Origin of the sequence: Pseudomonas koreensis, assembly GCF_025447595.1 — a bacterium.
GTDB classification, from domain to species: Bacteria; Pseudomonadota; Gammaproteobacteria; order Pseudomonadales; family Pseudomonadaceae; genus Aquipseudomonas; species Aquipseudomonas koreensis_H.
The window spans coordinates 115,344-171,104 of the sequence record NZ_JAOEJU010000007.1 but is presented as its reverse complement, the minus strand read 5'-3'; the positions used below and the strand labels follow the sequence as shown (position 1 = coordinate 171,104).

Below are 55,761 nucleotides of genomic sequence, written 5' to 3'. Positions count from 1 at the left end.
CCTGATCATCCGCCCGCGCGCCGAAGACGTCGAAGGCCAGCCGATTCTGCGCCCGCTGCCGTCAGCCAAATGCCGCAGCGTCGGGCCTTTCGTGTTTTTCGACCACATGCTCGAAACGGTTTATCCGGCGGGCAAAGGCATGAATATCCGACAGCACCCGCACATCGGTCTGTCGACCCTCACGTATTTGTTCGACGGGCAGATCCAGCACAAGGACAGCCTGGGCTCGGATCAAGTGGTCAGCGCCGGCGATGTCAGCTGGATGACGGCCGGCACGGCGATCGCTCATGTCGAACGCACGCCTGAACCGCTATGGGAACAAAGCTTCAAGATGCACGGCCTGCAAATCTGGCTCGCCTCGCCCAAGGATCACGAACAAGGCCCGGGGCATTACAGCCACCACCCGGCCGCGACCTTGCCGGTCAGCGATAACCTTGGCGTACAGATCCGCATGATCGCCGGGTCAGGCTTTTGCCTGGAATCACCGGTTCCGGTGCTTTCTCCTACGTTGTATGCCGAACTGAAGTTGCAAACCGCGACCACGCTGCTGATCCCGACCGAGCATGAAGAACGGGCGCTGTATGTCTTGAGCGGTGATGTGCAATTGAATGGCGAAGCGGTCGAACCCCATGCGCTGGTAGTGTTGCCGGCCGGGGAAGAGATGAGCCTGTTTGCCGAGAGCGACAGCCACGCGGTGTTGTTCGGTGGTGCGCCACTGGATGGGCCACGGCGGATCAACTGGAATTTTGTCGCAAGCGATCCGGCAGCGATCGATGAGGCGCGGCGCAAGTGGGCGGCCGGGGATTGGCCGACGGTGCCGGGGGAAGTCGAGCGGATCGAGCTGCCTAAATCGCGCAGCGAACCGACACCGCTGTAAAGCAACACTCCCACGCCAGGCGTGGGAGTGTGTTCAGCCGATTCAGCCCTTGAACACTTCTTCCAGCAAGTCATGCATCGACTTGAACGCCCGCGCTGCGGTCTTTGCGTCGTACATCATCTTGCCCGGTACATTGGCGTGCGGATCGGTGAACGAGTGCACCGCGCCGCCGTAGCTCAGCAACTGCCAGTCCACGCCTGCCGCGTTCATCTCGTCCTCGAATGCCGGCAACTGCTCTTTCGGCACCAGCGGGTCGGAAGCACCGTGCAGTACCAGCACCGAGCCTTTGATGTTCTTCGCATCGGCCGGGTTCGGCGAATCCAGCGTGCCGTGGAACGACACCGCCGCTTTCACCGCAGCGCCGGTGCGCGCCAGATCCAGCGCACAGCAACCGCCGAAGCAGAAACCGAACACCGCCAGTTTCGAGGTATCGACCGCCGCCTCGCCCTGCTTCTGCAATTGTTCGAACGCGGCCTGCATACGCTTGCGCAGCTGCGCGCGGTCATTCTTCAGCGGCATCATTGCCGCACCAGCCTGATCGGCATTCTGCGGACGCACGGCCTGGCCGTACACGTCAGCGATCAGCACCACATAACCCTTGGCCGCCACCGATTTGGCGATCTCTTCAGCGCCAGCGCTGACACCCATCCAGTTCGGCGCCATCAGCAGGCCCGGACGCGCGCCTTTGTGCTCGGCGTCGAACGCCAGGCGACCTTCATAAGGCTGGCCGTCAATCTGATAGACCACGGAACGTACAGTGACTTGGCTCATTTCTGACTCCTGATTGGTTGAACACCAGAATGAAAAAACCCGCCGAAGCGGGTTTTTCTACAGTTTGATCAAGCGGACAGCTCGACCAGCAGCTTGTTCAGGCGGCTCACGTAAGCGGCCGGGTCTTTCAAGCTGTCGCCAGCCGCCAGCGCGGCCTGGTCGAAGAGGATGTGCGACAGGTCGCCAAAACGCTCTTCGCTGGTTTCGTTGTCGAGCTTCGCGATCAGCGGGTGGCTCGGGTTGAATTCAAAGATCGGCTTCGAATCCGGCACCTTCTGCCCGCTGGCTTCGAGGATCTGACGCATTTGCAGACCCAGGTCCTGCTCGCCGATAGCCAGAATGGCCGGCGAATCGGTCAGGCGATGGGAAACCCGGACTTCGGCAACGGAATCGCCCAGTGCGGTTTTCAGACGCTCGACCAGACCTTCTTTCGACTTGGCGACTTCTTCTGCAGCCTTCTTGTCCTCTTCCGAGTCCAGGTTGCCCAGATCCAGGTCACCGCGCGCGACGTCGACAAAGCTCTTGCCGTCGAACTCGCTGAGGTAGCTCATCAGCCACTCGTCGATGCGGTCGGTCAACAGCAGCACTTCGATGCCTTTCTTGCGGAAGACTTCCAGGTGCGGGCTGTTCTTGACCTGCGCGTAGGTTTCGCCGGTGAGGTAGTAGATCTTGTCCTGACCTTCCTTGGCGCGCGCCAGGTACTCGGCCAGACCGACGATCTGTTCGCCGTCGGTACCGTTGGTCGATGCGAAACGCAGCAGACCGGCAATTTTTTCCTTGTTGGCGAAATCTTCGGCCGGGCCTTCTTTCATGACCTGACCGAAGTTTTTCCAGAAGCCCTTGTATTGCTCAGGCTCGTTCTTCGCCAGTTTTTCCAGCATGTCCAGAACACGCTTGGTCAGCGCCGACTTCATCGAGTCGATGATCGGGTCTTTCTGCAGGATTTCCCGCGACACGTTCAGCGACAGGTCGTTGGAGTCGACCACGCCCTTGATGAAGCGCAGGTACAGCGGCAGGAACGATTCGGCCTGATCCATCACGAACACGCGCTGCACGTACAGCTTCAGGCCTTTCGGCGCTTCACGCTGGTACAGATCGAACGGTGCGCGGGCCGGCACGTACAGCAGCGAACTGTACTCAAGCTTGCCTTCGACCTTGTTGTGGCTCCACGACAGCGGATTTTCGAAGTCGTGGGCGATGTGTTTGTAGAACTCCTGGTATTCCTCGTCCTTCACTTCGGTGCGAGGACGGGTCCACAGGGCGCTGGCGCGGTTGACGGTTTCCCATTCTTGCGCAGGCTGCTCTTCGCCTTCGGCAGCGGCCACTTCTTTCGGCAGCTCGATCGGCAGCGCGATGTGGTCGGAGTACTTCTTGATGATGTTACGCAGGCGCCAGCCATCAGCGAACTCGTCTTCACCGGATTTCAGGTGCAGGACGATGCGGGTGCCGCGCTCTGGCTTGTCGATGGTGGCGACTTCGAATTCGCCCTCGCCTTTCGACGACCAGTGCACGCCTTCGCTGGCAGCGGTGCCGGCGCGACGGCTATACACGTCAACTTTGTCAGCGACGATGAAGGCCGAGTAGAAGCCCACACCGAACTGACCGATCAGGTGCGAATCCTTCTTCTGATCGCCGGACAGGTTTTTCATGAAATCGGCGGTGCCGGATTTGGCGATGGTCCCCAGGTGGGCGATTACATCGTCACGGTTCATGCCGATGCCGTTGTCTTCGAGGGTGACGGTCTTGGCGTCCTTGTCGAAGCTCACACGGATTTTCAGTTCAGCGCCACCTTCGAGCAACTCAGGCTTGGCCAGGGCTTCGAAGCGCAATTTGTCGACGGCGTCAGAGGCGTTCGAGATCAATTCGCGAAGGAAGATTTCCTTGTTGGAATACAGCGAATGGATCATGAGGTGCAGCAGTTGCTTCACCTCGGTCTGGAAGCCCAGGGTTTCCTTTTGAGTTTCCACACTCATGGTCATCAAACTCCAATCAGATGGCATTGGCCGCGACCTTGCTGGTCGGCGGCGGGTTGTTCTGTGAGTTGGGGGCGTGCTTCAGGATTTCAAGGGCTCATCGATTTTGAAGTGCGCGCGGGCGGTGGCAATCGGTTCGCTTTCGGTGCTTTGCCAGGCCGTGACTGCGACGTTGGCCACCCGCCGGCCCTGACGACAGACCTGACACCGGGCCCAGGTGTCGCGAAACTGCCCGGCCCGCAGGTAATCGAGAGAGAAATCGATAATCTTCGGCACGCCGGGCGCACCAGTGAAAATCAGCAGATGCAGGGCGGCGGACAGCTCCATGAACCCGGCAATCACCCCGCCGTGGATCGCCGGCAATAAAGGGTTACCAATGTTGTCCTTGTTTGCCGGCAGCCTGAACAGCAAGTCATCACCGACCCGCGAACACTCGACGCCGATGAGTCCGGCGTAGGGGATCAGTTTCAGCAGCGGCGCGTAGTCACCCTTCTCGTGCGCCTCTTGCAGTTGCTGCTTGAAATCATCGCTCATGGGTTTTCTCCCTTGATCGCGCCACCAAAGCCTTTGGTGCCTTTAAGTCCCTTGCCCATGCGCATGAAGGTGCCGACGACATGGGCAATCGGTTGCTCGGGATCATCCTGATAGGCGAAGCCGCGAGCGAAGATCACATCGGTGGTGACTCGATAACATTGGGCGAAGCCATAGACGTCTTTATGCGGCTCGGCGGCGTGCATGTAGTCGATGCGCAGATCGAGGGTCGGGCAGACTTCGAATTCCGGCAGGACGCACAGGGTCGACATGCCGCACGCGGTGTCCATCAGCGACGTGATCGCCCCACCGTGGACCACACCGGTCAGCGGATTACCGACAATTTGCGCACTGTACGGCAGCACCACCGTCAGGCCTTCACTACTTGCGCTGTGCACCTTCAATCCCAGCACCTGACAGTGGCGCAAGGCCGAGAGAAACCGTGTCGCACGCTCAAAAACGGGGTTTTCGGCCATTTGATAATTACTCTTGTTAGTCGCTGTTCCCAGTAGTGGAAAGAACAGCAAAAGTTCCATTGCAAAACAAACTTATATATCTGTGAGAAATGAGGAACTTAACCTCAAGGCCCACGCTCTTAAGGCCAGTAGTTATTTTCCATAAGGAGAAACACCCCATGCGTAAGACTTTAGCTATTGCCTTGATGTTGACCGCTTCCCTCGGTCTCGCTGCCTGCGATAAAAAATCCGAGGACAAAGCTCAAGATGCCAACCAACATGCTGAACAAGCTCAGCAAGACATGAGCAAAGCTCAGGATAAAGTGAACGACGCAGCGAAAGAAAACGCCGAAGCTGCCAAAGCTCAGGCCGAATCGAACGCTGCAGCGCAAGAAGAAGCTGCCAAGAAGCAATAAGCTGCTTCTAGCTGGCAAAAAAGAAAACCCGCCAAGTGCGGGTTTTCTTTTGCCTGTCATTTTTTGCCAATGCCGTCTTAGAGCAAGACAGTTCTAAAAGTCGGACTAATCATCAGCAATAACGAGCACACTAAGCCGACCAGCCAGACCAGACTGCGTAGCGTCGGAATATCCTTCAGGTAAAACCACAAATAGAGAATCCGCGAGATCACGAAGATGATCGCCAATGTATCGATCAGCCATCCCGCCGTCTGGGTGGTATGCGCCATCAGCACGCCAACCGCAAACAGGATGAACGCTTCAATGCTGTTCTGATGTGCCGCCAGCGCCCGGGCCCCGTAACCGGTGAGCTGTGCCTGTTGCTGACGCGGCAAGTGGTTGTTGTAACCACCCTGCTCTTTCATGGCCTTGCCGACCGGCATACGCGCCACGTAGATCAACAATGCACTGATAAACACACACCAGAACGGAATACTCATCAAGCAGCCTCTTTGTTCGCTTCGGGCAATGGCGCCTCTGTAGGGGTATAGACCATTACATCGAGTACGTCGGAATGAAACTCCCGGCGATACAACACGAGCACCACGCCTGCGCTCATCAACATGAACAGCCACGGGCTGACGAACCACGCCAGCATGCTCATCCCGAAGTAATAGGAACGCAGACCGAAGTTGAACTGGTTGGCCGCCATCGAAATCACTCGAGCCGCCCGCGAGGCGAACGCCTTGCGCTCCTGCTCCGAGACTTGCCGCTCGCCGATCATCGGGGCCGAGCCGACCAGAATCGCAGCGAAGTTGTATTGGCGCATGCACCAGCTGAAGGTGAAGAAGGCATAGACGAACACCAGCGCCAGGCACAGCAACTTGATCTCCGACATACCCTGCGAGGCCTGTTGCACCATCGGGATGTCCGCCAACAGCGACACTGCGCGCTCGGACGCGCCGAGCACGGTCAGGATGCCCGCCAGGATAATCAGCGTGCTGGAGGCGAAGAACGAGGCGTTGCGCTCGAGGTTGCCGATCACGCTGGCGTCGGCGATGCGGTTGTCGCGCAGCAGCATGCGGCGCATCCAGTCTTCGCGGTACAGGTGCAGCACGCTGGCCAGGCACGCGGTGTCACGGCCCTTCCAGGTGGCATAACGGGTGTAACCGCCCCAGCAGATGACAAACCAGAGCGCGGCCAGCAGGTGGATCAGGTTGGCTTGGATGAACGACATGCAATTCCCTGTGGAGTATGAACGCGGGATTGTGGGAGCGAGCTTGCTCGCGATGACGCCGGCACATTCTGAATAGATGTGACAGATGCACCGCCATCGCGAGCAGGCTCGCTCCCACCTGAAAGCTTCGCTTGCTTCGACGCTGAATCACGGGAAAAGACACTGCCTGAAGCCCATAAAAAATGCCCCGTATCGATTGATACGGGGCATTTCTGTTTAATCGCTCGGGAGCCGCTTGTGGCGGCCCGGCAATCTTAAGCCAAGGCTTCGGCGCGCTTGCCCAGCAGGCGGTCGCAAACCACAGCAACCACAAGAGTCATCACGCACGGCACCAGCCACGCCAGACCTTGCTCGCTCAGCGGCAGGTGGGCCAGTTGCGATGGCATCCAGTCAGCCAGACCGGCGCCTTTCAACGCATCGATGGTGCCGAACACGAACGACACCAGCATCACCGGGCCCATGATGCGGCTCTGCTCATGCCAGAACGCAGCGCAGAAGCTCAGGGCCACCAGCACGATGCACGGCGGGTAGATCGCGGTCAGCACCGGGATCGAGAACGCGATCAGCTTGGTCAGGCCCAGGTTGGACACCAGCAGCGAGAACGCCGCCAGGATGATCACCAGGGTCTTGTAGGACAGCGGCAGTACACGGCTGAAGTATTCGGCACAGGCGCAGGTCAGGCCAACCGCCGTCACCAGGCACGCCAGAGAGATCAGCACAGCGAGGAAGCCACTGCCCAGCGAACCGAAGGTGTGTTGCACGTAAGCGTGCAGCACCGCGGCGCCGTTGGTCGCGCCCGCCGCCACTTCATGGCTGCCGGAACCCAGACGGAACAGGCTGACGTACACCAGCGCCAGACCGACACCGGCAATCAGCCCGGCGATGATCGCGTAACGGGTGATCAGTGCCGGCGACTCTACGCCACGGGAGCGGATCGCGTTGACGATGACGATGCCGAACACCAGTGCGCCCAGGGTATCCATGGTCAGGTAACCATTGATGAAGCCTTGGGAGAACGGTGCCGCAACGTATTCCGGCGTAGCCACGCCGATGTCACCGGCCGGCAGTGCAAATGCGGCGATGCCGAGCACAGCCAAAGCGATGATCTTCAGTGGCGCGAGGAAGCGACCGACGGTGTCCAGCAGACGCCCAGGGTAGAGCGAAATGAAGAACACCAGCAGGAAATACACCGAGCTGTAGAGGAACAGTGCCAACGGGCTCTCGCCGGTCAACGGCGCCAGACCCACTTCAAAGGAAACGGTCGCGGTACGCGGCGTGGCGAACAACGGGCCGACCGCGAGATAGCACGCGGCAGCCAGCACGCCACCGGCGATCTTGCCGATCGGGCTGCTCAGGGCGTCCATTGCGCCACCGACCTTGGCCAGTGCGACCACGGTGACCACTGGCAGACCGACCGCAGTGATCAGGAAGCCCAGCGCCGCCATCCAGACGTTTGGCCCGGACTGCAAACCGACGATAGGCGGGAAGATGATGTTGCCGGCCCCGACGAAGAGGGCGAATGTCATAAAGCCAAGTGCCAGGATGTCCTGACCTTTCAAAACTTTCATTAAGGAAATACCACACTACTGAATCGGAATTTAGAGGGGGATTTCCCTGTGGGGTTAGGGAAATGCTGTCAATCCGTATAAGACTGACCCGTTTAGCGCGTTGCATGCCTTGTGGGCGGCAGACGCAAAAATGGCTGCTAGCCTAACGAATTTGCCTGACAAACGCACTGTTAGAGGGCGAACTATCCGATACGCGACGTTTCTGTGTCGCGTTTTTGCATGTTATTGGGTGAGTGCTTATAAATTGCCATCGTCCACCCGAACGCCAGAAACGACAAAGGCCACCCGAAGGTGGCCTTTGTTGCTGGAGCAGAGAAGTCAGCCGAAGCTTACTTCTTCACTTCCCAGCCAGTCAGCTCGGCCAGGGCCTTGCCGATGTCTGCCAGCGAACGCACGGTTTTCACGCCTGCGTCTTGCAGAGCAGCGAATTTCTCGTCTGCAGTGCCTTTGCCGCCGGAGATGATTGCGCCAGCATGGCCCATGCGCTTGCCCGGAGGAGCAGTCACACCAGCGATGTAGGAAACAACCGGCTTGGTCACGTGTGCCTTGATGTAGGCAGCCGCTTCTTCTTCAGCCGAACCGCCGATCTCGCCGATCATCACGATCGCTTCGGTCTTCGGGTCCTCCTGGAACAGCTTCAGGATGTCGATGAAGTTCGAACCCGGGATCGGGTCACCACCGATGCCGACGCAAGTCGACTGACCGAAACCGGCGTCAGTAGTCTGCTTGACAGCTTCGTAGGTCAGGGTGCCGGAACGGGAAACGATACCGACCTTGCCTGGCAAGTGAATGTGACCTGGCATGATGCCGATCTTGCATTCGCCTGGGGTGATCACGCCTGGGCAGTTAGGGCCGATCAGGGTAACACCCAGCTCGTCGCACTTAACTTTGGCGTCCAGCATGTCCAGGGTAGGAATGCCTTCGGTGATGCAGACGATCAGCTTGATGCCGCCGAAAGCTGCTTCCAGGATCGAGTCCTTGCAGAAAGGAGCCGGAACGTAGATGACGCTGGCGGTGGCGCCAGTGGCTTCTACAGCTTCTTTCACGGTGTTGAACACAGGCAGGTTCAGGTGAGTGGTGCCACCTTTGCCTGGAGTCACGCCGCCGACCATTTTGGTGCCGTAGGCAATGGCTTGTTCGGAGTGGAAAGTACCCTGCGCACCGGTGAAGCCCTGGCAGATTACTTTGGTGTCTTTATTGATCAGGACGCTCATTACTTGCCCTCCGCAGCTTTAACGACTTGTTGAGCAGCGTCGGTCAGGCTGGTAGCAGCGATGATGTTCAAACCGCTTTCTGCCAGTACTTTAGCGCCCAGTTCAGCGTTGTTGCCTTCAAGACGAACAACAACCGGGATTTTCACGCCGACTTCTTTCACTGCACCGATGATGCCTTCGGCAATCATGTCGCAACGAACGATGCCGCCGAAGATGTTAACCAGTACTGCAGCGACATTGCTGTCGGACAGAATGATTTTGAAAGCTTCGGTTACGCGTTCTTTGGTAGCACCACCACCTACGTCGAGGAAGTTGGCTGGCTTGCCGCCGTGCAGGTTGACGATGTCCATGGTACCCATGGCCAGGCCGGCACCGTTCACCATGCAGCCGATGTTGCCTTCCAGCGCTACGTAGTTCAGTTCGAACTTGGCAGCGTGCGCTTCGCGCGGATCGTCCTGCGACGGATCGTGGAAAGTCTTCAGCTTAGGCTGACGGTACATTGCGTTGGCGTCGATGTTGATCTTGGCGTCCAGGCAGTGCAGATCGCCGTCAGCCTTGATCACCAGCGGGTTCACTTCCAGCAGAGCCAGGTCGTGATCCTTGAACAGCTTGGCCAGACCTACGAAGATCTTGGCGAACTGAGCAACCTGCTTGCCTTCCAGACCCAGCTGGAATGCCAGCTCGCGACCCTGGAATGGCTGAGCGCCAACCAGTGGATCGATGGTGGCTTTCAGAATTTTTTCTGGAGTGTCGTGAGCGATTTTCTCGATGTCCACGCCACCTTCGGTGGAAGCCATGAACACGATGCGACGGCTCGAACGGTCAACGACAGCGCCCAGGTACAGCTCTTTAGCGATATCAGTGCACGATTCAACCAGGATCTTGGTGACTGGCTGGCCGTTGGCGTCAGTCTGGTAAGTCACCAGACGCTTGCCCAGCCACTGCTGTGCGAAGGCTTTGGCGTCTTCTTTGCTGCGAACCAGCTTGACGCCGCCCGCTTTACCGCGACCACCGGCGTGAACCTGGGCTTTGACAACCCACTCGTTGCCGCCGATTTTGTCGCAAGCTTCTGCTGCTGCTTCCGGGGTGTCTACTGCGAAACCAGTGGAAACTGGCAGGCCGTATTCAGCGAACAGCTGCTTACCCTGATACTCGTGAAGATTCATGCTTTTTACCGTCTTCGTTAGGTACTGCGCATTCGGCGCTGCGCTCTTTATGAGTGCCGCGCCACCTGTGACTGCTGCTTGCGTAGCCTTTCCGGATACCCGGTGCAGCTACGCAAGGCTGCGTCCAGCGGACATTCCGCGGTGAGTCTTGCACGCAAGGCTCACGACGGGCCGACACCGCCGTGGTTTCTTATTGTCTCTTTCGGACATGTGAAAGCTGCTGCGCTAGGAAATACTGCGTTAAAAACAGGCTCGAAATGCTCATTGACTGACGTCAACTCCGCTTTCTCGCCTGTTTTTGCCTTGTCTTTCCGTCGCTCGCTACGCTTTCACAAAGCCCTCAACGCTTCTTGCGGTTGGCAATGTGGATGGCGCCGCCATTCACTGCCAAAGCTGCTTCGTGCAAGGCTTCAGACAGGGTCGGATGGGAGAAAACCATCATGCCCAGGTCTTCAGCGCTGGTGCCGAATTCCATACCGATCGCGCCCTGCTGAACCAGTTCTGCAGCGCTCGGGCCAATCACGTGCACGCCCAATACGCGGTCAGTCTTGGCATCGGCGATGACCTTGACGAAACCACCGGTATCGTTGGCGGCCATGGCGCGGCCGGATGCTGCGAACGGGAAGGTGCCGACGTTAACTTCAACGCCTTCAGCTTTCAAGGCCTGCTCGGTTTTACCAACCCATGCGATTTCCGGGTGAGTATAAATAACCGAAGGGATCAGGTCATAGTTCATCTGGGCCTTGTGGCCCTTGATGCGCTCGACAACCATGATGCCCTCTTCCGAGGCCTTGTGAGCCAGCATCATGCCGCGAACCACGTCACCGATGGCGTAAACACCCGGTACGGTGGTGGCGCAGTGATCGTCAACGTGCACGAAACCGCGCTCGTCCAGGGTCACGCCGCTGTCGGCAGCCAGCAGATCAGTGGTCACCGGACGGCGACCAACGGCTACGATCAGCTTGTCGAAAGTGATGGTCTGTTCGCCGTTGGCGTCGGTGTAGTTCACAACGACTTCGTCGCCGTTCACTTTCGAGCCGGTTACGCGAGCGCCCAGTTTGATGTCCAGACCTTGTTTGGTCAGGGTTTTCAGCGCTTCCTTGGAAACAGCGGTGTCCGCTGCCATCAGGAAGGTGTCCAGTGCTTCCAGAACAACCACTTCGGAGCCCAGACGCGACCATACCGAACCCAGTTCCAGACCGATCACGCCAGCGCCGATAACGCCCAGACGCTTAGGTACGGTCTGGAATTCCAGTGCGCCAGTCGAGTCAACGATAACTTTTTGGTCAACCGGAGCCGGTGGAATGTCGATCGGACGCGAACCTGGAGCCAGGATGACGTTTTCGGCTTCGATGACTTCAACCGAGCCGTCCGGCTTGGTGACTTCGACTTTCTTGCCGGCCAGCAGTTTGCCGTGGCCCTGGATCGAAGTAACGCCGTTGGCCTTGAACAGGGTGGCAACACCGCCGGTCAGGTTCTTGACGATGCCAGCCTTGCGGCCAACCATCGCAGCGACGTCCATTTTGACTTCGCCGGTCGAGATACCGTGGACGTTGAAGCTTTCTTTCGCTTCCTTGTATTTCCAGGAGCTGTCCAGCAGCGCCTTGGAAGGAATGCAGCCTACGTTCAGGCAGGTGCCGCCCAGGGCTTGCTTGCCTTCAGCATCGGTGTACTTCTCGATGCAGGCAGTGCTCAGGCCGAGTTGCGCGGCCTTGATAGCTGCCACGTAGCCGCCAGGGCCCGCACCGATCACTACTACGTCAAATTTCTGCGACATTCAAAAAATCCTCTTTAGCGAAAAGCTTCAAGCCGCGCGCTGCAAGCCAGGCTGCGTTTTCCCGCAGCTTGAAGCTTGCAGCACGTGACTGCTTCTATCAGATATCCAGCAACAGACGAGCCGGATCTTCCAGCAGGTTCTTGATGGTCACCAGGAAGGTTACAGCTTCTTTGCCATCGATCAGACGGTGATCGTAGGACAGTGCCAGGTACATCATCGGACGGATAACGACCTGACCGTTGATGGCCATCGGACGCTGGATGATGTTGTGCATGCCCAGAATCGCTGCCTGCGGCGGGTTGACGATCGGGGTCGACATCATCGAACCGAAGGTACCACCGTTGGTGATGGTGAAGGTACCGCCGGTCATTTCGTCCATCGACAGTTTGCCGTCACGGGCTTTCTTGCCGAAAGTGGCGATGCCGCCTTCGATTTCAGCCAGGCTCATGTGTTCGGCGTTGCGCAGAACCGGAACCACCAGGCCACGATCGCTGGAAACAGCGACGCCGATGTCGGCATAACCGTGGTAAACGATGTCGTTGCCGTCGATCGAAGCGTTGACAGCCGGGAAGCGTTTCAGCGCTTCGGTGGCAGCCTTCACGAAGAACGACATGAAGCCCAGGCGTACGCCGTTGTGGGACTTCTCGAACAGGTCCTTGTACTTCGAACGCAGCGCCATGACTTCGGTCATGTCGACTTCGTTGAAAGTGGTCAGCATCGCCATGTTCGATTGAGCTTCAACCAGACGCTTGGCAACGGTGGCACGAACGCGGGTCATCGGAACGCGCTTCTCGACGCGATCGCCAGCGGCGAACACAGGAGCAGCGGCAGCCGGAGCAGCAGCCTTGGCAGGCGCGGCAGCCGGAGCGGCTTTCTTGGCAGCAACAGCTGCAACCACGTCTTCCTTGGTCACGCGACCGCCTTTGCCGGTGCCGGCAACGGAAGCGATGTTGATGCCGTTCTCTTCAGCCAGCTTGCGCGCGGCAGGAGCAGCGATCGGGTCGTCTTCGCCATCGGCGGCAGCAGGTGCAGCGGCAGCAGCGGCCGGAGCAGCAGCGGCAGCCGGAGCAGCGGCAGCAGCACCGCCTTCAACGATGGAGCCCAGGACTTCGTCGGACAGGACGGTTTCGCCCTCGCCCTTGACGATTGCGCCCAGCACGCCGTCGGCAGTAGCCAGCACTTCCAGTACGACTTTGTCGGTTTCGATGTCGACGATCAGTTCGTCACGCTTGACGGCGTCGCCCGGTTGTTTGTGCCAGGTGGCAACGGTGCCATCGGCAACCGATTCCGGGAAAGTGGGGGCTTTGATCTCGATAGCCATTATCTGTGGTTCCTTAAATTCGGTTTCAGGTGCGCGAAGGCGTTAAACGGTAAACGCGTCTTGCAGCAGTTTTTCCTGCTGCTCGGCGTGCATCGATGCGTAACCACATGCTGGTGCAGCAGAAGCCTCACGGCCCGCGTACTCAAGTACGAGAGATTTGTTGAGGTTGCTGATGCTGCGACGCAAGTGGTGCTGGCTGCAGTACCAGGCGCCCTGGTTCATCGGCTCTTCCTGACACCAGACAGCCGCTTTGGCGTTGGTGTAAGGAGCCAGGACTTCTTTCAAGTCGTCCTCAGGGAACGGATACAGCTGCTCGATACGCACGATGGCGATATCTTCGCGGCCTTCGGCACGACGTTTTTCCAGCAGGTCGTAGTAGACCTTGCCGCTGCACAGAACAACGCGCTCGACCTTTTTCGGGTCCAGTGCATCGATTTCCGGGATAACGGTCTGGAACGAACCTTCGGCCAGATCCTCCAGGGTCGAGATGGCCAGCTTGTGGCGCAGCAGCGACTTTGGAGTCAGAACGACCAATGGCTTGCGCAGCGGGCGAATCACCTGACGGCGCAGCAAGTGGTAGATCTGGGCCGGAGTGGTCGGCATGCACACCTGAATGTTGTGCTCGGCGCACAGCTGCAGGTAACGCTCAAGACGTGCCGAGCTGTGCTCAGGGCCCTGACCTTCGTAGCCGTGTGGCAGCAACATGGTCAGACCGCAGAGACGGCCCCACTTGTGCTCGCCGCTGGTGATGAACTGGTCGATAACAACCTGCGCACCGTTGGCGAAGTCGCCGAACTGGGCTTCCCAGATCACCAGCGCATTCGGCGTGGTGGTCGAGTAACCGTATTCGAACGCCAGTACGGCTTCTTCCGACAGGAACGAGTCGTACAGGTCGAAGCGTGGCTGACCTTCATACAGATGCTTGAGCGGAATGTAGGTACCGGCATCTTTCTGGTTGTGCAGCACAGCGTGACGGTGCGAGAACGTACCGCGGCCGATGTCCTGACCGGTCATGCGGATCGGGTGACCTTCGAACGCCAGGGTCGCGTACGCCATGGTTTCGGCGTAACCCCAGTTGATCGGCAGGCCGCCGGCTTGCATCTTCTGACGGTCTTCGTAGATCTTCGCGACCTGACGCTGAACGACGAAGCCTTCCGGAATTTCCAGCAGCTTGGCGGACAGTTCCTGCAGGGTCTTGAGGTCGAAACGAGTGTCGTGACGCGCAGTCCAGGCGTGGCCCAGATACGGACGCCAGTCCACGAACAGCTCTTTGTTCGGCTCTTTGACCAGCGATTTCACTACGTGCAGACCGTTGTCCAGCGCGTTGCGGTATTCGTCGACTTTCGCCTGAACACGCTCGGCGTCCAGCACACCGCCCTGGGTCAGACGATCAGCGTACAGCTCACGGGTGGTGCGCTGCTTGGTGATCTGCTGATACATCAGAGGCTGGGTGCCGCTCGGCTCGTCGGCCTCGTTGTGGCCACGACGGCGGTAGCAGACCAGGTCGATCACCACGTCACGCTTGAACTGCATGCGGTAGTCGATCGCCAGCTGGGTCACGAACAATACGGCTTCCGGATCATCACCATTTACATGGAGGATCGGCGCCTGGATCATTTTCGCAACGTCGGTGGCGTACTCGGTGGAACGCGAGTCCAGCGGATTGCTGATGGTGAAACCGACCTGGTTGTTGATCACGATGTGCACGGTGCCGCCGGTCTTGAAACCGCGGGTCTGCGACATCTGGAAGGTTTCCATCACCACGCCCTGACCTGCGAATGCAGCGTCACCGTGGATCGAAATCGGCAGTACCTTCTCGCCGGTCGCGTCGTTACGACGGTCCTGACGGGCACGTACCGAACCTTCGACCACCGGAGAAACGATTTCCAGGTGGGACGGGTTGAACGCCATGGCCAGGTGAACTTCACCGCCGGCGGTCATCACGTTGGACGAGAAGCCCTGGTGGTATTTAACGTCACCGGAACCCAGCTCGACCTTCTTCTTGCCTTCGAACTCGTCGAACAGCTCCCGCGGGTTCTTGCCGAAGGTGTTGACCAGTACGTTCAGACGACCACGGTGGGCCATGCCGATGACGACTTCCTTGGTGCCGTAGGAGCCGGAACGCTGGATCAGTTCATCGAGCATCGGAATCAGGCTTTCGCCACCTTCCAGACCGAAACGCTTGGTGCCCGGGTATTTGGTGCCCAGGTATTTCTCGAGGCCTTCACCGGCGGTGACACGCTCGAGCAGGTGGCTCTTGATGTCGGCGGAATACTCCGGACGGCCACGCACGCTTTCCAGACGCTGCTGGAACCACTGGCGCTGCTCGGAATCGGTGATGTGCGTAAATTCAGCGCCGATGGTGCGGCAATATGTCTGCTGCAACGCTTCGTGAATTTCGCGTAGGCTCGCTTCCTCTTTGCCGATGAACAGGTCGCCGGCACGGAAGGTCGTATCAAGATCGGCATTGGTCAAGCCGTAATGATTGATCGACAGGTCTGCAGGTGCAGGACGCTGCCACAGCCCCAGCGGGTCAAGCTGGGCTGCCTGGTGGCCACGCATACGGTAGGCCTGGATCAATCGCAGCACTTCAACCTGCTTCTTCTCGTGCTCAGAGCTCACGCTGCCGGCGGAAACCGGTTGGGCGCGGCGCTGGTTCTTTGCCAGCAGCACGAAATGATCGCGGATTGTGGAGTGCGAAACATCGGTGGAGGAGTTGCCGTCGGCTGGCAACTTCTGGAAGTAGTTGCGCCACTCTTCTGGCACAGCGTTAGGGTCGTGCAGGTAGAGCTCATAAAGCTCTTCCACATAGGCAGCGTTTCCACCTGAAAGGTAGGCGCTGTTCCACATGCGCTGCATCACGCTTTCTTGCATGCTTGGTCACCCTCGGTTAGGGGAACACCATCGGTGTCGACACCGAGCAAGCTTGCAGAAGTCCGAATGCAGCGACCAAAACAAGCCACTTAGGATCACACTGATAGTCCGGGTACCAGCCCGGATGCCCCTGCTTGTCTCATTTCTTCAAAATAAGAGCCGCAGCTTATGGCTGCTGCTCTGGTTATAGCCATGGCGCGGGTTGAAGCCCGCGCCTAAGCCTTCTACGGGTACAGCGGGTACAGCAGCTGAATCACACGCCGCTCGAAAGCAACATGTTACGGATGTGACCGATGGCCTTAGTCGGGTTCAGGCCTTTCGGACATACGTTGACGCAGTTCATGATGCCCCGGCAGCGGAAGACGCTGAACGGGTCATCGAGGGACGCCAGACGCTCGGACGTCTTGGTATCACGGCTGTCTGCCAGGAAGCGGTACGCTTGCAGCAGGGCAGCTGGACCCAGGAACTTGTCCGGGTTCCACCAGAAGGACGGGCAAGAGGTCGAGCAGCAAGCGCACAGGATGCACTCGTACAGACCGTCGAGCTTTTCACGCTCTTCAGGGGACTGCAGACGCTCGATGGCCGGAGCCGGCGTGTCGTTCTGCAGGAATGGCTTAACCTTCTCGTATTGCTTGTAGAAGATGCTCATATCGACAACCAGGTCACGGATAACCGGCAAACCTGGCAGCGGACGAACGATCAGCTTGTTACCTTTGACGACAGCGGACAGCGGCGTGATGCACGCCAGGCCGTTCTTGCCGTTGATGTTCATGCCGTCGGAGCCGCAGACGCCTTCACGGCAGGAGCGACGATAGGAGAAACCTTCGTCCTGCTCTTTGATCAGGGCCAGCACGTCCAGCACCATCAGGTCTTTACCACCGGTATCGACCTGGAATTCCTGCATGAACGGCGCAGCGTCCTGATCAGGGTTGTAACGATAAACACTGACTTGCAACATGGCGGTCACCCTTAATAAGTCCGGACTTTAGGTTCGAAAGTCGGAACAGTCTTCGGCGAGAAGTTCACGGCACGCTTGGTGACGCGCTTGTCACCCGGGAAGTACAGGGTGTGGCACAGCCAGTTTTCGTCGTCACGGTCTTCGAAGTCTTCACGGGCGTGAGCGCCGCGAGACTCTTTACGTACTTCGGCAGCGATGGCGGTAGCTTCAGCCACTTCCAGCAGGTTTTGCAGTTCCAGCGCTTCGATACGTGCAGTGTTGAACGCCTGCGACTTGTCGTTGATCTTCACATTCGCGATGCGCTTGCGCAGATCAGCCAGCTGGGCAATACCTTTCTGCATGTATTCGCCGGTACGGAATACACCGAAGTAGTTCTGCATGCAGCTTTGCAGCTCGCGACGCAGGGTAGCGACGTCTTCGCCGTCGGTACGGTTGTTCAGGGCGTTCAGACGCGCCAAGGCAGCTTCGATGTCGGCTTCGGTAGCGTCGTCGTATTCGATGCCGTCGGTCAGCGCCTTCTCCAGGTGCAGACCGGCAGCGCGGCCGAATACCACCAGGTCGAGCAGCGAGTTGCCGCCCAGACGGTTGGCACCGTGAACCGATACGCAAGCCACTTCACCTACCGCGAACAGACCAGGAATGATCTGATCCACACCTTCGGCGTCCTGGGTGATCGCTTGGCCGTGAATATTGGTGGCAACGCCGCCCATCATGTAGTGGCAAGTCGGAACAACCGGAACCGGAGCTACCACCGGGTCAACGTGTGCGAAAGTCTTCGACAGTTCGCAGATGCCTGGCAGACGGCTGTGCAGCACTTCCTCGCCCAGGTGGTCGAGTTTGAGCATTACGTGGTCGCCATTCGGACCGCAACCGTTGCCGGCGATGATCTCTTTAACCATCGAACGGGCAACAACGTCACGACCGGCAAGGTCTTTGGCGTTCGGAGCATAACGCTCCATGAAACGCTCGCCGTGCTTGTTGATCAGGTAACCACCTTCACCACGGCAACCTTCGGTCACCAGTACACCGGCGCCGGCGATGCCGGTCGGGTGGAACTGCCACATTTCGATGTCTTGTACCGGCACACCAGCACGCAGAGCCATGCCGACGCCGTCACCGGTGTTGATCAGGGCGTTGGTGGTGGATGCATAGATACGACCTGCACCGCCGGTAGCCAGTACGGTGGCCTTGGCGCGGATGTAGGTGGTTTCGCCGGTTTCGATGCAGATCGCGATCACACCGACGAATTCGCCTTCCTGGTTTTTCACCAGGTCGACAGCGTAGTACTCGTTCAGGAACGTGGTACCGGCTTTCAGGTTGCCCTGATAAAGGGTGTGCAGCAGCGCGTGACCGGTACGGTCGGAAGCGGCGCAGGTACGGGCAGCCTGCCCGCCTTTACCGTAATCCTTCGACTGACCGCCGAACGGACGCTGGTAGATACGGCCTTGCTCGGTACGCGAGAACGGCAGACCCATGTGGTCCAGCTCGAACACGGCAGCCGGGCCTTCCTGACACATGTATTCGATAGCGTCCTGGTCACCGATGTAGTCGGAACCCTTGACGGTATCGTACATGTGCCAGCGCCAGTCATCGTTCGGGTCGGCCGAAGCGATGGCGCAGGTGATGCCGCCCTGTGCGGACACAGTGTGCGAACGGGTCGGGAAGACCTTGGTGATCACGGCAGTCTTGTGACCGCCCTGTGCCAGTTGCAGCGCTGCGCGCATGCCGGCACCGCCGCCACCAATAATGATGGCGTCGAAAGAAATCGTTGGAATGTTAGCCATGAATCAGATACCCCAGAGAATCTGCACACCCCAGACGAAGTAAGCGAACATCGCGACGCCGCATACTGCCTGGAAAAGGAAACGTACTGCAGTCGCGGACTTGCCCAGCGCCATTGGCGTCAGGTAGTCGGTCGCGATGGTCCACATGCCGACCCAGGCGTGAGCGCCCAGGGCAACCAGTGCCAGCAGACTGAAGATACGCATTCCGTTGTGGGCGAACAGGCCGTGCCATTGGTCGTAGCCAATGCCCGGGTTCGCGACGAGGTAGCCGATCAGGAAGATGAAATAAGCCGCGAGAACGACCGCAGACACACGCTGTGCCATCCAGTCATAGAGGCCCGAACGCGAAAGGTTTGTAACGCTGGTTACCATATCCAAACTCCTGCCAGAACGATCAGCACCACGGAAACGGCGATGATCAGTTTCGAGCCCAGGCGGCCGCCTTCCAGCGTCTCACCGATGCCCATGTCCATGATCAAGTGGCGCACACCGGCAACCAGGTGATACAGAAGAGCGGACAGGAGGCCCCATGCTACGAACTTGGCCAGCGGGCTGGTCAAGCATGCCTTCACCTCGACATAACCTTCCTCGGAACCCAGGGATTTGCCCAATGCATAAAGCATGATGCCAAGGCCCAGGAAGAGGATGATGCCGGAAACACGGTGAAGAAACGACGTAACGCCGGTGATGGGGAGTTTGATGGTCCTTAGGTCTAGGTTTACAGGTCGTTGGCTTTTCACGGCTTTTTTTTCACACTGAAGAGCCCCTAACAATCAGGGCAAAGTTGTTGGGGAGTGCACTGGTCAGGTAACCACCACCCAGGGATGCGACCCCCAATGAAAGCAAGCCCAAAAGCCCTTGGCGGTCGGTCGCCGAGTATAGACAGTTAGGCTACTAATGACAACGCAATCGCCTACCCCCAATAGCGGATTGCACAAGTCGTATAAAAGGCGTAAATGGCAGGCAATTTCGAGGAAAAAGTACGGTTAAAGCCTTCTGGAGCAAGACTTTAGGCAAATTGACATTCGAATTTATCTCACTATAGTGGTGCGGGCCCTGCGTGGGGGGTCTGTCTGATGATTTCAAGCATAAATAGGAGGCCACATGGCTGACAAAAAAGCGCAGTTGATCATCGAGGGCGCAGCCCCCGTCGAGCTGCCCATTTTAACCGGCACCGTTGGTCCCGATGTTATCGATGTTCGGGGCCTGACGGCCACGGGCCGCTTCACTTTCGACCCCGGTTTCATGTCGACCGCTTCCTGCGAATCGAAGATCACCTATATCGACGGCGACAACGGCATCCTGCTGCACCGCGGCTACCCGATCGAACAGCTGGCTGAAAAGTCGGACTACCTGGAAACCTGCTACCTGCTGCTGAACGGCGAACTGCCGACCGCAGAACAGAAGGCCCAGTTCGTCGGCACCGTGAAGAACCACACCATGGTTCACGAGCAGCTGAAAACCTTCTTCAACGGCTTCCGCCGTGACGCCCACCCGATGGCCGTCATGTGTGGCGTAGTCGGCGCCCTCTCGGCCTTCTACCACGACTCCCTCGACATCAATAACCCGCAGCATCGCGAAATCTCCGCGATCCGACTGGTTGCCAAGATGCCGACCCTGGCCGCGATGGTTTACAAGTACTCCATGGGCCAACCCATGATGTACCCGCGCAACGACCTGTCGTACGCGGAAAACTTCCTGCACATGATGTTCAACACCCCGTGCGAGATCAAACCGATCAGCCCGGTACTCGCCAAGGCCATGGACCGGATCTTCATCCTCCATGCCGACCACGAGCAGAACGCTTCGACCTCCACCGTGCGTCTGGCGGGCTCCTCGGGTGCCAACCCGTTCGCCTGTATCGCCGCCGGTATCGCCGCACTGTGGGGCCCTGCCCACGGCGGTGCGAACGAAGCCGTGCTGACCATGCTCGATGAAATCGGCGATGTTTCGAACATCGACAAGTTCATCGCCAAGGCCAAGGACAAGAACGATCCGTTCAAGCTGATGGGCTTCGGTCACCGCGTCTACAAGAACCGCGACCCTCGCGCGACCGTCATGAAGCAGACCTGCGACGAAGTGTTGAAGGAACTGGGCATCCAGAACGATCCGCAACTCGAACTGGCCATGCGCCTGGAAGAGATCGCCCTGACCGATCCGTACTTCATCGAGCGCTCGCTGTACCCGAACGTCGACTTCTACTCGGGGATCATCCTCAAGGCGATCGGCATTCCGACCAGCATGTTCACTGTGATTTTCGCCCTGGCACGTACTGTCGGCTGGATTTCGCACTGGAAGGAAATGCTTTCCAGCCCGTACAAGATTGGCCGTCCGCGTCAGCTTTACACGGGTTATGAGTCGCGGGATATCACCAAGCTGGAAGACCGCAAATAAGGGCTGTCTTGCGATAGCGTCTTAGCGTTGTACCGGGAACGGCCTCCATGAGAATGGGGGCCGTTTTTGTTTGGGGTATCTCAGCGGCCTTTGGGCCGACTGTTTTTTTTGTTGATTGGGTGTATATCCGTTGCTTCGGGTGCTGCCGCTGGCGGTTTCGCTCTTACAGCGACTCACTTTTCCAAACGCCGGAATGCCGGCCCAGCGAAAAGTAAGCAAAAGGCTTTTGCCCCGGCGTACGGCACTTCGCTTAGGCTCAGTGTTCCCTCGCTACGGTGTCCATCAGGGGGCATCGCCTACGGTTTGCTTCGCTGCACCTCCTCTCGATGTATGCGGCTGCGCCGCACGGCGCTACGCGCCTACCCCCTGATGGACACCTCCGCTCGGCCTGCCGAAGGGGCAAAAAATCAAAAGCCAGAGCCAGAGCCAGAGCCAGAGCAAAAGCCAGATCAAGAGCCACTCACCACTCACCACGATGAGCGTTAGCTCGAGAAAAGCTTTTGATCTTTTGGCCCCATCGGCAGGCTGAGTGGAGGGATTGATCCGGGGTGGGAGCGCAGCGACCGTTTGGCGAAGCCAAACACATCGAGAGGAGGTGCAGCGAAGCAAACCGTAGGCGATGCCCCCGGATCAATCCCGGAACGAAGGAACACCGAGCCAAAGCGAGGTGCCGAACGCCGGGGCCTAGACTTTTTGGTTACTTTTGGGGCGTTTGCCAAAAGTGACCCGCCGTAAGGGCGGAACCTCAAGAAGCCGTTACCGCAGCAACGGATATACACACAAACCAAAACCACCCAAAGAAAGTCCGATAACCGCCCACAAAAAAATGCCCCAATCTCTCGACCAGGGCATTTTCAATTCAAATCAACCTACACAAAAAGCCTCAGTGCGAAACCGCCCCACTAGCCCCCAACCCAGTCTGCGAACGCACAAACTGCGGGAAGAACGCCGCACGCTCGTTCTCAGCCGCCGCCGACTTGTCGGTAACCGAGAAGAACCAGATCCCGATAAACGCAATGATCATCGAGAACAACGCAGGATACTCGTAAGGGAAGATCGCCTTCTCATGATGCAGAATCTGCACCCAGATGGTCGGGCCAAGAATCATCAGACCCACCGCACTCACCAGCCCCAGCCAGCCGCCAATCATGGCGCCACGGGTGGTCAGCTTCTTCCAGTACATCGAAAGCAGCAGCACCGGGAAGTTGCAGCTTGCCGCGATGGAGAACGCCAGGCCGACCATGAACGCAATGTTCTGGCTTTCGAACAGAATGCCCAGACCGATGGCCAGAACGCCCAGCGCGATGGTGGTGATCTTCGAAACGCGGATTTCATCCTTCTCGTTGGCCTTGCCCTTCTTGATCACGCTGGCGTACAGGTCGTGAGACACCGCCGAAGCACCGGCCAGAGTCAGACCGGCCACTACTGCCAGAATGGTCGCGAACGCCACCGCCGAGATGAAGCCGAGGAACACGCTGCCGCCCACGGCGTTGGCCAGGTGCACCGCCGCCATGTTGTTACCGCCGAGCAGAGCGCCCGCTGCATCTTTGAAGGCCGGGTTGGTGCTGACCAGCAGGATCGCACCGAAGCCGATGATGAAGGTCAGGATGTAGAAGTAGCCAATGAAACCGGTCGCGTACAGCACGCTCTTACGGGCTTCTTTTGCATCGCTTACGGTGAAGAAGCGCATCAGGATGTGCGGCAGGCCAGCAGTACCGAACATCAGCGCCAGACCCAGGGAGAACGCCGAGATCGGGTCTTTTACCAGACCGCCCGGGCTCATGATCGCTTCGCCCTTGGCGTGAACCTTGATGGCTTCGGAGAACAGGGTGTTGAAGTCGAAGTTGACGTGCTTCATCACCATCAGTGCCATGAACGAGGCACCGGACAGCAACAGCACCGCCTTGATGATCTGCACCCAGGTGGTCGCCAGCATGCCGCCGAACAGCACGTACAGGCACATCAGGATACCGACCAGAATCACCGCAACGTGGTAGTCGAGACCGAACAGCAGCTGGATCAGCTTGCCGGCGCCAACCATTTGCGCGATCAGGTAGAACGCCACCACCACCAGCGAACCGCAGGCAGACAGGGTGCGGATCTGGGTTTGCCCGAGGCGGTAGGACGCCACGTCGGCAAAGGTGTATTTACCCAGGTTACGCAGACGTTCAGCGATCAGGAACAGAATGATCGGCCAGCCCACCAGGAAGCCGATCGAGTAGATCAGGCCGTCGTAGCCGGAGGTGAACACCAGCGCGGAAATCCCCAGGAAGGACGCCGCCGACATGTAGTCACCGGCAATCGCCAGACCGTTCTGGAAACCGGTGATCTTGCCGCCCGCCGCATAGTAGTCGGCCGCCGAGTTGTTGCGCTTGGACGCCCAGTAAGTGATGCACAGGGTCGCGCCAACGAACGCCACGAACATGACGATCGCGGAAACGTTGAGTGGTTGTTTGTGGACTTCGCCGGTCAGGGCGTCAGCGGCCCAGACGGCTGGAGCGAACGCTGCGATGCTCAAAAGAGCCAGTAGACGCCGGATCATTGCTGAGCCTCCTTGAGAATCGCGTTGTTCAGGTCGTCGAACTCGCCATTGGCGCGGCGCACGTAAATGCCGGTCAGGATGAAGGCCGAGATAATCAGCCCGACACCGATCGGGATGCCCCAGGTGATGGAAGATTCGGGACTGATTTTCGTGCCGAGCACTTGCGGCCCGTATGCGATCAGAAGGATGAAGCCGGAGTAGAGCCCGAGCATGATCGCCGAGAGTATCCAGGCGAACCTTTCTCTTTTCTTGACCAGCTCCTTGAAGCGCGGGCTGTTCTGAATCGAGAGGTAAATGCTGTCGTTCATTGTTTTTATCCTCGCAGCACAGATTTTTATTTTTGGAACATATCCACTGTATGCGGCTGCGAGCCGGGTTCCAGACGACCTTAGTAGTAGAACGCCATGACGTTTTTGCCAATTTCCAGACCAGCCGAAAACGCCCACTCCTTCCTATTAATAGAGGACAAACAAAAAAAGCCGCCCGACTGTCATGTCGGGCGGCCCCGGGAAGCGCAGATTAGACGCTTCGGCTTAAATCACTTGGTCCAGTCGGCAACACGCTCAGGGTGCTTGGCAACCCAATCCTTGGCCGCTGCGTCAGGTTTTGCACCGTCCTGAATTGCCAGCATGACTTCGCCGATTTCGTCTTTCGAAGCCCACTGGAAGTTCTTCAGGAACTTGGCCACTTCCGGCGCCTTGGTCGCCAGTTCCTTGCTGCCGATGCTGTTCACGGTTTCAGCCGCGCCGTACACACCTTTCGGGTCGTCGAGGAAGCGCAGTTTCCACTTGGCGAACATCCAGTGCGGCACCCAGCCGGTAACGGCGATGGATTCGTTTTTCTTCTCGGCGCGAGTCAGCTCGGCAATCATGCCGGCGCCGGAACTGGCCTTGAGTTGATAGCCGGTCAGGTCGTAATCCTTGATCGCCTGATCGGTCTTGAGCATCACGCCTGAACCGGCGTCGATGCCGACGATGCGTTTCTTGAAGGAGTCGTCGGTTTTCAGGTCTTCGATGGTCTTGGCCTTGACGTACTCCGGCACGATCAGACCGATTTTCGCGTCCTTGAAGTTCGGACCGTAATCGACGACCTGATCCTTGTTCTTGGTCCAGTAGTCACCGTGAGTCACCGGCAGCCAGGCCGAGAGCATGGCGTCGAGCTTGCCGGTGGCAACGCCCTGCCACATGATGCCGGTGGCGACGGCTTGCAGTTTCACGTCGTAGCCGAGTTTCTGCTTGATCACTTCGGCCGCCACGTGGGTGGTCGCGACGCTGTCGGACCAGCCGTCAACGTAACCGATGTTCAGGGTCTTGGTTTCAGCACTGGCGAGTGTGGAGCCCATCGCAAGCACCAGAGCGGCACCTGCGCCTAAAAGTCGTCGCATCTTCATCGTTACTTCCCCGAAATGCTGCGCCCGACGGATGCCGGACATCGTCAACGTATTGTTATGGTGCACAGCGCCCCCATCACGCCTGACCGCAAACTCGTTAGTACATCAGCCGGATTATCAATAAGGGTACTGACGAGTTCGATCATCAACCTGACGCTCGTTAAGACCTGCTCTGTCAGCGACCTCAAGGCAACGAGAAACGACATCAGAAAGCCATTAACTGCCTCCGGATATTTGGCGCCAGACAATCCGCCCGAACTTTGCATGTCAAAATCATGCGGGCCACCAACCCCTCTATAAATGCAGGTAACATGCGTCGCTTTGCAGCCACTCGGCCCGACCATGTCCGCGACTCCCCGCTTCCCCTTTCTTCCTTATCTGTTCGCCTGCCTGCTCGGGCTGTTTGCCCTGTGCGGTTTCTGGTACGGCCTCGGCAAACCGGTGATCCTGCCGGACGTCGCCACCCCGACCCACAAGCTGCAATGCGCCTCCTACACCCCGTTCGACAAAGACCAGTCGCCGTTCGACGTGCCATTCAAACTGCGTCCGGAGCGCATGGACGCCGACCTCGCCCTGCTCGCCACCCGTTTCGAATGCATCCGCACCTATTCCATGACCGGCCTCGAAGCGCTGCCCGATCTGGCGCGCAAACACGGCTTGAAGTTGATGATCGGCGCGTGGGTCAACAGCAATCCGGTGGACACCGAGAAAGAAGTCGACTTGCTGATCGCTTCGGCCAACGCCAACCCGGACGTAGTCAGCGCCGTGATCGTCGGCAACGAAGCCTTGCTGCGCAAAGAGGTTACCGCGACCCAGTTGGTGAAGCTGATCAACAAGGTCAAGAGCCACATCAAGCAGCCAGTCACCTACGCCGATGTCTGGGAGTTCTGGCTCAAGCACCCCGAAGTTGCGCCGGCGGTGGATTTCCTCACCATTCATTTGCTGCCGTACTGGGAAGACGATCCGTCGAACATCGACGCCGCGCTGCATCATGTGGCGGAAGTGCGTCAGGTGTTCGGCAACAAGTTCGCGCCGAAGGACGTGATGATTGGCGAAACCGGCTGGCCGAGCGAAGGTCGCCAGCGTGAGACCGCGCTGCCAAGCCGGGTCAACGAGGCCAAGTTCATTCGTGGTTTTGTCACCCTCGCCGAACAGGAAGGCTGGCGTTACAACCTGATCGAAGCGTTCGACCAGCCGTGGAAGCGCGGCAGCGAAGGCGCGGTCGGTGGTTACTGGGGACTGTTCGATGCCGATCGCCAGGACAAGGGCGTACTGGCCGGCCCGGTGTCGAACGTGCCGTACTGGTCACAATGGCTGGCGGTCGGCGGGCTGATTTTCCTCGGAACATTGCTGCTGGGCGGTCGGGTTCGTACGACGCGTTCGGCACTGATCCTGCCGCTGCTCGGCGCCCTCGCCGCCTGCTCGATTGGTGCCTGGGGTGAGATGGCGCGGGTGACCACGCGGTTTGCCAGCGAATGGCTGTGGGTCGGGTTGCTGACGGCTCTGAATCTGTTGGTGCTGGCCCATGCCGCGCTGACCTTGAGCGCCCGCAATGGCTGGCGTGAACGGGCGTTCAACGCTTTCGAGCGGCGGGCGGGCTGGCTGGTCGCGGCAGCGGGTTTCGCCGCTGCGGTGATGATGCTGGAGTTGGTGTTCGATCCGCGCTATCGCAGTTTCCCGAGCGTGGCGTTCATTCTGCCGGCGCTGGTTTACCTGTGCCGCCCGGTGCCCGTGGCCCGGCGGGAGATCGCCCTGCTGACCTTCATCATCGGCGCCGGCATTGCGCCGCAGCTGTTCCGTGAAGGACTGCAGAATCAGCAGGCGTGGGGCTGGGCGCTGGTCAGCGTGTTGATGGTGGCTGCGTTGTGGCGCTGCCTGCGGGTTCGCAAGGGCTGATTCACAGAGCTTGCCCGCGATGACTGACGATCAGGCCTCGCGGGATTCCCGGACCAGTCTCAACCCGGCAATCACCACCGCAAACACCGCCAGCGTCGTGTTGTACAGCGCCAGCGCCGGCAACCCGAACACCAGCGCCAGCACCGCCAGCCACCACCCTGCCCGTCCCGGCACGACAAAACCGATCACCGCAGCCGCGACCGCCGCCCAGCCCAGCATCTGGAAATGAATCATCAGGCCCAGGTTAGAGCGCACCGTGCATTCCCAGCGGCTCGCCTCATCCACGCAGATGCCCACCCACTGCGCGTCCTCCATGAAGCCATAACGTGCGCCATAACTGGCGGCCAGCCACAGCGGCAACAGAACGAGCAGCAGAATCACGGGCAAACGGCGGGACATGGAACACTCCAATCGATGAAATCGGCGGCCAGCTTAATCTGCCGCCGCGCATACGCAAGGGCTAACAACTCTTAACTGGTCATTCATTCCGTGCAAAGTGTATCGTCCGGCTACTATTACTCCGAATTCCGTCAGTTTGGTGCCGTGACATGGCACTTTGGCGCAAACCCGGTGGTCATAGCCTGCGAACTTCATTCGGCACCTTCCTCTAAGGGATCTAGTCATGCTCCGTTCCTTGCGCTTCGCCGCCCTGTTTGGCGGCCTTATTCTGAGTGCGTCCGCGCTGGCGGTGGATATCGACGCCGCCAGCTATGGCTATCCCCTGACCAATCCGTTCGAGGCGACCATCGCCACCACGCCGCCGGACTTGCGCCCTGAACTGCCACTGGACGACGACATCGATCAGACCGATCGCAGCGTCACCCTGCGCCCCGAGCGCGAATTCATCCTGCCGGACAATTTCTGGCCGGTGAAAAAACTGACTTACCGCATCGCCACCCAGGACAAGGCCGCACCGCTGATCTTCCTGATCGCCGGCACCGGCGCGCGCTACGACAGCACCCTCAACGAATACCTGAAGAAGCTTTATTACAAGGCCGGCTACCACGTGGTGCAGCTGTCATCGCCGACCAGCTTCGATTTCATGAGCGCCGCCTCGCGTTTCGCCACCCCCGGCGTGACCAAGGAAGACGCCGAAGACATGTACCGGGTGATGCAGGCCGTGCGGGCGCAGAACCCGAAACTGCCGGTCACCGACTATTACCTCAGCGGCTACAGCCTCGGTGCGCTGGACGCAGCGTTCGTCGCCCATCTGGACGAAACCCGTCGCAGCTTCAACTTCAAGAAAGTCCTGCTGCTGAATCCGCCGGTCAACCTCTACACCTCGATCACCAACCTCGACAAGCTGGTGCAGACCGAGGTCAAGGGCATCAACAACAGCACCACGTTCTATGAACTGGTACTGAACAAACTGACCCGCTACTTCCAGCAAAAGGGCTACATCGACCTCAACGATGCACTGCTCTACGACTTCCAGCAGTCCAAGCAGCACCTGAGCAACGAGCAGATGGCGATGCTGATCGGCACTTCGTTCCGCTTCTCGGCGGCGGATATCGCGTTCACCTCGGACCTGATCAACCGTCGCGGCCTGATCACTCCGCCGAAATTCCCGATCACCGAAGGCACCAGCCTCACGCCGTTCCTCAAGCGTGCGCTGCAATGCGACTTCGACTGCTACCTCACCGAACAGGTGATTCCGATGTGGCGCGCCCGCACCGACGGCGGCAGCCTGCTGCAACTGATCGATCAGGTGAGCCTGTATGCGCTGAAAGATTACCTGCACGACAGCCCGAAAATCGCCGTCATGCACAACGCCGACGACGTGATCCTCGGCCCGGGCGACCTCGGTTTCCTGCGCCGCACCTTCGGCGATCGCCTGACCGTTTACCCGCTGGGCGGCCATTGCGGCAACCTTAACTACCGCGTCAACAGCGACGCCATGCTGGAGTTCTTCCGTGGCTAAATATCTCCTGCTGATTGCAGCGCTCCTCAGTGCAGGTATGGCCCAGGCCGACAACAGCAAAGCCAATGCACCGGTGGTCATCGACAGCGACGGTTTCAAGGAGCCGCTGTCCAAACTCAAGTTCAACCCGGGGCTGGATCAGCGCGAGTTCGAACGCTCGACCCTCAGCGCGCTGAACGTCTATGACCCGCTGGAAGAGTGGAACCGCCGCGTCTACCACTTCAACTACCGCTTCGACCAATGGGTGTTCCTGCCGGTGGTCGATGGCTATCGCTACATCACCCCGAGCTTCGTGCGCACCGGCGTGAGCAACTTCTTCAACAACATTGGCGATGTACCGAACCTGGTCAACAGCCTGTTGCAGTTCAAGGGCAAACGCTCGATGGAAACCACTGCGCGCCTGCTGCTCAACACCACCATCGGCATCGCCGGGCTGTGGGATCCGGCCACCGCCATGGGCCTGCCGCGCCAGAGCGAAGACTTCGGCCAGACCCTGGGCTTCTATGGCGTACCGGGCGGTGCTTACTTCGTGCTGCCGATCCTCGGCCCGTCGAACCTGCGCGACACCGCAGGCCTGGCCGTGGACTACACCGCCGAGTCCGCAATCAACTTCCTCAATGTCTCGGAAGTCAGCTCCAACCACCCGGAACTGTGGGTACTGCGTGGCGTCGACAAGCGTTACCAGACCAGCTTCCGTTACGGTCAGCTGAACTCACCGTTCGAGTACGAGAAGGTGCGCTACGTCTACACCGAGTCGCGCAAGTTGCAGATCGCCGAGTAATTTCGGTACACACAAAACAATGTGGGAGCGAGCTTGCTCGCGATGGCGTAGTGTCAGTCGATCAAGATATTGACTGAATTTCCGCCTTCGTCGGATCGCCGCCCGGAGCAAGCTCGCTCCCACAGTTGTTAGGTGTTGCTGATTAGTTTTTCAGGGCTTTCCAGACTTTGCCAATCACGGACACGCCCGCCAGCACCACCGCACCCGCGATGATCCCCGCCACGCCGTTCAACAGCATCGGCACCACAAACCCGGCGCCACCGGCCGCTGCGCCAACGCTTTCGATCCAGTGATGCACCACCGGTACGCCGTGGGTCAGGATGCCGCCACCGACCAGGAACATTGCGGCCGTGCCGATCACCGACAGGCCTTTCATCATGTACGGCGCCGCACGCAGGATGCCGTTGCCGATACGTTTCGCCGCAGCGCCAGGCTTCTGAGTCAACCACAGACCGAGGTCATCGAGCTTGACGATGCCGGCCACCAGGCCGTAAACGCCCACGGTCATGACAATGGCGATACCCGACATCACGATCACTTGCTGGGTCAGCGAAGCATCGGCCACGGTGCCGAGGGTGATGGCGATGATTTCCGCAGAAAGGATGAAGTCGGTGCGGATCGCGCCCTTGATCTTGTCCTTCTCGTACGCCACCAGATCGGTTGCCGGATCAGCCACGGCTTCAACCAACTGTGCGTGCTCGGCCTCGTCTTCGGCCTTGCTGTGCAGGAACTTGTGCGCGAGTTTTTCGAAACCTTCGAAACACAGGTAGGCGCCACCGACCATCAACAGCGGCGTAACCAGCCACGGTACGAACGCACTGATCGCCAGCGCCGACGGCACCAGGATCAGTTTGTTGACGAACGAACCCTTGGCCACCGCCCAAACGACGGGGATTTCCCGCTCCGCGCGTACGCCGGAGACCTGCTGGGCATTGAGCGCCAAGTCGTCGCCGAGCACGCCGGCGGTCTTCTTGGCAGCCATTTTGGTCATCAACGCAACGTCGTCCAGAACGGTGGCGATGTCGTCGATCAGCACCAGCAAACTGCTTCCTGCCATGAATCTTGTTTCCTTATGTGAATAATGCCGCGCAGCATACCGCGACTGCAGGCCACACGGGGCATTGTTGAGCGCCGCGCGAGGCCGGTGCTACCATGCGCAACCGCCAGAACAGGCAAGGAACCACCGGGTTTATGAGCACAATCCGCGAGCGCAACAAAGAACTGATCCTGCGTGCAGCCAGTGAAGAGTTTGCCGACAAGGGCTTCGCTGCGACCAAAACCAGCGACATCGCCGCCAAGGCAGGACTGCCCAAGCCCAACGTCTATTACTACTTCAAGTCCAAGGAAAACCTCTACCGCGAGGTGCTGGAAAGTATCATCGTGCCGATCCTGCAGGCCTCAACCCCGTTCAATCCGGACGGCGTACCGAGCGAAGTGCTGAGCGGCTACATCCGCTCGAAGATCCGCATCTCCCGCGACCTGCCCTTCGCCTCCAAGGTGTTCGCCAGCGAAATCATGCACGGCGCCCCGCACCTGAGCGCCGACCTGGTCGAGCAGCTCAACGGCCAGGCCAAGCACAACATCGACTGCATCCAGACCTGGATCGACCGCGGCCAGATCGCCCCGATCGACCCCAACCACCTGATGTTCAGCATCTGGGCCGCAACCCAGACCTACGCCGACTTCGACTGGCAGATCTCCGCCGTCACCGGCAAGGACAAGCTCGACGAAGCCGACTATGAAGCCGCAGCACAAACTATCATCCGGTTGGTGCTCAAGGGCTGCGAACCGGACTGAAAGACTGCGGTGCCCCTTCGCGAGCAAGCTCGCTCCCACACTGGATCTGTGGCGTTCACAAATCTTCTGTGGGAGCGAGCTTGCTCGCGAACGGGGCGACTCAGTCTTACCGACAGGCCCAGACCGCATCCCACAACGGGTACTGAGCCAGCTTTTTCACCAAACCGGCCCGCAATGGGTTGGCCACCACATACCGCGCCATTTTCACCAAATCCTCGTCCCGCCGCAGCGCATGATCATGAAACCCGGGCTGCCAAATACTTCCGCTTCTCCCGGCGCTTAGATTCACAGCCCGCGCACTCAAGGACTTGGTTTTCTGCATTAGCTCACGGAACGATCCCTGCTTCAGATTGATCAACCAGTGCAGGTGATCAGGCATGACCGCCCAGGCTAATGAATCAACCAAGCCTTGCTCCTGAGCACGTTGAAACTGATCGGCGACCAATCGTCCCAACATGTAGTCCCTGAAAACAGGAGCACGTTTCAACGTATTGGCAGTCAGCAGATAAATGCGATTGGGCTCGTCATAACGCCCCAAGCGCAGTCGATGTGAAGCTGATGATTTTGGCATTCCGTTGCCCTTTCAATAGAAGATTTGAAAGGTTAGATCCGCGAACAGAATTAGACTGCGGATGACTTTGGCAGGATGTGTCTGTTGAATCGCCTTCGCGAGCAAGCTCGCTCCCACAGTGGGCTTGCTGTGTTAGACATTTTGTGTCCGACACTTCGAATCAGTGGGGAGCGAGCCAGCCAGCAATGGCGTCAGTTCAATCGCCGCAAATCACGCAGCCACCCCCGCATCCGCCCGCAGGTCCAGGGCCTCCACGGCCTTGATTGCCACCTGCTCATCGATGTCCGACAGATCGCCGCTGATGCCGATCGCACCCAGCACGTTCCCCGCCTGATCACGAATCAACACACCACCCGGTGCCGGCACGACGCTGCCCTGCCCCATGCTGTTGAGGGCGGCGATGAACGCCGGGCGTTGTTGCGCGTCCAGCGCCAGCAGGCGTGAGCCCTTGCCCAGGGCGATGGCGCCCCAGGCTTTGCCGATGGCGATGTTCGGGCGCAGCAGGCTGGCGCCGTCTTCGCGTTGCAAGGTGACCAGATGGCCGCCGGTATCCAGTACCGCGATGGTCAGCGGCGCAGCGGAGATGGCCCGCCCTGCGCTGATGGCTTCGTTGACCAGCTTGACTGCGACTTTCAAGGTTAAAGCGCTCATGGTGCCGTCCTCATTTTGTTATTGGGAAAGTCGTTGGGCTGCGCTTTTCTGCCGCAGCCCGATGCAACAAATAGAACACAATGAATTATTTTTTTGTATACAATAATTCTCGAAAAGCGCTGCATGCGACGAAAAGCCACAGCAGAACAGGCTTCCGACGAATGAAACAGCCGCTTGAGAAAATGGATTGACCTGCGCCGTCCGCCGTGAATACACTCTGCGCAAAGCCACTTGTATACAATTACAAAACGTAAAGAGGCACAAAACCATGAGCAAAATGAGAGCAATCGAAGCCGCCGTTCTGGTGATGCGCCGTGAAGGGGTTGATACCGCTTTTGGCATTCCAGGCGCTGCAATCAATCCGCTGTACTCCGCCCTGCAGAAAGTCGGTGGCATCGATCACGTCCTCGCTCGCCACGTTGAAGGCGCCTCGCACATGGCCGAGGGCTACACCCGCACCAAGGCCGGCAACATCGGCGTGTGCATCGGTACTTCCGGCCCGGCCGGTACCGACATGGTCACCGGTCTGTACAGCGCCTCCGCGGATTCGATCCCGATCCTCTGCATCACCGGCCAGGCACCCCGCGCCCGTATGCACAAGGAAGACTTCCAGGCCGTCGACATCACCAGCATCGTCAAGCCGGTGACCAAGTGGGCGACCACCGTTCTGGAGCCGGGCCAGGTGCCTTACGCCTTCCAGAAAGCCTTCTACGAAATGCGTTCCGGCCGTCCGGGCCCGGTGCTGATCGACCTGCCGTTCGACGTGCAGATGGCTGAAATCGAATTCGACATCGACGCCTACCAGCCACTGCCGCTGGCCAAGCCGAGCGCCACCCGCGTGCAAGTCGAAAAAGCCCTGGCGATGCTGGACCAGGCCGAGCGTCCATTGCTGGTGGCCGGCGGTGGCATCATCAACGCCGACGCCAGCGAGCTGCTGGTCGAGTTCGCCGAACTGACCGGTATTCCAGTGATCCCGACCCTGATGGGCTGGGGCACCATTCCGGACGATCACCCGCTGATGGTCGGCATGGTCGGTCTGCAGACTTCGCACCGCTACGGCAACGCCACGATGCTGAAATCCGACGTGGTACTGGGCGTCGGCAACCGTTGGGCGAACCGTCACACCGGCTCGGTCGACGTTTACACCGAGGGCCGCAAGTTCATTCACGTCGACATCGAACCGACCCAGATCGGCCGCGTATTCACCCCGGACCTGGGCATCGTTTCCGACGCCGCTGCCGCGCTGACCGTGTTCATCGAAGTCGCCCGTGAATGGCAAGCCGCCGGCAAGCTGAAAAACCGCAGTGCATGGCTGCAAGACTGCCAGCAGCGCAAAGCCAGCCTGCAACGCAAAACCCACTTCGACAACGTGCCGGTCAAGCCGCAGCGCGTTTACGAAGAAATGAACCAGGTGTTCGGCAAGGACACCTGCTACGTCAGCACCATTGGTCTGTCGCAGATTGCCGGCGCGCAGTTCCTGCACGTCTACAAGCCGCGTCACTGGATCAACTGCGGCCAGGCCGGCCCGTTGGGCTGGACCATTCCGGCAGCGCTGGGCGTGGTGAAGGCCGATCCGAACCGTAAAGTCGTGGCCCTGTCGGGGGACTATGACTTCCAGTTCATGATCGAAGAACTGGCGGTCGGCGCTCAGTTCAAACTGCCGTACATCCACGTCGTGGTGAACAACTCGTACCTGGGGCTGATCCGTCAGGCCCAGCGCGGGTTCGATATGGACTACTGCGTGCAGCTGTCCTTCGATAACCTGAACGCGCCGGAACTCAACGGTTATGGTGTCGACCACGTCGCAGTCGCCGAAGGCCTTGGCTGTAAAGCGCTGCGTGTGTTCGAACCGGCTGACATCGCCCCTGCCCTGCGCAAGGCCGAAGAGCTGATCGAAGAGTTCAAGGTGCCGGTGATCGTCGAGATCATTCTGGAGCGTGTGACCAACATCTCCATGGGGACCGAGATCAACGCCGTCAACGAATTCGAAGACCTGGCGCTGGTCGGCAACGATGCGCCTACCGCGATTTCGTTGCTCGATTAACTGCTGATCGTCACCCCTGTGGGAGCGAGCCTGCTCGCGATGAGGCCTGTACATTCAACATTGATGTTGCCTGACACACCGTCATCGCCAGCAGGCTAGCTCCCACAAGGGCCTGCACAAATTTACGGGAGACCACCATGCCGCGTTTCGCAGCCAACCTGTCCATGCTGTTCACCGAACAGGATTTCCTTGCCCGTTTCGACGCCGCCGCCAAGGCTGGCTTCAGCGGTGTCGAGTACCTGTTCCCGTACGATTTCAGCTCCGCCGAAATCAAGGCCAAACTCGACGCCAACGGTCTGACCCAAGTGCTGTTCAACCTGCCGGCCGGTGACTGGGCCAAGGGCGAGCGCGGTATCGCGTGCCTGCCGGACCGGGTCGAAGAGTTCCGCGCCGGGGTCGATCTGGCCATCGCTTACGCACAGGTTCTGGGCAACACCCAGGTCAACTGCCTGGCCGGTATCCGTCCGCAGGGCGTGGACGATGCCACTGTTGAAAAGACCTTCGTCGCCAACCTCAAGTACGCCGCCGACAAGCTGCAAGCCGTCGGCATCAAACTGGTGATGGAAGCGATCAACACCCGCGACATCCCGGGCTTCTACCTGAACAACACGGCGCAGGCCCTGTCGATTCGCGAGCAGGTCGGCAGCGCCAACCTGTTCCTGCAATACGACATCTATCACATGCAAATCATGGAAGGCGATCTGGCCCGCACCCTGCAATCGCACCTGGCCGAGATCAACCATGTGCAGCTGGCCGACAACCCGGGCCGCAACGAGCCGGGCACTGGCGAGATCAACTACCGCTTCCTGTTCGAACACCTCGATCGCATCGGTTATCAGGGCTGGGTCGGCTGCGAATACAAACCGCTGACCACCACTGAAGCGGGTCTCGGCTGGCTGAAGACCCATAACGCAATCTGATTCAGATCCCTGTGGGAGCGAGCTTGCTCGCGATAGCGGAGGGACAGTCGACATCGCTGTTGAATGTCATAGCCCCATCGCGAGCAAGCTCGCTCCCACAAAAAAAGCACTCCCCTATTTGCTTGAGCAAGACAAAAACAAGAGGATTTTCTCATGGCTAAAATCGGATTCATCGGCACCGGCATCATGGGCCACCCAATGGCGGCGAACCTGCAGAAAGCCGGTCACAGCCTGTTCCTGTCGGCGCACCACGACGCTGCCCCTGCCGACCTGGTCGCCGCTGGCGCCGTCGCTCTGGCCAACCCGCGCGAAGTGGCGCAGGAAGCTGAATTCATCATCGTCATGGTGCCGGATACCCCGCAGGTCGATGACGTGCTGTTCCGCGCCGACGGCGTCGCTGCCGGCATCGGCAAAGGCAAGGTGGTGATCGACATGAGCTCGATCTCGCCGACCGCCACCAAGGCTTTCGCCGCGAAGATCAACGAGAAAGGCGCGCAATACCTCGACGCCCCGGTGTCCGGTGGTGAAGTCGGCGCCAAGGCCGCGACCCTGAGCATCATGGTCGGTGGCGACGCCGATGCCTTCGAACGCGCACTGCCGCTGTTCCAGGCCATGGGCAAGAACATCACCCTGGTCGGCGGCAATGGCGACGGTCAGACCGCCAAGGTCGCGAACCAGATCATCGTTGCCCTGAACATTCAGGCTGTCGCCGAAGCCCTGCTGTTCGCTTCGAAAAACGGTGCCGATCCAGCCAAGGTGCGTGAAGCGCTGATGGGCGGTTTCGCCTCTTCGAAGATCCTCGAAGTGCACGGCGAGCGCATGATCAAAGGCACCTTCGATCCGGGCTTCCGCATCAGCCTGCACCAGAAGGACCTGAACCTGGCCCTGCAAGGCGCCAAGGAACTGAACATCAACCTGCCGAACACCGCCAACGCCCAGCAAGTGTTCAGCACCTGCGCGGCCATCGGTGGCAGCAACTGGGACCACTCGGCGCTGATCAAGGGCCTGGAACACATGGCCAACTTCTCGATTCGCGACAAGAAGTAAGCCCCTGCTGCGCCGCTTGAAACCTGTGGGAGCGAGCTTGCTCGCGAAGAGGGTCTGTCAGTCGACATGGACATTGACTGACCCACCGCTTTCGCGAGCAAGCTCGCTCCCACAGGACCTGTATCGCCCTTTCGAATAACAAGAATTCCGGGAGCCCGCCATGTCGGTCGATCCGCAACAACTGCTGCGCGAGCTGTTTGCCACAGCCATCGACGCGGCCCATCCGAACCAGGTCCTCGAAGCGCATCTGCCCGCCGATCGCACAGGTCGCGTGATCGTCATCGGCGCCGGCAAGGCTGCCGCTGCCATGGCGCAAGTGGTCGAGCGCTGCTGGGAAGGTGAAGTCTCGGGCCTTGTGGTGACCCGCTACGGTCACGGCGCCCCGTGCGAAAAAATCGAAGTGGTCGAAGCCGCGCACCCGGTGCCGGACGCTGCCGGTCTGGCCGTGGCCAAACGCGTGCTGGAACTGGTCAGCAACCTGACCGAAGACGACCGCGTGATCTTCCTGTTGTCCGGCGGCGGCTCTGCCCTGCTGGCGCTGCCGGCCGAAGGCATCACCCTGGCCGACAAACAATCGATCAACAAAGCCCTGCTCAAATCCGGCGCGACCATCGGCGAGATGAACTGCGTGCGCAAGCACCTCTCGGCGATCAAGGGCGGACGCCTGGGCAAAGCCTGCTGGCCGGCGACTGTTTATACCTACGCGATTTCCGATGTACCGGGCGACCTCGCCACGGTCATCGCCTCCGGTCCGACCGTGGCCGACCCGAGCACCAGCGCCGAAGCACTGGCGATCATCAAGCGTTACGGCATCGAGATTCCGGCCTCCGTGCGCACCTGGCTGCAAAGCCCGGAATCGGAGACCGTCAAACCCGGCGATCCGAGCCTGGCCCGCAGTCACTTCCAGTTGATCGCCCGCCCTCAACAATCGCTGGATGCGGCAGCGGTGAAATGCCGTCAGGCCGGTTTCAGCACGCTGATCCTCGGCGACCTGGAAGGCGAATCCCGTGAAGTGGCGAAAGTCCACGCCGGCATCGCGCGCCAGATCATTCATCACGGCCAGCCGCTGGCGGCGCCGTGCGTGATTCTCTCCGGCGGCGAAACCACGGTGACCGTGCGCGGCAATGGCCGCGGCGGGCGCAACGCCGAATTCCTTCTCAGCCTCACCGACAGCCTCAAGGGCCAGCCCGGCGTCTATGCGCTGGCCGGTGACACCGACGGCATCGACGGCTCGGAAGACAACGCCGGCGCGATCATGACCCCGGACAGCTACGCCCGCGCCGCCGCCCTGGGCCTCAGCGCCAGCGACGAGCTGGATAACAACAACGGCTACGGCTACTTCGCGGCGCTCGATGCGCTGATCGTCACCGAGCCGACCCGCACCAACGTCAACGACTTCCGCGCCATCCTGATCCTCGAGAGCTCTAAATCATGACGCCTGATAAAAAGGTCAAAATCCTCGCCACCCTCGGGCCTGCCGTCGACGGCATCGAAGACATCCGCGAGCTGGTCGAGGCCGGGGTCAATATCTTCCGACTCAACTTCAGCCACGGCGATCACGCCGACCACGCCAAGCGCTATCAGTGGATCCGCGAAGTCGAGCGCCAGCTCAACTACCCGCTCGGCATCCTGATGGACCTGCAAGGGCCGAAACTGCGGGTCGGCAAGTTCGCGGACGGCAAGGTTCAGTTGCATCGCGGTCAGGCCTTCCGCCTCGATCTGGACGCCACGCCGGGCGACGAACGCCGTGTGAACCTGCCGCACCCGGAGATCATCGCCGCGCTGGAAGCCGGGATGGATTTGCTGCTGGATGACGGCAAACTGCGTCTGCGGGTCGTCACCAAATACTCCGACGCGATCGACACCACCGTGCTCAACGGCGGCGAGCTGTCGGATCGCAAAGGCGTGAACGTGCCGCAAGCGGTGCTCGACCTGAGCCCTCTGACCACCAAGGATCGTCGCGACCTGAGCTTCGGTCTGGAACTGGGTGTGGACTGGGTCGCGCTGTCGTTCGTGCAGCGTCCGCAAGACATCATCGAGGCTCGCGAACTCATCGGCGACAAGGCATTCCTGATGGCGAAAATCGAGAAGCCGTCGGCCGTCGAGCAACTGCGCGAGATCGCCGAACTGAGCGACGCAATCATGGTTGCCCGCGGCGACCTGGGCGTGGAAGTACCGGCCGAGAGCGTGCCGCAGATCCAGAAAAACATCATCACCACCTGCCGTCAGCTCGGCAAACCGGTGGTGGTGGCGACGCAGATGCTCGAGTCGATGCGCTTCTCCCCGGCGCCGACCCGCGCCGAAGTCACTGACGTTGCCAACGCCGTGGCCGAAGGCGCCGATGCAGTGATGCTGTCGGCAGAAACCGCGTCCGGCGAATACCCGCTGGAAGCCGTGCAGATGATGAGCAAGATCATTCGCCAGGTGGAGAACGGCCCGGACTACCAGACCCAACTCGACGTCAGCCGGCCGAAAGCCGAAGCGACCGTGTCCGATGCGATCAGCTGCGCGATCCGCCGGATCAGCAACGTGCTGCCGGTGGCGGTGCTGGTCAACTACAGCGAGTCCGGCGCATCGAGTCTGCGTGCGGCGCGGGAGCGGCCGAAGGCGCCGATCCTCAACCTGACGCCGAACCTGCAGACCGCTCGACGCTTGAGTGTGGCGTGGGGCATTCACTCGGTGGTCAATGATCGCCTGCGTCAGGTGGATGAAGTGTGCTCGACCGCGCTGGAAATCGCTCAGGCTCAAGGAATGGCCGAGCGTGGCGATACGTTGCTGATCACCGCGGGTGTGCCGTTCGGGCAGCCGGGGTCGACTAATTCGCTGCGGATCGAAACATTGATTTAACGCCTCACCGGCCTCTTCGCGAGCAGGCTCGCTCCCACAGTTGATTTGTGTGCACCACAAACTCAATGACTGAACAAAGATTCAATGTGGGAGCCAGCCTGCTGGCGAAGCAGGCGACTCGGTTTCACTGACATTCAGAACTGCCATGCCTGCCAATCATTTCAACACCCACTGCCCTGACTGGGCCGAAGCGTTGCTCAACGGCTTCAGTCAAATCTTCCTCCAGCGTCATCCGCTGTGTGGGCTCCTGTGCCTTCTGGCCATTTTATTCACCGCGCCGGTGCTGTTCGCCGGCGCGCTGCTCGGCGCGGTCGCCGGATTGCTCACCGCGCAACGGCGCAACTACGCGAAGGCGGATCGCCAGGCCGGACTGTTCAGCTACAACGGCGTGCTGGTCGGCCTGTTGCTGAGCCTGTATTTCCCCTGGTCGCCGATGCTGCCGCCGCTGATTCTGGCGGCCGGTGGCCTGAGCGCGATGATCACGCAGCAGTGGCTCAAACGCGCACGCCTCACCGAGTACCTGCCCGCCTACACCGCGCCGTTCGTGCTGCTGAGCTGGGTGTTCCTGTGTTTCGCCGAGCCTTCGACGCCCGCTCCGGCGCTTGAACTGAATACCGTGAACCTGCTCGGTGCCGCCCTGAAAGGCTTCGGTCAGGTGATGTTCCTCGACCATCCGTTGGCCGGTGGATTGATCGCCACCGGTTTGCTGATCGCCGATCGCCGGGCCTTTGCCTGGGCGCTGCTGGCTTCTGTAATCGGTCTGGGTTCCAGCCTGTTGCACCACGACAGCCAGGTCGCGCTGCTGGGTCTGGGGGGTTACAACGCCGTCCTCGCCGCCCTCGCCTTCAGCGCGCAACGCCAGCAACCGTGGTTGCCGCTGTTCGGCATCGGCCTGGCGCTGCTGCTGACGCCGCTGTTCAGTGCCCTGGGTCTTGCGACTCTCACGGCACCGTTCATTCTCGCCTGCTGGTTGCTGCGCACCGGCATTCGCCTGATGCGCCAACCGGAGATCAACGTCGCGCCTTGCGCTAACGGGGAGAATCAACCTAGGCTGCGCTGATTTACCGCCAGAGCAATGTGCATGAACGGCAACAACACGTGGCGTGATCGCCTATACGTGATCATTTTCCAGACCGACACGGTGGCGGGCCGCCGTTTCGACAAGACCCTGCTGCTGATCATTCTCGCCAGTCTGGTGATCGTGATCCTCGACAGCATCGATGAAGTCCACCAGAACTACGCCAATGTGCTGGCGTACATCGAATGGGGCTTCACGATCATCTTCCTCGGCGAGTATTTGCTGCGCCTGTACTGCTCGCCCAAGCCGCTGCGCTACGCCTTCAGCTTTTACGGGCTGGTGGACTTGCTGGCGATCGTGCCGGGCATCCTCGCGCTGTATTACAGCGATGCCCAGTACCTGCTGATCATCCGGGTGATCCGGATGCTGCGGATCTTCCGTGTACTCAAACTCGGCCCTTATCTGAAGCAAGCGCATTACCTGCTCGACGCCCTGCGCGGGAGCAAGCAGAAGATCCTCGTGTTCCTGCTCAGCGTCTGCACTCTGGTCACGGTTTTCGGCACTTTGATGTACGTGGTCGAAGGCCCGGAGCATGGCTTCACCAGCATTCCCAAAGGCATCTATTGGGCTATCGTGACCCTGACCACCGTGGGTTACGGCGACATCGTGCCGAGGACCGTGCTGGGCCAGGTGATTTCGTCGCTGGTGATGGTCACCGGTTATTCGATCATCGCCGTGCCGACCGGGATTTTCACCGCTGAACTGGCCACCGCCATGCGCGGCGGTCAGCTGCAACACGACTGCCCCGTGTGCAAGAAAAGCAGCCATGAACACGAAGCATCGTTCTGCTCCCGTTGCGGCAATGCGCTGTTCAAGAAAATGGAATAAGCAAAGTTCTTTTTAATCTTTAAACGACTATGCGTGCCCCGCTATAGTCGCTGGCAAATGGCCTCACCTTTGTAAAAAACACCCCTACAGAACAAGGAATGCGCAGTGAAAAAACTCTTTGGCGCCTCACTTCTCGCCGCAGGTCTTGCCTTCGGCAGCGTGGCTCAAGCCGCACCGACCCTGCTCAACGTTTCCTACGACGTGATGCGCGATTTCTACAAGGACTACAACACTGCGTTCCAGAAACACTGGCAGGCCGAGCACAACGAAAACATCACCGTACAGATGTCTTTCGGTGGTTCGAGCAAACAGGCTCGCTCGGTCATCGACGGTTTACCGGCTGACGTCATCACCATGAACATGGCCACCGACATCAACGCCCTGGCCGACAACGGCCAACTGGTGCCGAAGGACTGGGTCACCCGCCTGCCGAACAACAGCGCGCCATTCACCTCGGCCACCGTGTTCATCGTCCGCAAGGGCAACCCGAAAGCCCTGAAAGACTGGCCTGACCTGCTCAAGGACGGCGTGCAAGTGATCGTGCCGAACCCGAAAACCTCGGGCAACGGCCGCTACACCTACCTGTCGGCCTGGGGCTACGTGCTGAAAAACGGCGGTGACGAGAACAAGGCGAAAGACTTCGTCGGCAAGTTGTTCAAGCAGGCGCCGGTGCTGGATACCGGTGGCCGCGCCGCCACCACCACGTTCATGACCAACCAGATCGGTGACGTGCTGGTGACCTTCGAAAACGAAGCTGAAATGATCGCCCGCGAGTTCGGCCGCGACCAGTTCGAAGTCATCTACCCAAGTGTCTCCGCTGAAGCCGAGCCACCGGTGTCGGTGGTCGACAAAGTGGTCGAGAAGAAAGGCTCCCGCGCCGCTGCCGAGGAATACCTGAAGTTCCTGTGGTCGCCGGAAGGTCAGGAAATCGCCGCCGCCAACTACCTGCGTCCCCGTGACCCGGCGGTATTGGCCAAGTACACCGACCGCTTCCCGAAAGTCGACTTCCTGTCGGTCGAGAAAACCTTCGGCGACTGGCGCACCGTGCAGAAGACCCACTTCAACGATGGCGGGATCTTCGACCAGATCTACTCGGGCCAGTAAGGCTTGAGCTGAAATGAAAAAGGCGACCTGAAGAGGTCGCCTTTTTTGTGGGCGGCTACATGGGCGGTTTGACGCCATCCTTGCCCGCCGAGATCGATTGCGCGGTCAGCGTGCCGTCCGCGCTCTGGGTCACGAAGGTAACGATCTTCACCCCGACTTTGAGCAGGCTGCGATCACCCGGCGTCAGGTTGACGATCGGCACATCCTCCGGCACCAGGATCTTCTGCTGGCCGCCCTTGTAGTTGACGGTCAGCACCCGGCCGTTGCTGACCACCAGATCGCCGACGCTGCCGTTGGTCATGCTGCTGCCCTTGGCCAGGTCGAACGGCCGATGGCCATCGCCGCTACCCGCCAACTCCGGCGGGAACACATGAACCTCCAACGCCTTGAGCGTGCCATCCTCCTGGGGAATGGCGGCCGAGCCGATGTAGCTGCCGGGTTTGATGTCTTCGATATTGGCCAGGGTGACCGCGCGGACCTTGGTGTCCGGGGTCAACTGGACCACCACGTTTTCACCCGTGTTGACGTGAACCTTGAGCGAGTCGGGGCTGACCCCGGTGATCTCGCCGCGCACCCCCATGCGCATGCCGGGCGCTTCGGCGGCCTGTGCGGCAGTGGCGCCGAGCAGACTGATCAGGGCAATGGTTGTGGTGTGGCGAAGCAACTGACGAAACATCGCAATCCTCCGTTGATGAACGCTGAAACCCGCTCATAACATAAGCACGCTATCGAACAAGATGTAAGTGAATGTATCATCGCCACTCAACGGTCGGACGCAAGGTTCGCCGATGAACAATGGATTGTTCGGCGCCACCTATTCCGCAACGGAATAACTGATATCGATCAGAAGCCTCTACTGCCGGCTCGGCCCGTCCCTTAGCCTCACCGCATTCCTTTTCGCTGGATCGAGAAACCCTATGACCGCCACAACTCACGCAATGACCCGAGGCATGGTGCTGCTGTTCGCTTTCTGCTGCGGCGCCATCGTTGCCAACATCTACTACGCCCAGCCGATCATCGGCCTGATCGCGCCGGACATCGGCCTGACCGACACCATGGCCAGCTTCATCGTTTCGCTGACCCAGATCGGCTATGCGCTGGGCCTGTTCTTCCTGGTGCCGCTAGCGGACCTGCTGGAAAACCGCCGCCTGATGATCGTCACCACCGTGGTGGCGATTGCCAGCCTGCTCGGCGCGGCGTTTACCGATCAACCGAATGTGTTCCTGCTGATCTCGTTGCTGGTGGGTTTCAGCTCGGTGTCGGTGCAGGTGCTGATTCCATTGGCGGCGCACCTGGCGCCGGAGGAATCCCGTGGCCGGGTGGTCGGCGGGATCATGGGCGGTTTGCTGCTGGGGATTCTGCTGGCGCGGCCGGTGTCGAGCGTGGTCGCCGACCATCTAGGCTGGCGGGCGATGTTCATGATCGCCGCAGCCTTGATGGCGGCGATCAGCGTGGTGCTGGCGTTGACCGTGCCCAAGCGCCAGCCGGATCACAGTGCCTCTTACGGCCAGTTGCTGGGTTCGTTGTGGACGCTGCTGCGCAAACAACCGGTGCTGCGTCAGCGCGCGTTTTACCAGGCCTGCATGTTCGCCACCTTCAGCCTGTTCTGGACTGCCGTGCCGCTGGAACTGGCGCGCAACCATGGCCTGTCCCAAAGTGAAATCGCGATCTTCGCCCTGGTCGGCGCCATCGGTGCCATCGCCGCCCCGATCAGCGGACGCCTGGCCGACGCCGGCCACACCCGCATCGCCTCGCTGCTGGCCATGCTGTTCGCCAGCCTGAGCTTCCTGCCCGCCTTCATCCACCCGGCCTACAGCGTGATCGGCCTGGCCGTGACCGGTGTGGTGCTCGACTTCTGCGTACAGATGAACATGGTGCTCGGCCAGCGCGCGGTCTACTCCCTCGACGCCAAAAGCCGCGGCCGCCTCAACGCGCTGTACATGACCAGCATCTTCGTCGGCGGCGCCTTCGGCTCGTCGGTGGCTAGTGCGGTGTACGAGCATGGCGGCTGGTTGTGGATCGTGATCGTTGGCAGCGCGTTCCCGCTGCTGGCGCTGGTGCGTTTTTTGAGTGCTTCGCAGAAGCCTGTTCTGGCAACGGCCTAGACTCTGAAAAGCCCTGTCGGATCGCTGATCCGACAGTGCTCGAGGCTCAATGCCGGACCAGCTTCTCCATGGCGGCATCCGCCAGAAAGGAAGAGCGGCTTTTGACGTTGTGCTCACGCACGTAGCGGTCGATCCGCTGGATGACATAGCCGGGCAACGTCACATTGACCTTTTCGGTCTTGCCCATGTAAAGCGAGATGTCCAGCTCGAGCATGCCCCAGCCCATGTCGGCAAATTCCGGGTTGTTGCGATGGGTCGCCGCCGAGGTCGGCATCGGAATCGAATCACCATCCGCCGCGATCTCCTGCAGCATGATGTGGGCAATCTCGACGGCGGCGTTGTAGGCTTCCTCAAACGTATCCCCGGCCGTTACCGCGCCGGGAATGTCAGGGATCTGAATCCCGATGGCGGTGTTCTCGTCACCCCACTCGATGCAGATTGGGTATTGCATTACGGATCTCCTCTGTAACTGGCTGGCGGGTTGTACAACCCGGCACGCCTCCTGATGCTCTTGACCGTCCCGACCGGTAAATCCTTTTTCGGATGAGGGACGGGAATCGTGTATGGGTTGTAACGGTGCGTGAAGATGTGGTGGCTGCCGGTTATCCGGTCCAGCGTCCAGCCTGCCTCCTCCAGCTCCTTGATCAATAACCTGCTCTGCACCAACCGCCTCCTTGCTTCGGCTCAACAAAAGTAACTCTAGAGTTATCTTTACTCAAGCACAGAAATTCGCAGCACGACGTTCGGTTGTTTTGCAGCATGTGATTGATGCACTGTCCCCGGGCCCGATTAAACTCAGGCGTGATCAGGCTTTCGCTGCCGCTGACCCCTCTCTTTTTTACAAGGACCGCTGATGGACCGCCTCGTCGCCATGGAAACCTTCGTCTACGTCGTGGAAACCGGCTCGTTTTCCGCCGCTGCCCGGCGGTTGAATGTCGGCCAGCCCGCCGTGTCGAAAACCATTGCCCAACTCGAAACCCGCCTCGCCGTGCGCCTGCTGTTGCGCTCGACCCGGGGCCTGACGCCGACCGAGGCCGGGCTGGCGTTTTTCGAGCGGGCCAAGCGTGCGCTCGAAGAAGCCGACGAGGCCGACAACGCTGCCCGTGGCGTGGCCGGCGGCCTGAGCGGCAATCTGCGGGTCAGCACCGCCGTGACCTTTGGACGGATGCACGTGGTGCCGCACCTGGGACCGTTCCTCGATCAGCACCCGCAACTCAATGTCGACCTGTTGCTCGACGATCAGAACATCAATCTGGTGGAAGAAGGCATCGACATCGCCCTGCGCCTGGGCCCGCTCAGTGACTCTGGCCTGACGGTCCGCAAGATCGCCGAATGCCGGCGCGTTGTGCTGGGTACTCCAGCGTACTTCGCCAGTCACGGTGAACCCGACTGCCCTGCCGACCTGACCCTACACCGCGCGGTCATCTACAACCGTGGCGGTGGAGCCACCTGGCATTTCACCAAGGCTGATGAAGAACAGTCGGTGACCGTCAACGGCCGCCTGCGCGTCAGCGCTGCCGAAGGTTTGCGCGAGGCGGTGCTGGCCCACCAAGGCCTGGCGCTGGGCTCGGAATGGATGTTCGCGCCGGAACTGGCCAGCAGTGCGGTCAAGGCGGTCATGAACGACTGGACCTTGCCGAAGCAGGAATTGTGGGCGGTGTTTCCGACGGGCAGGCTGGCCAGTGTCAAGGCGCGGGCGTTCGTTGAATATGTGCAGGGGTTGTTGGCGAAAAAACCATAAAACCCACACCCGTTTCGTTTATTGCGATTTTCGCTTATTTCGAATAACGTTCCGGCACTCCTCATTTCCAAAGCCGGACTCGCCATGTCGACCGTTATTCATCCCTCCATCAGCCTCCCTGTTGAACGCGAAGTAAAAGCCGCCATTGAAGGGCAGCGTGCCCTGGCCGCTTACCTTGCGACCCACTTCGAGACCCAGCACATCCAGATTTTCGACGAGCAGAACGAAGCTCATCGCGTCGAACTGCCCACCTCGGCCCTGCGCTTGCTGATCGACATTCTGGCGGAGCTGGCAGCCGGCAACGCGGTGCAGGTCGTACCGGTGCATGCCGAATTGACGACCCAGGAAGCCGCCGACCTGCTCAACGTCTCACGTCCACACCTCATAAAACTGCTGGAAAGCGGCGAGTTGTCCTACCACAAAACAGGCAAGCACCGACGTGTGCGTTTTGCCGATCTGATGGACTATAAGACCCGGCGCACCACCGCCAGCGAGCAGGCAATGGCGCTTCTCGCAGAGCAGGCTCAGGCGTTAAGGACAGGATACGAGTGAGGCATTCTTCTTTCACTGCTTTATATGATGCATGCGTCTTGTACCCCGCCCCTTGAGAGATTTTCTGATGTGGCTTGCCCTCTTCTTCACCCCACACAGCAAAACGGCGATCCAAAGATCGCCGTTTTTTATTACTCCCCGAACTGCTTGCCCAGTCCCGCCGGTACGCCGTGGATGTTGGTTTCTTCCCACGGGCCGTTGGGGCTGATCGAGCGGCTCCAGCCGTTGTTCCAGCGGTAGTAGGTGCGCTGGCGGTAGAAGGTGTTGGTCTGGTCGTCGAGCACGTACACGCCCAGTTTCTGGTCCCAGTGGCTGTTGCCGCCCGGTGGTGGGGCGAAGCTGGCGGAGGTGCGCGGGACCGGTTTGGCGGGTTTGGCCGGGATGCCCGGTTTGCTCGGCGTCGGGGTGGTCGACGGGGTCGGGCTGGGTTGTGACGGCGGGATCGGCGGCAGCCGCGTCGTCGGTTCCGGTCGTTGCACCGCACATGCGCTCAAGCCCAGGGCCAGTGTGAGGACTGTGATTCGGGCGATGGCGTTCATGGCGGTGCGTTTCCTGTGGTTTCCCGGTTATTTGTCCGGGCTGTCGATGGTCAGTGTCTGCGGCGCGGTGGTGCTGCTGGCCAGAGGCCGGCTGCGACCGACCCACTCTCCGGCGGTCGGCTGACCGGCACGGGAGATGCGCGCAACCAGTTGGACTTCGGGGAAGTTCGACAGTTTCAATTGCGGCATCATCGCGTCGGCATCGCCCAGTTCGACGGTCACCGGCAGATCGGCGACAGTCAGGCGCTTGGCTGCCAGCGGTGCCGGCGGGCCCGAAGTGGCGCGGGCAAAAATGAACACGCTGTCGCCCGGTTGCACCTTGGCTTTGAGTTCACTGGCCAGATCCACACGCACTTTCAACAATGCCGCCGCTTTCGCCGCCGGTGCCTGGGCGACCTTGCCGCCGCTGGCTTGCAGTTTCTCGGTTGCGCGGGTGATGCCGCCCTGCAGGGCCTCGCGGGATTTGTCCTGCGGCGGCAATTGCGCCAGCAGACGGTTCCAGTAGTCGATGGCTTCCTGATAGCGCTCGCCTTCGAACGCGGCGATGCCCAACAGGCCGAGACTGGTGACTTCTTTCGGATCGGCTTTCAGTGCTTCGTCGGTCAGGGCCTGAACCTTGTCCGACCATTTTTTGTTGTCGGCAAAGTACTGGGCCTGCGCCCACTGGCCAAGCAGTTCCGGCTGTCGACCGGCGAGATTGACGGCGCGCTCGAACATCTTCGCCGCGTCCGCCGGACGATCCTGAGCCATGTAGGTGCGACCGAGGAAATACACGCCTTCAGCCGAATCCGGTTGCGCCGCGACTGCGCGTTCCAGACGCTGGGTCATCTCTTCCATCGACTGCGGCGCCTGGGCGAACTCGCGGGTCAGTTCGACCTTGTCGCTCGCGCCAAAGTGCAGATACAGACCCAGGCCCAGTACCGGCACCAGCACGGCCGCCAGCAATGGCAACGGCTTGCCCAGACGCGAAACTCGCACCGGCGCCACACCTTCGGTATCGGCCAGCAATTCACGGGCCGCTTCGGCACGGCCGCTATCCATTTGCGCAGCATCGAGTACGCCTTCGGCCTGCTGCGATTGCAGTTCGGCGACGCGTTCCTGATACAGGGCGACGTTGAGAGCGGTTCGATCCTCTTCACGCTGGGCGCGACGTTCACGCAGGACGGGGATCAGCAGAAAACTCAGGGCGACCAGAAGCAACAGCCCTGCGGCAAGCCAGAAATCAATCATTCTTGGTTTTTATCCAACAGTTGGTCGAGGCGCTGACGCTCTTCAGGGGACAGCGATTGCGGCGTCTCGGCGCGTTGCCCGCGACGGCGGCGGACGATCACCGCGATCACGACAAAACCGCCCAGCAACAGGCCGGCCGGACCGAACCAGAGCAACGCGGTCTTGGCATTGAGCGCCGGTTTGTAGCGGACGAAATCACCGTAGCGATCGACCATGAAGTCGATGATCTGCTGATTGTCCTTGCCCTCGCCGAGCATGCGGAAAATCTCTTTACGCAGGTCGGCGGCAATCGGTGCATTGGAGTCGGCGATGTCCTGGTTCTGGCATTTTGGGCAGCGCAGTTCCTTGGTCAGCTCGCGAAAACGCTCGCGATCGCCTTCTTTGGCAAACTCGTAGGTGTCGATGGCCGCGTGGGCCACGCCGGCCAGGCTCAAGCCCAGTACCATGGCAGCTAAAAAGCGCTTCATGGCTTGGCCTCATCGACCAGCGCCTGATATTTGGCCGCCAGTTTTTCGCGCCAGACCTGCTCGTCGATCACGCCGACGTATTTGTCGCGGATGATGCCCTTGGCGTCAATGAAGAAGGTTTCCGGCGCGCCGTACACCCCAAGGTTCAGGCCCAGCGAGCCTTCGTCGTCGCGGATGTCCAGTTGATACGGGTTGTGGAACTCGGCCAGCCACTTCAACGCATCGGCGTTGGTGTCCTTGTAGTTGATGCCGTAGATCACCACGCCGCGCTCGGCGAGTTTGTTCAACACCGGGTGCTCGACCCGGCAGGAAATGCACCAGGTGCCCCAGACGTTGACCAGTGCCGGTTTGCCGAGAATGTCAGCGCGGGTCAGGGTCTTGTCGCCCTGCACCACTGGCAGGGAAAACTCCGGGAACGGCTTGTTGATCATCGCCGACGGCAACTCCGCCGGATCCAGGTACAGACCGCGATAAAGGAATACGGCCACCAGCAGGAAAATCGCCAATGGCACCAGCATCAACCAACGTCTCATGCAGCGGCTCCTTCCATGCCCAGCGCTTCACGCACCTTGGCTTTGACCTTTACTCGATAACGCCGATCCAGCGCCGCCAGCAGACCACCGAAACCGGTCAGCAGGCCGCCGAACCAGATCCAGCGCACGAACGGTTTGACGTGGACCCGCACCGCCCAGGCGCCATCGCCCAGCGGTTCGCCCAAGGCGACGTAGAGGTCGCGGGTGAAACCGGCGTCGATCCCCGCCTCGGTCATCACCGAGTTCTGTACGGTGTACAGACGTTTTTCCGGGTGCAGCACGCTGACTTCCTGACCGTTGCGGATCACCCGGACGGTGCCCTTGTCGGAGGTGAAGTTCGGGCCTTCGAAATGCTTGGCGCCTTCAAACACGAACTGATAACCGGCCAGGTCCATCGACTCGCCCGGCGCCAGGCGCAGGTCGCGTTCGGCACTGTTCTGGCTCGACAACACCACGCCCAGCGCGCAGACGGCGATACCGAGGTGGGCGATCTGCATGCCCCAGTAACTGCGGGTCAGGGTCGGCAGGCCTTTGATCAGGCCTTTGTGGCGAGCCTTGTCGAAGATGTCGCGCACACCGGCCAGCAATACCCAGGCCGCGAGCAGGAACGTCGCGATCACCGCCCAGTTGAAATCGCCGTAGGCGACACCGGCCACCACTGCCAGCGCAACGCTGCCCAGCAGCACCGGGGTCAGCATGCTGACCAGCCATTTCACCGGGGTGTCTTTCCATCGCACGATCACGCCGACCGCCATCACCAGCATCAGCAGCGCCATCAACGGAATGAACAGCGCGTTGAAGTACGGCGGGCCGACCGACAGCTTGGCGCCGCTGATCGCATCGAGAATCAGCGGATACAGCGTGCCGAGCAGGATCATCGACGCCGCCACCACCAGCACCAGGTTGTTGCCCAGCAGCAGGGTTTCTCGTGACCACAGGTTGAAGCCGACCTGGCTCTTGACCACCGGGGCGCGCAAGGCAAACAGGGTCAGCGAACCACCGACCACGAACAGCAGGAAGATCAGGATGAACACGCCACGCTCGGGATCCGAGGCAAACGCGTGCACCGAGGTCAGCACACCGGAACGCACCAGGAAAGTACCGAGCAGGCTCAGGGAGAACGCGGCAATCGCCAGCAACACCGTCCAGCTCTTGAACACGCCACGTTTCTCGGTGACTGCCAGCGAGTGAATCAGCGCCGTGCCCACCAGCCAAGGCATGAAGGAGGCGTTTTCCACCGGGTCCCAGAACCACCAGCCGCCCCAGCCGAGCTCGTAGTAGGCCCACCACGAACCGAGGGTGATGCCGATGCCGAGGAAGGCCCAGGCGACGATGGTCCACGGACGCGACCAGCGTGCCCACGCGGCATCGAGACGACCACCGAGCAACGCGGCGATGGCGAACGCGAACGCCACCGAGAAACCGACGTAGCCCATGTAGAGCATCGGCGGATGGACGATCAGGCCGATGTCCTGCAGCAACGGATTGAGGTCACGACCGTCGGCCGGGATTTGCGGCAGGATCCGCGAAAACGGGTTGGAGGTCAGAATCAGGAACAGCAGAAAACCGGTGCTGATCATGCCCATCACTGCCAACACGCGAGCGAGCATCACTTGCGGCAACTGCCGGGAGAACACCGACACCGCGAAGGTCCAGCCACCGAGGATCAACGCCCACAGCAGCAGCGACCCTTCGTGGGCGCCCCACACCGCGCTGAACTTGTAGTACCACGGCAACGCGCTGTTGGAGTTCATCGCGACGTAAGCCACGGAGAAGTCGTCGGTCATGAACGCATAGGTCAGGCAACCGAAGGCGAACAGCAGGAACGCGAACTGCCCCCACGCCGCCGGCTGCGCCAGGCCCATCCATAGACGGTCGCCGCGCCAGGCGCCAAGCAACGGCACCACGGCCTGTACCAGCGCAAAACACAGCGCGAGGATCATGGCCAGATGGCCGAGCTCGGGAATGAATATGGTGGATGTCATCGATCAACCCTCCTTCGCAGGGGTTGGCGCGGATTGACCGCTGTCCTTCAGGGCTTTGGTCACTTCCGGCGGCATGTATTTCTCGTCGTGCTTGGCCAGCACTTCATCGGCGACCACCACGCCATCGGCGTTGAGCTTGCCGAGCGCCACGATGCCCTGCCCTTCGCGGAACAGGTCCGGCAGGATGCCACGATAGGTGATGGTCACGGACTTGTTGAAGTCAGTGACCACAAATTTGACGTCCAGCGAATCCGTGGAGCGTTGCAGCGAGCCCTTCTCGACCATGCCGCCGGCGCGGATGCGGGTGTCCTGCGGCGCTTCGCCGTTGGCGATCTGGGTCGGGGTGTAAAACAGGTTGATGTTCTGCTGCAGGGCGCTCAGGGCCAGGCCGACGGCAGCGCCGACCCCTACCAGAATTGCCAGGATGATGATCAGACGCTTTTTACGCAGCGGATTCACTTGCCGTTCTCCCGGCGCAGACGACGCGCCTCTTGTTGCAGATAACGCTTGCGGGCCGCGATCGGCGCCGCCACGTTGAGGATCAGTACCGCCAGACAGATGCCGTAGGCCGACCAGACATACAGGCCGTGATGGCCCATGGCGAGGAAGTCGCCGAATGACGCGAAACTCATCGAGCGGCCTCCAGGCTGTTCTGCACTTCTTCTTTGACCCAACTGGCGCGGGCTTCGCGCTTGAGCACTTCAAGGCGCATGCGCAGCAACAGTACGGCGCCGAAGAAACAGTAGAAACCCAGCACCGTCAGCAGCAGCGGCAGCCACATCTCGACGGGCATCGCCGGTTTTTCGGTGAGGGTGAAAGTCGCGCCCTGGTGCAGGGTGTTCCACCACTCCACCGAGTATTTGATGATCGGAATGTTGATCACACCGACGATGGCCAGCACCGCGCAGGCCTTGGCAGCGCTGTCGCGGTTGCTGATGGCGTTGCCCAGCGCAATCACGCCGAAATACAGGAACAGCAGAATCAGCATCGAGGTCAGCCGCGCGTCCCAGACCCACCACGAACCCCAGGTCGGCTTGCCCCAGATTGCCCCGGTGACCAGCGCCACGGCGGTCATCCAAGCGCCGATCGGTGCAGCGCATTGCAGGGCGACGTCGGCCAGTTTCATCTTCCACACCAGACCGACCACGCCGCACACCGCCAGCATCACGTAGATCGACTGAGCGAGCATCGCGGCGGGTACATGGATGTAGATGATGCGAAAGCTGTTGCCTTGCTGATAGTCCGGCGGCGCGAAGGCCAGGCCCCAGATGACGCCAACGGAGATCAGCAACAACGCTGCGATGCTCAACCACGGCAGAAACTTGCTGCTGATGCCGTAGAACCACTTGGGCGAGCCGAGCTTGTGAAACCAGGTCCAGTTCATACTGTTTCCATCACGGGTGCCGCTCATCGGTGTGAGCAGTCTCAGGGTCTTTGCTGGTTAAATTTTAACCAGACCTCATTATTCGCCGACGCTGATCTTCAGGCCAGCAGCTATTGCAAAGGGTGTCAGGGTTATTGCCAGGGCGGTCAGGCTACCAAGCCACAACAGATAACCAATCGCCGGCATACCCTGCAACGCCGCCTGCAAGGCGCCACTGCCCAGGATCAACACCGGGATGTACAACGGCAGAATCAGCAGCGCCAGCAACAGGCCACCGCGTTTCAGACCGACCGTCAGCGCCGCGCCCACCGCGCCGAGCAAGCTCAGCACCGGTGTTCCCAGCAGCAACGAAAGCAGCAATACCGGCAGACACGCAGCCGGCAACCCGAGCATCAACGCCAGTAACGGCGAGAGCAAAACCAGTGCCAGCCCGGAAAAAAGCCAGTGTGCCAGCACCTTGGCCAATACCAGAAGTGGCAGGGGGTGCGGCGAAAGGACCCACTGTTCAAGGGAGCCATCTTCGAAATCACTGCGGAAAAGCCCGTCCAGCGAGAGCAGGACCGACAAAAGTGCCGCCACCCAGACTAACCCCGGGGACAAGTTTTGCAATACTTGAGTTTCCGGTCCGACGGCCAGCGGGAACAAGGCGATGACGATGGCGAAGAAAATCAGCGGATTGGCCAGCTCCGCCGGGCGGCGGAACAGCAGTCGGGATTCACGGGCAACCAGCAGGCCGAACACACTCATACTGCCCAGTTCCCCAGATCGATGTCGCGATAACCGGCCGGCATCCGGCTCAGTGTGTGGTGCGTGGTCAGCACCACCAGCCCTCCCCGTTCGCAGTGCCCGGCCAGGTGTTCTTCAAGCTGTGCGACGCCCTGCTTGTCCAACGCAGTGAACGGTTCGTCGAGAATCCACAACGGCGGGCTGTCCAGATACAACCGCGCCAGTGCCACGCGGCGCTGCTGGCCGGCGGACAGACTGTGGCAGGGAACATCCTCGAAACCACGCAATCCAACCGCCGCCAGGGCCTGCCAGATCGCGTCGCGTTCGGCGGGTTGATGCAGGGCGCAAAGCCAGGCGAGGTTTTCTTCCGGCGTGAGCAAGTCCTTGATCCCGGCGGCGTGGCCGATCCACAACAGATTGCGCGCCAGCTCGCTGCGCTGCTCGCCCAGCGGTTTGCCGTTGAGCAGCACCTGACCGTCGGTCGGCTGCATCAGACCGGCCAGCAAACGCAACAGGCTGGTCTTGCCGCTGCCGTTGGGGCCGCTGATCTGCACCATATCGCCACTGGCCAGTCTCAATTCGAGATTGTCGAAGAGCAGTCTGAGATCACGTTCACACGCGAGGGCAACGGTTTGCAGGACAGGACTGGTCAAGGGTTCACGGGCCTTATACGGTTCAAGTCGGCTCTGGCGCGGCCGTTAAAGAGTTGCAGCATAGATGCATTGACGGCTCGATCTAGAGAGCTGCGTCAAACAATTGCAATGTTTTCGCCACTCCTGGAACGACGGGCGGCATTATACATGTCGCCATCCTCTCTCCAGAGTGCATTTTCCTCAGGTTGTGTCCGCGTATGACAGGCGAAATGAACATCCTCCCGCTCCCGCCCACCACCCCGGCGACCGTTCGCCCGCAGGTGGGTGAGCTGCTGAAGTTGCTGACGCCGGTCGACGGGCTGATTGCCGCCGGCCAGAGTGCCAAGGCCGAGGTGTTGTCGCTCAAGCAGGCGGATCAGACCTTTGAGTTGCTGCTCAAGGTGACGCTGGACAGCGGCCGTCAGACCACCGTGCAGGCGACCAGCAATCTGCCATTGCCTCAGGGCACCAGTCTGGCGATCACCCAGCCGTCGGCGGGCAATCTGGCGATCACCGTGCAACAGGCCATCGCCAGCAGCGTCGCCACCCTCACCCGCATCGACACCGCGCAACTGCCGGTCGGCACGCTGCTGCAAGGCAAGGTGCTGACGGCTCAGGTCTTGCCGCAGGTGCCGGGGCAACCGATGGTGTATCGCTCGATGGTCAGCCTGCTCAATACCGCGTTGAGCGGAAGCACCCTGAGCATCGACAGCCCGCAACCGCTGCGCATCGGCACCTTGCTGTCGGCGCTGGTGCAGGATTCGCAGACCCTGAAGTTCCTGCCGCTGAGCAATCGCCAGGAACAACTGGCGGTCAGCCAGCAACTGGTCAGTCAGCAAAGCCGTCAGGGCTCGCTCGACGGCTTGTTGAAAATGCTCCAAAGCCTGCCCCCCGCCACCGATCAGACGTCCCAGGATTTGCGCGCGGCCGTGGACAAACTGCTCGCCAACCTTCCTGACGTGCAGCAACTGAGCACCCCAAAGGGTCTGGCCCAGGCGCTGGCCAACAGCGGCGTGTTCCTCGAGACCAAACTGCTGACCGGGCAGAACCCGACATTGGCCCCGGACATGAAAGCCGATCTGCTCAAGCTGATCGCCCAGATCACCCCCGGCCTGCCCGGCAACACCAACCTGAATGCGATCATTGCCGCCAACA

General features: G+C 60.1%; 55 protein-coding genes (2 of these 55 running past the window's edge). 19 read left to right on the top strand and 36 right to left on the bottom strand.

Annotation, left to right across the window (positions count from 1 at the left end; translation table 11 throughout):
• Window positions 1-877: the 3' portion of a pirin family protein gene (locus N8H71_RS12020; RefSeq protein ID WP_262194137.1), read on the top strand. The gene continues 14 nt to the left of window position 1, outside the view; only the last 877 of its 891 coding nucleotides appear in the window; the start codon falls outside the window, past its left edge; the stop codon is at window positions 875-877.
• A gap of 42 nt (window positions 878-919) precedes the next feature.
• Here the strand turns inward: N8H71_RS12020 and N8H71_RS12015 are convergent, their stop codons facing one another.
• The 4 genes from N8H71_RS12015 to N8H71_RS12000 all read right to left on the bottom strand — a co-directional run bounded on the left by N8H71_RS12015 (window position 920) and on the right by N8H71_RS12000 (window position 4,628).
• The gene (locus N8H71_RS12015; RefSeq protein WP_179692221.1) at window positions 920-1,648 is read right to left on the bottom strand and encodes a dienelactone hydrolase family protein; all 729 of its coding nucleotides are present in this window, start codon (window positions 1,646-1,648) and stop codon (window positions 920-922) included.
• A 68-nt stretch (window positions 1,649-1,716) separates the two neighbouring features.
• The gene (htpG, locus tag N8H71_RS12010; RefSeq protein WP_262194135.1) at window positions 1,717-3,621 is read right to left on the bottom strand and encodes a molecular chaperone HtpG; all 1,905 of its coding nucleotides are present in this window, start codon (window positions 3,619-3,621) and stop codon (window positions 1,717-1,719) included.
• Between the two features lie 81 nt (window positions 3,622-3,702).
• A complete protein-coding gene (locus N8H71_RS12005; RefSeq protein ID WP_064594494.1) occupies window positions 3,703-4,155 on the bottom strand; it encodes a PaaI family thioesterase in 453 nt (150 codons plus the stop codon).
• Window positions 4,152-4,628, bottom strand: a complete 477-nt coding sequence (locus N8H71_RS12000) for a PaaI family thioesterase (RefSeq protein WP_134825919.1) — start codon at window positions 4,626-4,628, stop codon at window positions 4,152-4,154. The genes N8H71_RS12005 and N8H71_RS12000 overlap by 4 nt, the downstream gene beginning before the upstream one ends.
• A 158-nt stretch (window positions 4,629-4,786) precedes the next feature.
• Here N8H71_RS12000 and N8H71_RS11995 point away from each other — a divergent pair, with 158 nt between their 5' ends.
• Entirely contained in the window at window positions 4,787-5,023 is a 237-nt protein-coding gene (locus tag N8H71_RS11995) for a hypothetical protein (RefSeq protein ID WP_262194133.1), read from the top strand.
• Window positions 5,024-5,100: 77 nt separating this feature from the next.
• Here the strand turns inward: N8H71_RS11995 and N8H71_RS11990 are convergent, their stop codons facing one another.
• The 12 genes from N8H71_RS11990 to sdhC all read right to left on the bottom strand — a co-directional run bounded on the left by N8H71_RS11990 (window position 5,101) and on the right by sdhC (window position 19,641).
• Complete coding sequence (locus tag N8H71_RS11990; protein WP_262194132.1) at window positions 5,101-5,502, bottom strand: MAPEG family protein; 402 nt, start codon at window positions 5,500-5,502, stop codon at window positions 5,101-5,103.
• Window positions 5,502-6,239: a DUF599 domain-containing protein gene (locus N8H71_RS11985; protein WP_011333121.1), complete on the bottom strand. Its 738-nt coding sequence runs from the start codon at window positions 6,237-6,239 to the stop codon at window positions 5,502-5,504. Before N8H71_RS11985 ends, N8H71_RS11990 begins: the two co-directional genes overlap by 1 nt.
• Before the next feature lie 254 nt (window positions 6,240-6,493).
• The gene (gene brnQ / locus N8H71_RS11980; RefSeq protein WP_007959023.1) at window positions 6,494-7,807 is read right to left on the bottom strand and encodes a branched-chain amino acid transport system II carrier protein; all 1,314 of its coding nucleotides are present in this window, start codon (window positions 7,805-7,807) and stop codon (window positions 6,494-6,496) included.
• A 329-nt stretch (window positions 7,808-8,136) separates the two neighbouring features.
• Window positions 8,137-9,021 (bottom strand): succinate--CoA ligase subunit alpha, encoded by an 885-nt coding sequence (sucD, locus tag N8H71_RS11975; protein WP_007959025.1) that lies wholly within the window; start codon window positions 9,019-9,021, stop codon window positions 8,137-8,139.
• Window positions 9,021-10,187 (bottom strand): ADP-forming succinate--CoA ligase subunit beta, encoded by a 1,167-nt coding sequence (gene sucC / locus N8H71_RS11970; RefSeq protein WP_007959029.1) that lies wholly within the window; start codon window positions 10,185-10,187, stop codon window positions 9,021-9,023. The genes sucD and sucC overlap by 1 nt, the downstream gene beginning before the upstream one ends.
• Before the next feature lie 340 nt (window positions 10,188-10,527).
• Window positions 10,528-11,964: a dihydrolipoyl dehydrogenase gene (gene lpdA, locus N8H71_RS11965; protein WP_093224724.1), complete on the bottom strand. Its 1,437-nt coding sequence runs from the start codon at window positions 11,962-11,964 to the stop codon at window positions 10,528-10,530.
• 97 nt (window positions 11,965-12,061) lie between these two features.
• A complete protein-coding gene (gene odhB / locus N8H71_RS11960) occupies window positions 12,062-13,285 on the bottom strand; it encodes a 2-oxoglutarate dehydrogenase complex dihydrolipoyllysine-residue succinyltransferase (RefSeq protein ID WP_262194131.1) in 1,224 nt (407 codons plus the stop codon).
• A gap of 42 nt (window positions 13,286-13,327) precedes the next feature.
• Complete coding sequence (locus N8H71_RS11955) at window positions 13,328-16,159, bottom strand: 2-oxoglutarate dehydrogenase E1 component (protein ID WP_262194130.1); 2,832 nt, start codon at window positions 16,157-16,159, stop codon at window positions 13,328-13,330.
• 253 nt (window positions 16,160-16,412) lie between these two features.
• Complete coding sequence (locus tag N8H71_RS11950; protein ID WP_007959035.1) at window positions 16,413-17,117, bottom strand: succinate dehydrogenase iron-sulfur subunit; 705 nt, start codon at window positions 17,115-17,117, stop codon at window positions 16,413-16,415.
• A gap of 11 nt (window positions 17,118-17,128) precedes the next feature.
• The gene (gene sdhA, locus N8H71_RS11945; protein WP_007959037.1) at window positions 17,129-18,901 is read right to left on the bottom strand and encodes a succinate dehydrogenase flavoprotein subunit; all 1,773 of its coding nucleotides are present in this window, start codon (window positions 18,899-18,901) and stop codon (window positions 17,129-17,131) included.
• Window positions 18,902-18,904: 3 nt separating this feature from the next.
• Complete coding sequence (sdhD, locus tag N8H71_RS11940; protein ID WP_007959040.1) at window positions 18,905-19,273, bottom strand: succinate dehydrogenase, hydrophobic membrane anchor protein; 369 nt, start codon at window positions 19,271-19,273, stop codon at window positions 18,905-18,907.
• A complete protein-coding gene (gene sdhC, locus N8H71_RS11935; RefSeq protein ID WP_011333113.1) occupies window positions 19,267-19,641 on the bottom strand; it encodes a succinate dehydrogenase, cytochrome b556 subunit in 375 nt (124 codons plus the stop codon). The genes sdhD and sdhC overlap by 7 nt, the downstream gene beginning before the upstream one ends.
• 364 nt (window positions 19,642-20,005) lie before the next feature.
• On the opposite strand from sdhC, the gene gltA reads away from it, so the two are divergent.
• Complete coding sequence (gltA, locus tag N8H71_RS11930) at window positions 20,006-21,295, top strand: citrate synthase (protein WP_007959044.1); 1,290 nt, start codon at window positions 20,006-20,008, stop codon at window positions 21,293-21,295.
• An 883-nt stretch (window positions 21,296-22,178) separates the two neighbouring features.
• Here the strand turns inward: gltA and N8H71_RS11925 are convergent.
• From N8H71_RS11925 to N8H71_RS11915, 3 genes are all read right to left on the bottom strand, one after another.
• On the bottom strand, window positions 22,179-23,837 hold the full coding sequence (locus tag N8H71_RS11925; protein WP_007959309.1) for a cation acetate symporter: 1,659 nt from the start codon (window positions 23,835-23,837) through the stop codon (window positions 22,179-22,181).
• On the bottom strand, window positions 23,834-24,145 hold the full coding sequence (locus tag N8H71_RS11920) for a DUF485 domain-containing protein (protein WP_007959307.1): 312 nt from the start codon (window positions 24,143-24,145) through the stop codon (window positions 23,834-23,836). Before N8H71_RS11920 ends, N8H71_RS11925 begins: the two co-directional genes overlap by 4 nt.
• Window positions 24,146-24,375: 230 nt before the next feature.
• Window positions 24,376-25,227, bottom strand: a complete 852-nt coding sequence (locus N8H71_RS11915; RefSeq protein WP_085605856.1) for a glycine betaine ABC transporter substrate-binding protein — start codon at window positions 25,225-25,227, stop codon at window positions 24,376-24,378.
• A gap of 300 nt (window positions 25,228-25,527) precedes the next feature.
• On the opposite strand from N8H71_RS11915, the gene N8H71_RS11910 reads away from it, so the two are divergent.
• Window positions 25,528-27,123: a beta (1-6) glucans synthase gene (locus N8H71_RS11910; protein ID WP_262194129.1), complete on the top strand. Its 1,596-nt coding sequence runs from the start codon at window positions 25,528-25,530 to the stop codon at window positions 27,121-27,123.
• A 30-nt stretch (window positions 27,124-27,153) separates the two neighbouring features.
• On the opposite strand, the gene N8H71_RS11905 is transcribed toward N8H71_RS11910, so the two are convergent.
• Window positions 27,154-27,522 carry a hypothetical protein gene (locus N8H71_RS11905; protein ID WP_262194128.1) on the bottom strand — a complete coding sequence of 123 codons (369 nt, stop codon included), beginning with the start codon at window positions 27,520-27,522 and terminating at the stop codon, window positions 27,154-27,156.
• A gap of 223 nt (window positions 27,523-27,745) precedes the next feature.
• Between N8H71_RS11905 and N8H71_RS11900 the strand changes: the two genes are divergently transcribed.
• The gene (locus N8H71_RS11900; RefSeq protein ID WP_115077035.1) at window positions 27,746-29,044 is read left to right on the top strand and encodes a serine/threonine protein kinase; all 1,299 of its coding nucleotides are present in this window, start codon (window positions 27,746-27,748) and stop codon (window positions 29,042-29,044) included.
• Entirely contained in the window at window positions 29,037-29,825 is a 789-nt protein-coding gene (locus tag N8H71_RS11895) for an MlaA family lipoprotein (RefSeq protein WP_262194127.1), read from the top strand. Before N8H71_RS11900 ends, N8H71_RS11895 begins: the two co-directional genes overlap by 8 nt.
• A gap of 142 nt (window positions 29,826-29,967) precedes the next feature.
• On the opposite strand, the gene N8H71_RS11890 is transcribed toward N8H71_RS11895, so the two are convergent.
• On the bottom strand, window positions 29,968-30,882 hold the full coding sequence (locus N8H71_RS11890; protein ID WP_262194126.1) for a DUF808 domain-containing protein: 915 nt from the start codon (window positions 30,880-30,882) through the stop codon (window positions 29,968-29,970).
• 134 nt (window positions 30,883-31,016) lie between these two features.
• Here N8H71_RS11890 and N8H71_RS11885 point away from each other — a divergent pair, with 134 nt between their 5' ends.
• Entirely contained in the window at window positions 31,017-31,622 is a 606-nt protein-coding gene (locus N8H71_RS11885) for a TetR/AcrR family transcriptional regulator (protein WP_007959290.1), read from the top strand.
• A gap of 106 nt (window positions 31,623-31,728) precedes the next feature.
• Here N8H71_RS11885 and N8H71_RS11880 read toward each other — a convergent pair whose 3' ends face one another.
• Together N8H71_RS11880 and N8H71_RS11875 are read right to left on the bottom strand one after the other, a co-directional pair.
• Window positions 31,729-32,193: an REP-associated tyrosine transposase gene (locus N8H71_RS11880; protein WP_262194125.1), complete on the bottom strand. Its 465-nt coding sequence runs from the start codon at window positions 32,191-32,193 to the stop codon at window positions 31,729-31,731.
• Between the two features lie 210 nt (window positions 32,194-32,403).
• A complete protein-coding gene (locus N8H71_RS11875; protein ID WP_007959289.1) occupies window positions 32,404-32,844 on the bottom strand; it encodes a GlcG/HbpS family heme-binding protein in 441 nt (146 codons plus the stop codon).
• 268 nt (window positions 32,845-33,112) lie between these two features.
• On the opposite strand from N8H71_RS11875, the gene gcl reads away from it, so the two are divergent.
• The 8 genes from gcl (at window position 33,113) to N8H71_RS11835 (ending at window position 42,712) form a co-directional block, all read left to right on the top strand.
• Window positions 33,113-34,888, top strand: a complete 1,776-nt coding sequence (gene gcl, locus N8H71_RS11870) for a glyoxylate carboligase (RefSeq protein WP_064378647.1) — start codon at window positions 33,113-33,115, stop codon at window positions 34,886-34,888.
• Between the two features lie 137 nt (window positions 34,889-35,025).
• A complete protein-coding gene (gene hyi / locus N8H71_RS11865) occupies window positions 35,026-35,808 on the top strand; it encodes a hydroxypyruvate isomerase (RefSeq protein WP_007959286.1) in 783 nt (260 codons plus the stop codon).
• A 153-nt stretch (window positions 35,809-35,961) separates the two neighbouring features.
• Complete coding sequence (locus tag N8H71_RS11860; RefSeq protein ID WP_064594449.1) at window positions 35,962-36,855, top strand: 2-hydroxy-3-oxopropionate reductase; 894 nt, start codon at window positions 35,962-35,964, stop codon at window positions 36,853-36,855.
• A 160-nt stretch (window positions 36,856-37,015) separates the two neighbouring features.
• A complete protein-coding gene (locus N8H71_RS11855; RefSeq protein ID WP_114881924.1) occupies window positions 37,016-38,290 on the top strand; it encodes a glycerate kinase type-2 family protein in 1,275 nt (424 codons plus the stop codon).
• Window positions 38,287-39,702 (top strand): pyruvate kinase, encoded by a 1,416-nt coding sequence (pyk, locus tag N8H71_RS11850; protein WP_085710519.1) that lies wholly within the window; start codon window positions 38,287-38,289, stop codon window positions 39,700-39,702. The genes N8H71_RS11855 and pyk overlap by 4 nt, the downstream gene beginning before the upstream one ends.
• 145 nt (window positions 39,703-39,847) lie before the next feature.
• Window positions 39,848-40,762, top strand: coding sequence for an urea transporter (locus N8H71_RS11845; protein WP_262194123.1), 915 nt, complete (start codon window positions 39,848-39,850; stop codon window positions 40,760-40,762).
• Window positions 40,763-40,783: 21 nt separating this feature from the next.
• Window positions 40,784-41,608 carry an ion transporter gene (locus N8H71_RS11840; protein ID WP_262194122.1) on the top strand — a complete coding sequence of 275 codons (825 nt, stop codon included), beginning with the start codon at window positions 40,784-40,786 and terminating at the stop codon, window positions 41,606-41,608.
• A 105-nt stretch (window positions 41,609-41,713) separates the two neighbouring features.
• Window positions 41,714-42,712, top strand: coding sequence for a sulfate ABC transporter substrate-binding protein (locus tag N8H71_RS11835; RefSeq protein ID WP_085747093.1), 999 nt, complete (start codon window positions 41,714-41,716; stop codon window positions 42,710-42,712).
• 55 nt (window positions 42,713-42,767) lie between these two features.
• Here N8H71_RS11835 and N8H71_RS11830 read toward each other — a convergent pair whose 3' ends face one another.
• Window positions 42,768-43,388: a DUF5666 domain-containing protein gene (locus tag N8H71_RS11830; protein WP_179692232.1), complete on the bottom strand. Its 621-nt coding sequence runs from the start codon at window positions 43,386-43,388 to the stop codon at window positions 42,768-42,770.
• A 241-nt stretch (window positions 43,389-43,629) separates the two neighbouring features.
• Between N8H71_RS11830 and N8H71_RS11825 the strand changes: the two genes are divergently transcribed.
• Window positions 43,630-44,817, top strand: coding sequence for an MFS transporter (locus tag N8H71_RS11825; protein ID WP_262194121.1), 1,188 nt, complete (start codon window positions 43,630-43,632; stop codon window positions 44,815-44,817).
• Window positions 44,818-44,863: 46 nt separating this feature from the next.
• Here the strand turns inward: N8H71_RS11825 and N8H71_RS11820 are convergent, their stop codons facing one another.
• Both N8H71_RS11820 and N8H71_RS11815 read right to left on the bottom strand, forming a co-directional pair.
• Window positions 44,864-45,268, bottom strand: a complete 405-nt coding sequence (locus tag N8H71_RS11820; RefSeq protein ID WP_262194119.1) for a type II toxin-antitoxin system HicB family antitoxin — start codon at window positions 45,266-45,268, stop codon at window positions 44,864-44,866.
• A complete protein-coding gene (locus N8H71_RS11815) occupies window positions 45,268-45,480 on the bottom strand; it encodes a type II toxin-antitoxin system HicA family toxin (protein WP_085611511.1) in 213 nt (70 codons plus the stop codon). Before N8H71_RS11815 ends, N8H71_RS11820 begins: the two co-directional genes overlap by 1 nt.
• A gap of 190 nt (window positions 45,481-45,670) precedes the next feature.
• Between N8H71_RS11815 and N8H71_RS11810 the strand changes: the two genes are divergently transcribed.
• Entirely contained in the window at window positions 45,671-46,558 is an 888-nt protein-coding gene (locus N8H71_RS11810) for a LysR family transcriptional regulator (protein WP_262194118.1), read from the top strand.
• A gap of 84 nt (window positions 46,559-46,642) precedes the next feature.
• A complete protein-coding gene (locus N8H71_RS11805) occupies window positions 46,643-47,110 on the top strand; it encodes a helix-turn-helix domain-containing protein (protein ID WP_007959254.1) in 468 nt (155 codons plus the stop codon).
• 131 nt (window positions 47,111-47,241) lie between these two features.
• On the opposite strand, the gene N8H71_RS11800 is transcribed toward N8H71_RS11805, so the two are convergent.
• From N8H71_RS11800 to ccmA, 10 genes are all read right to left on the bottom strand, one after another.
• Window positions 47,242-47,649, bottom strand: coding sequence for a hypothetical protein (locus N8H71_RS11800; RefSeq protein ID WP_085605822.1), 408 nt, complete (start codon window positions 47,647-47,649; stop codon window positions 47,242-47,244).
• A 27-nt stretch (window positions 47,650-47,676) separates the two neighbouring features.
• A complete protein-coding gene (ccmI, locus tag N8H71_RS11795; RefSeq protein WP_262194116.1) occupies window positions 47,677-48,879 on the bottom strand; it encodes a c-type cytochrome biogenesis protein CcmI in 1,203 nt (400 codons plus the stop codon).
• A complete protein-coding gene (locus N8H71_RS11790; protein WP_011333089.1) occupies window positions 48,876-49,346 on the bottom strand; it encodes a cytochrome c-type biogenesis protein in 471 nt (156 codons plus the stop codon). The genes ccmI and N8H71_RS11790 overlap by 4 nt, the downstream gene beginning before the upstream one ends.
• Complete coding sequence (locus tag N8H71_RS11785; RefSeq protein ID WP_262194115.1) at window positions 49,343-49,879, bottom strand: DsbE family thiol:disulfide interchange protein; 537 nt, start codon at window positions 49,877-49,879, stop codon at window positions 49,343-49,345. Before N8H71_RS11785 ends, N8H71_RS11790 begins: the two co-directional genes overlap by 4 nt.
• Window positions 49,876-51,864, bottom strand: a complete 1,989-nt coding sequence (locus N8H71_RS11780; RefSeq protein WP_262194114.1) for a heme lyase CcmF/NrfE family subunit — start codon at window positions 51,862-51,864, stop codon at window positions 49,876-49,878. Before N8H71_RS11780 ends, N8H71_RS11785 begins: the two co-directional genes overlap by 4 nt.
• A 3-nt stretch (window positions 51,865-51,867) precedes the next feature.
• Window positions 51,868-52,323 carry a cytochrome c maturation protein CcmE gene (gene ccmE / locus N8H71_RS11775; RefSeq protein WP_011333086.1) on the bottom strand — a complete coding sequence of 152 codons (456 nt, stop codon included), beginning with the start codon at window positions 52,321-52,323 and terminating at the stop codon, window positions 51,868-51,870.
• On the bottom strand, window positions 52,320-52,496 hold the full coding sequence (gene ccmD, locus N8H71_RS11770; protein ID WP_011333085.1) for a heme exporter protein CcmD: 177 nt from the start codon (window positions 52,494-52,496) through the stop codon (window positions 52,320-52,322). Before ccmD ends, ccmE begins: the two co-directional genes overlap by 4 nt.
• A complete protein-coding gene (locus tag N8H71_RS11765) occupies window positions 52,493-53,248 on the bottom strand; it encodes a heme ABC transporter permease (protein WP_115077018.1) in 756 nt (251 codons plus the stop codon). Before N8H71_RS11765 ends, ccmD begins: the two co-directional genes overlap by 4 nt.
• A gap of 78 nt (window positions 53,249-53,326) precedes the next feature.
• The gene (ccmB, locus tag N8H71_RS11760) at window positions 53,327-53,995 is read right to left on the bottom strand and encodes a heme exporter protein CcmB (RefSeq protein ID WP_007959235.1); all 669 of its coding nucleotides are present in this window, start codon (window positions 53,993-53,995) and stop codon (window positions 53,327-53,329) included.
• The gene (gene ccmA, locus N8H71_RS11755) at window positions 53,992-54,627 is read right to left on the bottom strand and encodes a cytochrome c biogenesis heme-transporting ATPase CcmA (RefSeq protein WP_007959232.1); all 636 of its coding nucleotides are present in this window, start codon (window positions 54,625-54,627) and stop codon (window positions 53,992-53,994) included. The genes ccmB and ccmA overlap by 4 nt, the downstream gene beginning before the upstream one ends.
• 197 nt (window positions 54,628-54,824) lie before the next feature.
• Here ccmA and N8H71_RS11750 point away from each other — a divergent pair, with 197 nt between their 5' ends.
• Window positions 54,825-55,761, top strand: the 5' portion of a protein-coding gene (locus N8H71_RS11750) for a flagellar hook-length control protein FliK (RefSeq protein WP_262194113.1). Its footprint extends 638 nt past the window's final position; only the first 937 of its 1,575 coding nucleotides appear in the window; it begins with the start codon at window positions 54,825-54,827; its stop codon lies off the right edge, out of view.

What these genes read in the sequence shown, in the direction of transcription:
- N8H71_RS11880 (WP_262194125.1), bottom strand. Translation starts at nt 32,193, where the DNA reads ATGCCAAAATCATCAGCTTCACATCGACTGCGCTTGGGGCGTTATGAC.
- N8H71_RS12015 (WP_179692221.1), bottom strand. Translation starts at nt 1,648, where the DNA reads ATGAGCCAAGTCACTGTACGTTCCGTGGTCTATCAGATTGACGGCCAG.
- N8H71_RS11885 (WP_007959290.1), top strand. Translation starts at nt 31,017, where the DNA reads ATGAGCACAATCCGCGAGCGCAACAAAGAACTGATCCTGCGTGCAGCC.
- sucD (WP_007959025.1), bottom strand. Translation starts at nt 9,021, where the DNA reads ATGAGCGTCCTGATCAATAAAGACACCAAAGTAATCTGCCAGGGCTTC.
- brnQ (WP_007959023.1), bottom strand. Translation starts at nt 7,807, where the DNA reads ATGAAAGTTTTGAAAGGTCAGGACATCCTGGCACTTGGCTTTATGACA.
- htpG (WP_262194135.1), bottom strand. Translation starts at nt 3,621, where the DNA reads ATGAGTGTGGAAACTCAAAAGGAAACCCTGGGCTTCCAGACCGAGGTG.
- N8H71_RS11995 (WP_262194133.1), top strand. Translation starts at nt 4,787, where the DNA reads ATGCGTAAGACTTTAGCTATTGCCTTGATGTTGACCGCTTCCCTCGGT.
- N8H71_RS11810 (WP_262194118.1), top strand. Translation starts at nt 45,671, where the DNA reads ATGGACCGCCTCGTCGCCATGGAAACCTTCGTCTACGTCGTGGAAACC.
- sdhA (WP_007959037.1), bottom strand. Translation starts at nt 18,901, where the DNA reads ATGGCTAACATTCCAACGATTTCTTTCGACGCCATCATTATTGGTGGC.
- N8H71_RS11985 (WP_011333121.1), bottom strand. Translation starts at nt 6,239, where the DNA reads ATGTCGTTCATCCAAGCCAACCTGATCCACCTGCTGGCCGCGCTCTGG.
- N8H71_RS11890 (WP_262194126.1), bottom strand. Translation starts at nt 30,882, where the DNA reads ATGGCAGGAAGCAGTTTGCTGGTGCTGATCGACGACATCGCCACCGTT.
- N8H71_RS11805 (WP_007959254.1), top strand. Translation starts at nt 46,643, where the DNA reads ATGTCGACCGTTATTCATCCCTCCATCAGCCTCCCTGTTGAACGCGAA.
- N8H71_RS11820 (WP_262194119.1), bottom strand. Translation starts at nt 45,268, where the DNA reads ATGCAATACCCAATCTGCATCGAGTGGGGTGACGAGAACACCGCCATC.
- N8H71_RS11785 (WP_262194115.1), bottom strand. Translation starts at nt 49,879, where the DNA reads ATGAGACGTTGGTTGATGCTGGTGCCATTGGCGATTTTCCTGCTGGTG.
- N8H71_RS12005 (WP_064594494.1), bottom strand. Translation starts at nt 4,155, where the DNA reads ATGAGCGATGATTTCAAGCAGCAACTGCAAGAGGCGCACGAGAAGGGT.
- N8H71_RS11780 (WP_262194114.1), bottom strand. Translation starts at nt 51,864, where the DNA reads ATGACATCCACCATATTCATTCCCGAGCTCGGCCATCTGGCCATGATC.
- N8H71_RS11875 (WP_007959289.1), bottom strand. Translation starts at nt 32,844, where the DNA reads ATGAGCGCTTTAACCTTGAAAGTCGCAGTCAAGCTGGTCAACGAAGCC.
- ccmI (WP_262194116.1), bottom strand. Translation starts at nt 48,879, where the DNA reads ATGATTGATTTCTGGCTTGCCGCAGGGCTGTTGCTTCTGGTCGCCCTG.
- N8H71_RS11825 (WP_262194121.1), top strand. Translation starts at nt 43,630, where the DNA reads ATGACCGCCACAACTCACGCAATGACCCGAGGCATGGTGCTGCTGTTC.
- N8H71_RS11950 (WP_007959035.1), bottom strand. Translation starts at nt 17,117, where the DNA reads ATGTTGCAAGTCAGTGTTTATCGTTACAACCCTGATCAGGACGCTGCG.
- N8H71_RS11830 (WP_179692232.1), bottom strand. Translation starts at nt 43,388, where the DNA reads ATGTTTCGTCAGTTGCTTCGCCACACCACAACCATTGCCCTGATCAGT.
- lpdA (WP_093224724.1), bottom strand. Translation starts at nt 11,964, where the DNA reads ATGTCGCAGAAATTTGACGTAGTAGTGATCGGTGCGGGCCCTGGCGGC.
- N8H71_RS11955 (WP_262194130.1), bottom strand. Translation starts at nt 16,159, where the DNA reads ATGCAAGAAAGCGTGATGCAGCGCATGTGGAACAGCGCCTACCTTTCA.
- N8H71_RS11800 (WP_085605822.1), bottom strand. Translation starts at nt 47,649, where the DNA reads ATGAACGCCATCGCCCGAATCACAGTCCTCACACTGGCCCTGGGCTTG.
- odhB (WP_262194131.1), bottom strand. Translation starts at nt 13,285, where the DNA reads ATGGCTATCGAGATCAAAGCCCCCACTTTCCCGGAATCGGTTGCCGAT.
- sucC (WP_007959029.1), bottom strand. Translation starts at nt 10,187, where the DNA reads ATGAATCTTCACGAGTATCAGGGTAAGCAGCTGTTCGCTGAATACGGC.
- N8H71_RS11860 (WP_064594449.1), top strand. Translation starts at nt 35,962, where the DNA reads ATGGCTAAAATCGGATTCATCGGCACCGGCATCATGGGCCACCCAATG.
- ccmB (WP_007959235.1), bottom strand. Translation starts at nt 53,995, where the DNA reads ATGAGTGTGTTCGGCCTGCTGGTTGCCCGTGAATCCCGACTGCTGTTC.
- N8H71_RS11900 (WP_115077035.1), top strand. Translation starts at nt 27,746, where the DNA reads ATGCTCCGTTCCTTGCGCTTCGCCGCCCTGTTTGGCGGCCTTATTCTG.
- N8H71_RS11920 (WP_007959307.1), bottom strand. Translation starts at nt 24,145, where the DNA reads ATGAACGACAGCATTTACCTCTCGATTCAGAACAGCCCGCGCTTCAAG.
- N8H71_RS11990 (WP_262194132.1), bottom strand. Translation starts at nt 5,502, where the DNA reads ATGAGTATTCCGTTCTGGTGTGTGTTTATCAGTGCATTGTTGATCTAC.
- gcl (WP_064378647.1), top strand. Translation starts at nt 33,113, where the DNA reads ATGAGCAAAATGAGAGCAATCGAAGCCGCCGTTCTGGTGATGCGCCGT.
- N8H71_RS11925 (WP_007959309.1), bottom strand. Translation starts at nt 23,837, where the DNA reads ATGATCCGGCGTCTACTGGCTCTTTTGAGCATCGCAGCGTTCGCTCCA.
- N8H71_RS11790 (WP_011333089.1), bottom strand. Translation starts at nt 49,346, where the DNA reads ATGAAGCGCTTTTTAGCTGCCATGGTACTGGGCTTGAGCCTGGCCGGC.
- N8H71_RS11840 (WP_262194122.1), top strand. Translation starts at nt 40,784, where the DNA reads ATGAACGGCAACAACACGTGGCGTGATCGCCTATACGTGATCATTTTC.
- pyk (WP_085710519.1), top strand. Translation starts at nt 38,287, where the DNA reads ATGACGCCTGATAAAAAGGTCAAAATCCTCGCCACCCTCGGGCCTGCC.
- N8H71_RS11765 (WP_115077018.1), bottom strand. Translation starts at nt 53,248, where the DNA reads ATGAACTGGACCTGGTTTCACAAGCTCGGCTCGCCCAAGTGGTTCTAC.
- sdhD (WP_007959040.1), bottom strand. Translation starts at nt 19,273, where the DNA reads ATGGTAACCAGCGTTACAAACCTTTCGCGTTCGGGCCTCTATGACTGG.
- N8H71_RS12000 (WP_134825919.1), bottom strand. Translation starts at nt 4,628, where the DNA reads ATGGCCGAAAACCCCGTTTTTGAGCGTGCGACACGGTTTCTCTCGGCC.
- ccmD (WP_011333085.1), bottom strand. Translation starts at nt 52,496, where the DNA reads ATGAGTTTCGCGTCATTCGGCGACTTCCTCGCCATGGGCCATCACGGC.
- gltA (WP_007959044.1), top strand. Translation starts at nt 20,006, where the DNA reads ATGGCTGACAAAAAAGCGCAGTTGATCATCGAGGGCGCAGCCCCCGTC.
- N8H71_RS11915 (WP_085605856.1), bottom strand. Translation starts at nt 25,227, where the DNA reads ATGAAGATGCGACGACTTTTAGGCGCAGGTGCCGCTCTGGTGCTTGCG.
- hyi (WP_007959286.1), top strand. Translation starts at nt 35,026, where the DNA reads ATGCCGCGTTTCGCAGCCAACCTGTCCATGCTGTTCACCGAACAGGAT.
- N8H71_RS11910 (WP_262194129.1), top strand. Translation starts at nt 25,528, where the DNA reads ATGCAGGTAACATGCGTCGCTTTGCAGCCACTCGGCCCGACCATGTCC.
- N8H71_RS11855 (WP_114881924.1), top strand. Translation starts at nt 37,016, where the DNA reads ATGTCGGTCGATCCGCAACAACTGCTGCGCGAGCTGTTTGCCACAGCC.
- N8H71_RS11845 (WP_262194123.1), top strand. Translation starts at nt 39,848, where the DNA reads ATGCCTGCCAATCATTTCAACACCCACTGCCCTGACTGGGCCGAAGCG.
- N8H71_RS11905 (WP_262194128.1), bottom strand. Translation starts at nt 27,522, where the DNA reads ATGTCCCGCCGTTTGCCCGTGATTCTGCTGCTCGTTCTGTTGCCGCTG.